Genomic DNA, 56,901 nt, shown 5'->3' with positions numbered 1-56,901 from the left:
CGGGATTTCCCGGGCCTTTTTGCTTTCCGGCCGTTTCATCAATAGGCACCTCGGGTGCAATATTCACGGCTATTGATTTTGACGCTCTACTTTGGCCACTCTTCGTATATGCCGGGGCGCCACTTTCGAAGGACCCCCGATAGGCGTCAGTGCTGTCCATCTTGCCCGTTTTTAGAGGCATAAGGGCTGCTTAGGAAGTTTGCTGTCTGGCGCGAATCTGCCGAAGCTTTGCTGCAACCACCATTGCGGGTTATCGCTTCGCAACGGTGGGTATCCCCTGACCCGGCGGGTGGTCCGACAGCGGAGGTGGCTCTGTGCTCGACCCCAAGGAGAAGGTCGCATTCGACGACCTGGTGACCCAGCTGCGCTCAACCGACCCCGCGTTCTGCCGGCGCATGCAACGGATGAGCACGCCCAAACCGCGCCTCTACACAACGGCGGCGGTAGCCCTGTGGATACTCGCCCCGCTGTGCGTCATCTTCGGCGGCTGGACGGGCGCACTCATCGCGGCCATCTGTTGCGCGTACGGGTTCCGCCTCTACAACAAGCGCAACGGCAATGCACCCCAGCCGGCGTGGTGGGTGGCTACCCCCCGCTTCAAGCCCAGCGGTCCCCGGTGAGCCGCTCGTAGACCTCGACGTACCGGTTGCGGGTGGCCTCGACAACCTCGTCCGGGATCTCCGGCCCCGGCGCCGTCCGGTCCCAGCCGGTCAACGACGACGACCAGTCCCGCAGGAACTGCTTGTCGAGATAACGCGGCGTGCCACCCGGCTTCCATTCATCGGCCGCCCAGAACCGCGACGAATCCGGCGTGAGCAGCTCATCACCCAGCTTCAACACGCCGTCCGCGCCCATTCCCAGCTCAATTTTCGTGTCAGCGATGATGATGCCCTTGGCCTCGGCCACTTCCTGCCCACGCCGATACACCTCAAGGGTGATCCGCTTCAGCTCGGCCGCCCGCTCCTTGTCGAGGGCTTCCTCCACATCCCCGTACGTCATGAACTCGTCGTGCCCCTCCCCCGGGGCCACCTTGGTCGTCGGCGTGAAAATCGGCTCCGGCAGCTGCGACGCCTCGATCAGCCCCGCCGGCAACTCAACCCCGGACACCGCGCCGTCCCGCTCATACTCCTTGAGCCCCGACCCAGCCAGATAACCCCGCGCGATGCACTCCACCATGACCATGTCGAGCCGCTCACACCGCACAGCCCGCCCAGCCCACTCCGCCGGCACGTCAGTGCTGGAGATGACATGGTTGGGCACCACGTCGGCCAGCTGCTCGAACCACCAGAGACTCAGCTGGGTGAGAATCTTCCCTTTGTCGGGGATCGCCGTGGGAAGCACAACGTCATAGATCGAGACCCGGTCCGACGCGACAAGCAGGATGTCCTGCCCATCCGCATAGACCTCACGAACTTTCCCCGAGTGCAACAGCTCCACGTGCTCCCCTTAGCTCACCAAGCCCGGAGGGTCCACGCTATCTGACCAGCAGGCCAGCGCTGCCATAGCCCGATAGCAAGCAAGCCGCGTCACTCGATCCGGCAAACTGAGCTTGTGGCAGATGACCTTTCCCCGGGCCTGTACGAGTCGGTTCTCACCGATTCCTTGCTATCCCAGATCGCGGCCGTGGACGCCGACCTGGTGCAGACGCAAGACCTACGACCCGCCGACGCGGCCGATCGCATCGCCCAACTTCTGGCCCGACAGGTCTTGCGCGCTCTGGAGTCGATCGGCGAGAAGGAACGCGTCGCTGTCGGTATCGAGGTCGCTCAACTGTTAACCGATGCCCTCGCCGAGCGGCTGCCTCGCGCCGGCGTTCGCGGCGACCGCGCCATCGAGCCCGGTCGCATCTTGTCCGCGCTCGGCGAAAAGCTGCCGGACGGCTCAGTACATGTCCCTGCCCGTCCACTTATCCCCCTGCTAGATACCACTGTCCTCACCAACGCTCCTGGCGAGCCGAGACTCCTTCACCAGGTGATGCAGGAGATTGAGTCGGCCGACGCGGTTGACGTCGTGATGGCCTTCGTCCGCAAGACCGGGATTAACCCGCTCCTCACTGCCCTGCGCCGGCACACGGAACGCGGTCGACGCCTTCGCGTCTTGACTACGACTTACACCGGATCGACCGAGGCGGCCGCCCTCGACCTGCTGGCCGACGCCGGCGCCGAAATTCGCGTTTCCTACGACACGACGTCCACCCGCCTACACGCCAAATCATGGATCTTCCACCGCAGGACCTCGTTCGACACGGCCTACGTGGGCTCCTCCAATCTGACGCACTCCGCACAGATATCCGGTAAGGAATGGAACGTTCGGCTCTCGGCCGCTCGCAACGACGATGTCATCAAGAAGATGGCGGGAATCTTCGAGACCTACTGGGAGGGCGGCGACTTCGTCTCGTACGAGCCGGAGCAGTTCGAGGAGTACCTCAGCCGGATCTCCCGATCCGACCGAGGCGATCAGGTCATCCTCAGTCCCATTGAGATCCGCCTCGAGCCATTTCAGGATCGGCTCCTCGAGCTGATCGAGGTGGCCCGGACCAACGGACATCACCGCAACCTTCTCGTGTCGGCCACTGGCACGGGCAAGACGGTGATGGCAGCCATGGATTACGCCCGTCTGCGCCGGCGGATGCCCCGGGCCCGGCTGCTCTTCGTCGCCCATCGCAGAGAGATCCTGAGCAAGAGTCTCGCCACCTTCCGGCATGCGCTCCGCGATCACGCCTTTGGTGAGTTGTGGGTCAGCCGCGAACGTCCTCGCGACTTCGACCACGTCTTTGCCTCAATCCAAAATCTCACCCAGGAACGGCTCGAACGGCTGGCCGAGGACCACTTCGACGTCGTGATCATCGACGAGTTCCACCATGCGGCCGCGAAGTCCTACGCAACCCTGCTCGACACACTCAAGCCGCAGGAGTTGCTCGGCCTGACCGCCACCCCGGAGCGCACGGACGGCCGACCCATCTTGCATTGGTTCGACGACCGGATCGCCGCCGAGTTGCGTCTGTGGGACGCGATCGAACAGCAGCGTCTTACGCCGTTCGCGTACTACGGGATTCACGACGGAGTCGACCTCCGCGAGGTGCCTTGGCGCCGCGGTCAGGGCTACGACGTAGACGCCCTCACGGAGAAGTATGTCGCGGATGGCACGTGGGCTCGGCTCGTCTTCCAGCAGCTGTCCGACCGGGTCGACAACGTTCGTGCAGTTCGGTGTCTTGGATTCTGCGTGAGCGTCGCGCACGCCCAGCACATGGCCGAGCAGTTCCGCTCGATCGGACTTAACGCGGTTGCCGTGCACGGCGGGACGTCCGACGCCGACCGAGACGCCGCTCTGGCCGCTCTAGAAGCCGGGCGCATCCAAGTGATTTTCTCGGTCGACCTTTTCAACGAGGGCGTCGATCTGCCCACAGTAGACACGCTGCTCATGCTGCGTCCCACCGATAGCGCCACCCTCTTCCTGCAACAACTCGGCCGCGGGCTGCGGCTGTCGGAGGGCAAGACGGTATGCACGGTTCTGGACTTCGTCGGCCTGCACCGGCGCGAGTTCCGATTCGACCGGCGTTATCGAGCCCTCCTTGGCGGGACCCGGCTCGATCTGGAGAAGGCCATCAAGGGCCAGTTTCCGTTCTTGCCGGCCGGCTGCCACATGGAACTCGATAAGGTGGCACAAGAGATCGTGCTCCGAAATGTGCAGGAGGCCGTTCCCTCACGCTGGGCGGCCAAAGTCGACGAGCTACGCACTATGAGCCGGGCCCGGGGCATCGTTTCGCTCGCTGAGTTCCTTGACGAGACCGGCCTCGAGCTAGCAGATGTATATGACAAGTCCGGACGGACGTGGTCGACGATGCTCGAGGCGGCGGGGCTCCCGGTTCTCCCGGATGGGCCGGAAGAAGGTGCACTTCGTCGCGCGATCGGCCGGCAACTGCACGTCAACGATCACCAGCGCCTGAGTGGCTACCTCAGCTTCCTCGTCGGTGACGCGCCCAATATCGAGCAGATGACCACAGTTGACCGTCGGCTCCTGCGCATGCTGGTAGCAAGCATCAGTAATACGGCTCTGGCTAAGGAAACGGGTTTGCAAAGCGCGGTCGACTTCTTCTGGGCACACCCTCAAGTGCGCCGCGAATTACAGGAGATGCTGGCCGTTCTCCGGGACGCACCCGATCATCTCCAGCACTCGGCCGTGGCGGATATTCCCCTTCAGGTGCACGGCCGCTACACCAGAATCGAGATTCTCGCCGCGGTCGGGGCCGGATCGGGTGCGAAGGTCCCCGACTGGCGCGAGGGCGTCTACGACGCGGCAAAGGTGGGCGCGGACCTCCTGATCTTCACCTTGGACAAGACCAGTGGTGACTTCTCGCCGACGACTCGTTACCGGGACTATGCCATCAGTCCTGATCTCATCCATTGGGAGAGCCAGTCAACGCTGCCGGCGACAAGCCCCACCGGGCTGCGCTATCAGCGGCATGTGGCGATGAACCGTCGCATTCTGCTATTCGCCAGGGCCCGGGCCGACGACCGCGCGTTCTGGTTCCTAGGGCCAGCGACCTATGTCAGCCATGAGGGCGAGCGACCGATGGCCGTGACGTGGCGGCTCGAGACACCGCTCTCCGGCGACCTCTTCGCAGCTTTCGCCGCCGCCGTTGCCTAGTCGCTCGTAATGTTGTCCGGCGCGTACTAGTCGGCCGCCTATTAGCAATCAACGTTCGATCGTTCACATGGCTGGCAGGCACTACGGGGAGGTCACTGGCTTCCCGCGCGGGTCCACATTCGCCAATCGTCGCGCTCTGTATGACGCCGGAGTCCACCGCGTGCTTATTGGCGGAATTTGCGGGGGAAAAGACGGCTCCGAATCTATCGTCGTATCGGGCGGCTACCCGGATGACGAAGACTTCGGCGATGAACTGATCTACACCGGGCATGGCGGCCGACGGCCTGATAGCGACGTGCACATCGCCGACCAAAAGCTCATCGAGGGCAATGCCGGCCTGGCCCGGAGCCACATCGATGGCAACCCGGTGCGGGTGATTCGCGGCGCTGGCGGTGATGTCAACCACTCGCCTTCGGCTGGCCTGCGCTATGACGGACTGTACCGAGTTGCCGACTTCTGGCATGCCAAGGGGCGGCACGGTTATCGGGTATGGCGTTTCCACTTAGTCCGAGACAGCCAGCCGGAGCTGCTCATCGACGATGAGGACTTTGGGGCTCCCGGGCATCGGGGACCGGTCGCACGTACGCCGGCTACGATTCAACGGCTCGTTCGCAGCACGGCCAAAGCGCAGTGGGTCAAGAAGCTGCACCAGAACGCCTGCCAAATTTGCGGGATCCGCATCGAGACTCCCGTCGGCTTCTACGCCGAAGCGGCACACATTCGAGGTCTGGGGAAGCCACACCACGGACCGGACCTAGTCGGGAACATCCTGTGCCTGTGCCCGAACCATCACGTCATGTTTGACAATGGCGCCATCTACATCGACCACAGCTGGACCGTTCGGTACAGCTCCAACGACGAGAAGATCGGCGACTTGCGGCGTATGCCGTCTCACTCCATCGACGTCACTTATCTGGACTATCACCGAAAGCACGTCGTCCCATAGCGCCCACAGAGGTGCCGCCCCTGGTGAAGGGGTCGGCATCTCAGGTGGGTTGCGGGACGGGGCGGCGGAAAGTTAGCAGGTGACCAGGACCAGCGTGGCAACATTCAGCCGCAGTCCTTCGTAGGTGTCTAGTTAGATGCGGTTCGCAACGACGGGGTCGAAGATGACCGCGCCGCCCGCGATGCGGAGGATCAACGCGGCGAAGCTGACGACGTTGGGAGTCAGGCCGTACGAACTTGAAAAGCGAGCCGCACGACCTAACCGCAATCGTCAGGGCCGTGGTGCGTAGGCCGCCAATCGCCCGTCCGCGACGGAGTAGAGGTGTCCACCGATGACTACCGAGGCTCCGTCGTGGCGTTTCACGACGGCTCCGGACGCGGCTGACAGCACGGCGTTTCCGGTGTAGAGGAGACCGCCGGCCCGTACGGGTTGCGAGGCGGGGACCGGCAGGGTGCGGGTCCAGATCGTTCGGCCGTCGCGCAGGTCGAGCGCCGAGACGGTGCGGTTCGCTGCCCGGTAGATGCGTCGACCGTCGGTGGCCAGCAGCTTGCTTTGTTGGCCGGTGGCCACCCATAGGAGCGCCCCGGTGGCCGCGTCGACCAGTCGCAGCGTGGCCGCGTCGGTGACGAGGAAGCGGGTGGGGGTGGCGCTTTCGGCGTACAGGGAGACGGGTTGGGTCCAGATGACGGCGCCGGTGGTGACGGAGATCGCCGATGTGGAGCGGCCTTTGGTGACCAGGATGCGGCCGGCTGAGGAAACGCTCGAGCTTTCGTATCCGGGCTTCTGCCACATTGCGCGCCCGTCCGCTGCGCGATAGCCGACGGTCACCGCCTCGTCCGAGGACGATTCGCCGGAGACGACGATCATGCCGCGGTCGACGACGAACGAGCCGACGGGCGGGTCGAGTTCGTGCCGCCATTTGACGCGTCCGGATGTGAGGTCCAGCGCGACCAGCCGTCCGTCGGGGTCGCTGGCCGAGTTGCAGCCGCCGCTGCCGAGCACCACCACGCCGTCCGATACCGCGATCGACGGCGTGTGGGAGTCGCCGGGGTCGGTCCAGTCGAAGCTCCAGGTGAGGCGCCCGGTCAGGGCCGAGTAAGACGAGATTCCCTTTTCGTCGGTGGCGAGGACTGATCCTCCGGCCACCACCGGAGCCGACGGGCCGCTGCAGGAGGGTTCTTCCTGCCGGCGCAGAGCGACCGACCATCGCCGGGTGAGCGTGCCGACGGTGCTGGCGTTGATCTTCGACTCGTTCGGGTTGTAGAAGCTGTCTTCGGCGTCGTATCCGGGGTGTTCCCAGCCCGGGTTGGCCGCGACGGCGGGTGCCGGGATCAGCAGAGCGACGAGCAAGGCTGCGGCGAACGGTCGCACGTGGCGTTGGCAAATGAGGTCATACACCCCATTACGGAAGCACATCAATCACGGCGAAGCGCCGTGAAAACGCCGAAAAGGGCAGCCCCGCCAGGCTGCCCTTTTCGGCGTTCGACGCTTCTAGCCGTTCATCAGCTTGAGCATCTGCTGGATCTCGCCCTGACGGGACTGTTGCACCCGTTCGGCGTACTTCTTGGTTTCTTCGTTCTTGCCGCCGGTCTTCTCGATTTTCGTCATCTCCATCGCCTGGTGCTGGTGGGCGAGGAAGAGGTTGAGGAACGCCGTGTCGAACGAGGATGCCTTGACCGTGGTCAGCGCCTTGATTTCGGCGGCTCCGGTGCCGGGCAGGCCGCCGTGGTCGGCGTGCAGGCTGGGGGCCTCGTCGGCCACGGTGCTTTTGCCCCAGTCGGAGAGCCACGACTGGATCATCGCGAGCTCGTCCTTCTCGGTGGCCTGGATGGCTTGTGCCATGACCTTCAGCTCGGGGTTCTTCGCCCGTTTGACCGCGGTCGTGGTCATCTCCAGTCCTTGCTTCTGGTGGAAGGCCATCATCTGCAGGAACATCACGTCGGTGTCGTTGAAGTCGTCACCGGCTTTGATTTCGGCGACGGCCTCGGTCGCGACGGTGGCTTTGCCGGTGGGGGCCGGGTCGGCGGCGTCGCGGGCGGTGCCGCAGGCCCCGAGCAGGAACGGCGCGAGCAGGGCGGCGGCGATCAGGCGGCGCTTCACAGCGGGAGCCACAGGGCGAGGGTGTAGACCGACGGCTCCCAGCTGTTCAGCGCGGTGTGCGACTGGCGGCACTGGAACTTCTTGCCGTTGAAGGTCACCACGTCACCGGTCTTGTAGGCCGTGCCCGCGGCCCAGGTGCCACCGGCGGCCGGCGGGGCTGTCGGCGCAGTCGTGGGCGCCTTCGTGGGCGGGTTGGTGGGCGGGTTCGTCGGGGCCTTGGTCGGCGGGGTGGTGGCCGGGGGCTGCGCCGGAGGCTGGGTCGGGGTGTTGCCGCCGCCGGTGGAGCCGCCGCCCACGTTCAGGTCGACGCAGTTGTAGAAGGCGTTGCCGGTGTCGGCGATGTTCCACACGGCCAGCACTTTCTGGCGGCCCGGGAACTTGCTCAGGTCGATCTTGTGGTTGACGACCGCGGCCGGCTGCGCGCCGCCGTCGTTGATCGAGGCGACCCGCGTCCCGCCGATGAAGTATTCCCACGTCGAGGTGCGGTGGCGGGCCGTGAGCACCCAGCTGAAGTCCACCGTGGAGCCGACCGCCTTGGCCGGCCAGTTGCGCGATTCGTCGGCCAGCGCGGAGAACCCGGCGACGCCGCCGTCACACGACTTCAAGCCTTTGGGGCCTTCGACGCTCTGCGGCTCGAACTGGATCTGCCCGCAGTTGGCGACGGCGCCGGACGCGCACAGCGCCTGACGGCTCGGCGGCGACGACACGTACCCGTGGGCCGACGCCGGTGAGACGACTCCCAGGGTTGTGCCCGCGGTGAATCCCAGGGCGACCAGGGGGTAGGCGATCTTCCTGCGCATGTCGGCTCACTCCGTACTGTCTCGTTGCGGCAGTTACGGCGGAGAAGCTACGGAGAGTTTCCATAACGGAGCCTTAAAGGCCCCGAAAACAATCATGAAACTGGGCGCCGGCTCCGGCGGGGCCGGGCCGGCGTCTGCAGATAGATCCCGACGCGGGCGCCGCCGAGCGGGCTGCGGGCGATCACCATCTCACCGCCTGCCTGTTCGGCCGCGCGGCGCACGATGTCGAGGCCCAGCCCGGTCGACCCGGCCCCGCTGACCCCGCGCTGCACGGCCTTGGCGGGGTCGGCGATGCCGGGGCCGGCGTCGTCGACGAGCAGGCCCGCGGCGGAGACGCTGACCCGGAACGCGACCCGTTCGGGGGTGTGCGAGAAGACGTTGCCCAGCATCGCGTCGACCACGCCGATCAGTTCGCTGCGCGGGATCGGCAGCAGCACCGGTTCGTCACCGCCGACGACCTGCCAGGGCCGTTCCTGATCTTCGGCCAGCACCGACCAGAAGGCGAGCCGGTCGGCCAGCACCTCGACCAGGTCGGTCTGTTCCTTGCCCCGGGCGGCCACCCCGAGGCGGGCGCCCTTGATGATCGCCTCAAGCTCCTCGTCGAGCAGGTCGCAGGCTTGACGCATGCGTTCGCCGATCGGGCCGGGCGGCATCGCCTCGGCGTCCAGCCGCAGCGCGGTCAGCGGTGTGCGCAGCCGGTGGGACAGGTCGGCCGCCAGTTCCCGCTCACGTTCGAGCAGGCTGCTCAGGTCGTCGGCCATCGTGTTGAACGCGTACGCCGCGTCCCGCAGTTCGCGCGGCCCGTCCGGCTCGACCCTGGTGGTGAGTTCGCCGGCGCCGAGGCGGCGGGCCGAGGCGGACAGTTCGCGGGTGGCCCGCACGAGCCGGCTGCCGAGCCGGTCGGCGAACACGATCGATCCCGCGACCAGGCCGATCGCGAGCCCGCCGAGCACGAACCAGGCCGCCCACACCCCACGGGTCAGTTCGCCGTCGGGCACGAAAACTTCGACGATCACCGTACGGCCGTCGGTGAGCACGGTCGGCTGCAGGTAGACGACGCCGCCGTCGACGGGGGCCAGGGCCGAGCGGCGGTCCTGGGCGGCGATCGTGATCTGGGCCTCGGAGGTGTGCGAGACCCCGATCGCGGCGAAGTCGGGCAGGTGCACGGCGAGCCGGCCTTCGCTGCCCGCGGTCGTGCTGGCCACCGCGTTGGTCAGCAGGGTGGGGTCGGCGTCGACGCCCAGCACGGTGACCAGTGATGTGGCTTGTTGACGGGCGTCGCTGACGGCCCGGTCGTGGGCGATCTGCCGGGTGGCCACGGCCAGCGGCACCAGGAACGCGAGCGCGACCATCGACGTGATCGCGAGGGCGAGCCGGTTGAGCGCCCACCTCATCGCGGATCGACCATCATGATCCCGACCCCCCGTACGGTGTGCAGGAAGCGCGGCTGGGCCGCGGTCTCGCCGAGCTTGCGGCGCAGCCACGAAATGTGCACGTCGATGGTCTGTTCCTCGCCGATGCGGGCCTGGTTCCACACCTCGTTCATCAGCTCGCGCCGGCTGATCACCTGGCCCACCCGTTCGGCCAGGTAGGCCAGCACGTCGAACTCGCGCCGGGTCAGCTGCAGCGGCTCGCCCCGCAGCTCGGCCCGGCGCTGACGCGGGCTGATCACCAGTTCGCCCACGGTGATCGCGCTGGGCGCCTCGGTGGTCGTGGCGCGGGAACGCCGCAGCACCGCCGAGATGCGGGCCAGGATGTGCCCACCCGAGAACGGCTTCGTCACGTAGTCGTCGGCGCCCGCGCTGAGCAGGCTGATGATGTCGGCCTCGGAGCGCCGGGCGGTGGCCACGATGACCGGCACGTCGGACACCGAGCGCATCATCCGCAGCGCGTCGGTGCCGTCGATGTCGGGCAGCCCGAGGTCGAGGATGACGAGGTCCGGACGCTCATCGGTGACGATCTTGAGAGCCTCGGCGGCCCGGCCCACCGGCCGTACGACATGACCGGCATCGGTCAGCGCGCGGGACAACGCCGCCGTGATGATGCGGTCGTCCTCGACCAGCAGGATCATTGCCATGGCGTACACCATAGGGGCAGATGAGACGATGTCTTCGTGCGATCTTCACGGTGGACGCCGATCGCGGGGTGGCTGGCCGCCACCGCGACAAGCATTGTGCTGGCCTCGGTAGCTCTGCTGCCGGTGCTGCGCACCAACGCGCCCGAGGACAGGGCGCTGGCGCAGCTGCCCGCCTCCGATGCGAGCGAATTCCCCGTGCCGCTGCCCAGCGCGACGACCCCGGCCCCGGCGAGCACCACGCCGACGCCCGGCCGCGGCACCGCCACCAGGCCCCGCCCGACGCAGACCCGTTCGACCACCACCACGCCGCCGCGGCCGACCACCACCGCGCCCAAACCGCCTGTCACCAACCCGGCCCCGCCCACCACGACCGAGGACGGCTGGACGGTCACCACCGCCGCCGACGGCAAACGGACGTACGTGCGGTCGTTCCGGGTCGAGGGCGGGCAGGCGGTCATCCGGATGACCTCGGACGCGGTGGTGCAGCTGGTGACCGCGACCCCGGCCGACGGGTGGCAGGTGCAGAAGGTGCAGGACACCCCGGACAACCTGGCCGTCTACTTCAACGAGACCGGCCACAGCTTCATCATTCACGCCACCTGGCACAACGACCGGCCCTTCGCCCAGGTGAGTGAGATCGGGTCTTGAGCCGCTGAGCTGCGGTTATCAGCGTCGGTGAGGGGTAAGTGAGCTGCAGACGAAGGGAGCTCACTGATGACGACGCACACCGAGCAGCAACCGGTCGGCCAGTTGGTCAACCAGTTGAGCGAACAGGTGTCGACGCTGGTCCGGGACGAGTTGACGCTGGCCCGGATGGAGATGGTCGAGAAGGGCAAGCGCGCGGGCACCGGCGCCGGGCTGCTCGGCGGGGCCGGCGTTATCGCCCTCTACGGCGTCGGCGCCCTGTTCGTGACGATCGGCGCCCTGTTGGCCCTGGTGCTGCCCGTTTGGGCGGCCGCGCTGATCGTGACAGTTGTGCTTTTCGCCGTGGCCGGGATCGCTGCGCTCATCGGCAAGAAGCAGGTGAAGCAGGCGGTGCCGCCGGAGCCGATCGAGGCGATGGAGAGCGGCAAGCGTGACGTGGAGGCCGTGAAGACGGCCTTCAAGGAGGGACGGCACTCATGAGTGACACCAGGTCGCGCGACGAAGTGCGTGAGGACATCGCCGAGACCCGGGCCGAGCTCGCCGAGACGGCGTCCGCCCTGGCGGCCAAGGCCGACGTCAAGGCCCAGGTGAAGAATGCGGTGGCCGAGAAGAAGCAGGCCGCCGCGGACAAGACCGCGCAGCTCAAGGAGGCCGCGGCCGAGAAGACGGCCCAGGTCAAAGAGGCCGCCGCGGAGAAGACGGCCCAGGTCAAAGAGGCCGCCGCGGAGAAGACGGCCCAGGTCAAAGAGGCCGCGGCGGAAAAGACCGCGCAGGTGAAGGTCGTCGCCGCCGAGAAGAAGCAAGCGGCGGCGGGCAGCCTCGCACACGTCAAGCAGTCGACGGCCGAGACGGCGTCCCGGGTCGCGGAGCACGCAGCGGTGACCAAGGACCACGCCGACGGCATCGTGCGGGAACGCCGCCCCGTGCCGCTGGTCGTGGCCGGCGCCGCCGCGCTGGCGGTCGCGGCGGCGGTCACGCTGCTCCGACGTCGCCGCCGCTGAAACAGTTCTAGGGAGCGGCGTTCGAGGGGAAGTGCTTCAGCAGCGCTTCCTCGAGAACGCCGTTCAGCATGCGCGCGTATGTCGCGCTCAGGTGGAACCGGTTGCGGTAGACGGTGACGTTGCCGATCACCGCGGGGCACGTGGTGGTGCACAGCCACGGCAGCACCGAGACGTAGCCCGAGCCGGTCGCCGCCGCCGCTTCCCGGTCGGCGGCGTTCCACGTACGGGCGGTGGCCACCGCGCGCGGGGTCGAGCACGCCGCGATGTCGCTCTGATGGGCGGCCAGACATTCCGGCGCGCTTGCGTCGAGCACCGGGGTGTTGCCCAGCACGATCACGTGCCCGGCCGAGCGCCGCAGCGTGCGCAGGGTCTGGGTGAGGCCGGTGGACCATTCGGCGGCCGTGATCAGCCGCCCTCGATCACGTTTCTGCGAGAAGCTCTCGTTCGTCACGATCACCAGCTCCGGCCGGTTGACCGCGACCTGCCCCGTCACGTAGTCCCGGAACCGGTCGCACTCGCCGAACGGGCGCTGCTCCTGCTGGTTCCAGACGGTCAGCTGCACCGCCGGACAGCCCGGTTTGCCGTAGAACTGCAGGCGCCAGTGCAGACGTTCGGCGATCTCGGCCATCGCGGGCAGCCACATCCCGGCGTGCGAGTCGCCGTAGAGCACAACATCGGTGGCCGCGGCCCGGTCGCCGAAGACGCACGCGTCGATCCGGTCGGCTTTGGGCCCCGCTTCGCACCGCTCGTTGTCGAAGCCGACGTCGTCGCCGCTGGTCGACAGCGAAGGCGTGAGGTCGGCGGGCAGCGTACGCAGGCTCGGCGCCTTGGCCACGGCGGCCAGCACCGTGGCCAGCCCGACCTTGGGCGCGGGCGGTTTCTCGGCGACGCGCGGGGGCGGTGGCACGGCGGCGGCACACCCGGCCAGCACCGAGAGCACCGCCACGAGCAGCGAGAGCCGGAACGTACGGGTGAGTTCAACGCTCCGCATGCGCCGGCGCTCCTAGTCGGGGTTGATATTCGGCGCTCGGGCCCGGATCGGCCGCGGGCGACGTGGAGGTCTTCCACCGCACGACCGCCAGCGGCGTGACGATCAGCCAGGCGGCCAAGGACAAGGTCAGCACCTGTGAGCGGCGCAGGTGAACGTTGCGCCGGATGGGGTTTTCCAGGCCGAAGTACGTCACGACGGCAAGCCCCAGCGACCCCAGGACGAGCAGCGCCCGGGTGCCCGCGGTGAGAGTTCCCTCGTACGCCTGCTCGGCGCCGATCAGCACGGGCCAGTGCCACAGGTAGAACGAGTACGACAACCGGCCCAGCCAGACCAGGGGCCATCGGCCGAGCACCGAGTCCCCCCGGCCGGCCAGCACCAGCACCGTCGCGATCACGGGCAGCCCCGCCGCGTACGAGGGAAACGGGGTTGTCTCGTCGAAGGTGAACGCGGCGATCACGATCAGGGAAAGCCCGACTCCGGCCATGGCGGTCGCGATCCGGTGCGGGATGCGGTCGAGCCGGTGCGCGATCAGGGCCAGCAGGCAGCCGGCCCCCAGCTCCCAGGCGCGGGTGGCCGGGGAGAAGTACGACCAGGTGCCGCCCAGCCACATCGAGTAGGCCAGCGAAGCGGCCACCGCGGCGGTCAGCCAGTAACCGATGGCCCAGCGAAAACCGAGCCAGATCAGCAGGACGATCGCGGCCGGCCAGACGAAGTAGAACTGCTCCTCGACGGCCAGCGACCAGAAGTGCTGCACCGGGGACGCCGCGTCCTGCGACGCGAGGTAGTCGACACCCGCCTCGCCGAACCGGAAGTTCGCCGCGAACAGGGCCGACCACGCGACGTCCTCGGCGATCTCGTCGCCGCGCAGGAAGCCGAGCCAGTGATAACTCGCGAGCAGCGTGGTGACCAGCACGAGCGCGGCCGCGGGGAGGATCCGGCGGGCCCGGCGGGCGTAGAAGTCGATCAGCGACAGGCCGCCGGTCTCGCGCACCTCGCGCATCATCAGCGAGGTGATCAGGAAGCCGGAGATGACGAAGAAGACGTCGACACCGATGTAGCCACCGCCGACACCGGGGACGCCGGCGTGGAACAGCACCACGAGGACGACCGCTACGGCGCGCAGGCCCTCGATGTCGGGCCGGAACCGCCCGGCTTGGCCTGCTGCTGCCGGCGCAGCGGTTCGCAACCCGACGGTGGATGTCTCAATCATCGAGGCCCACGCTAAACCGGCCTAAAGCCGACAAAACGCCGTTTGCCCCGGAAGCGCCCGACGTGGGGACGATGTCGCAATTCCCGGCGCTACGACACCGCTTGTGCTAGCTCCACTCGCTCGGACGGAACCACCAGGCAATTGCTTTCCGGCGCGGTCGAGAGCTCGATCACCGCGTCCAGCCGGTCGCGGGTCTTGATCAGCTCCTGGATCTGGGTGTTGATGCGGTCGCGTTCGGCGGCCAGGCGGGCCCGCGATTCCGGGGTGCTGACGTTGGCGTCGACACAGGGCAGCAGGTCGGCGATGGTCCGGCTGGTCAGCCCGGCTGAGTAGAGCAACTGGATGAGCCGCACCCGGTCGACCGCGGCCCCGGCATAGTGGCGTTGCCCGCTGCCGCTGCGTTCGGCCGTGAGCAGGCCCTGCTCCTCGTAGTAGCGCAGCGCGCGGACGCTCACGCCGGCTTGCTCGGCCAATTCACCGATACGCATGGTGACCCCCATCGCAAGAGTTGCCTCTGACGTCAACGTCAGGTTTTAGCGTAGCCGGTATGCACATTCACGGCGCTATTGCCCTGGTCACCGGGGCCAACCGCGGGCTCGGACGGCATTTCACCCAGCAGCTTCTGGAGCGCGGCGCGGCCAAGGTCTATGCGACCGCTCGCCGGCCGGAGCTGATCGACATTCCGGGCGTGCAGACGCTGCGCCTGGACATCACCGACCCGGCCTCGATCGTCGCCGCGGCGGAGGTCGCCACCGACGTCAACCTGCAGGTCAACAACGCGGGCCTGAAGACCGGCGCGGACCTTGTGACCGGCGACCTCGATCTGATCCGGCTCGAACTGGACACGCATTTCTGGGGCACACTGCGCATGATCCGCGCGTTCGCACCGCAGCTGGGCGGGGGCGCGATCCTGAACGTTTTGTCCGCGATGTCATGGTTCAACTACGCGGGGACCAATGCGTACGGGGTGGCCAAGGCGGCCGAGTGGAACCTGACCAACGGCGTACGCCTGGAACTGGATTCTCAGGGCACGCTCGTGACCGGCTTGCATCTCGGCGCCGCGGACACCGACATGTCGGCCGACTACGACGGGGACAAAGTGGACCCGGCGCTCATCGTCCGGGCCGCGCTGGACGGGATCGAGGAGAACCGGCTCGAAGTCGTGGCCGACGAGTGGAGCGCCCACGTGAAGGCGTCGCTGGCCGGGGACCCGAGCCGGTTCTATCAGCTCAGCGGTAGGCCCTGACGTCCGCGACCGACCACCAGTTGCCCGGCGCCCCCGCGCTGAGCTCAATTCGCACAAATCGCACTCGCGACAGCGCGGCCTGAACGAATTGCCCACTCTGCGCGGCGGGAACGCGAAGCCACCGAGACCCGTCCACCGAAGCAGTCACCGTGAACTCCCGCGGATAGTCGCCCACGTCAGCCCCGGTATCGAAGACGACCCGGCGAACCGGCTGCACCCGTCCGAAATCGATCTGCAGATGCTGCCCTGCCGCCTGCCCCACCCCGGTTGTCCAGCGGGTGGAGGCATCGTCGTCCACGGCCAGCCCCGCGTCGGCGGGCGGGTTCGCGGTGGCGGTCCACCCCGTGGGCGCGAGGGGCCGATCGGTGGAGTGTCCACGCCAGACGAACGTGGCCAACGCCCCGCCCGGCAGCGTGTACTCGAAGGTCCGCCCGCCGTACTGCACCGCGAACGCCTGCGGATCGTCGTTCTCGTTGTGCGCGACCAGCACCGTGCTGCCGTCGGGGTTGACGAAGGCGACGTCCATGATCCGCCCGTTCCACCCGGTCGTCCCGAACGAGGTGCTGGCCACCCGTACGGCTCCCGGCCGCACGAACCGGGCCACGTGCCCGAGCGTGTAGAACTCGGCGTTGCGGGTCACCGTGCCGTCCTGCTTCACGGTCAGCACGCCGGTGCAGGTGCCGCAACCCCCGTTGTGCGGGCCGTTGTTCTCGTCCAGCGCGAGGTTCCAGTTGATCACCGTCTTGGCCCAGTTCCGGGTGTTGCCGATGATCAGATTGCGGGCGTGCCATTTGAGCGTGTCCGAGAACGTGCCGGCCGGGTCGCTCGACTGGCTGCCCGAGCACTCCGTGAAGTAGACGTCCGTACGCGGGAACTCGTTGTGCAGCGCCGTCATCGCGCTCGGATCGCCGTAGTAGCAGTGGTACGCAGTGCCGTCGACCCACCGCGCGGCCCGACTCGACAGCAGCTCCTGCGGATAGTGGTTGATATCGGCCACCGAGTCGGGCGGGGTGTTCGCGGCGTCGTTCGGGTGCGTCGACCAGTTGTGGTCGTACCCCAAGATCTTGGTGCGCTCACCGGCGGCGCGCAGCATCGGGCCCAGCCGCTCGATCACCTCGGCCGCCTGCCACGAGGGCAGGTCCATGCCGGGATAGCCCGCGGGCGTGCGGTTCTGCGGCTCGTTCTGCAGGGTGAGCGCGTCGATCGGCACCCCTTCCTTCCGGTACGCCTGCACGAACTTCACCAGGTAGGCGGCGTACGCGCGGTAGATCGCCGGGGAGTCGATCAGCCGGCCCCCGATCAGCGACTGGTTGGTCTTCATCCAGGCCGGCGGGCTCCATGGGGTGCCCATGACGCGCAGTTCGGGGTTGAGCCGGCGGGCCTGGCGCAGCAGCGGCAGGATCTGGGCCCGGTCGTGCTCGACGCTGAAGTGCCGCAGCCCGTAGTCCGTCTGCCCCGCGGGCACGTCGTCGTACGTGTAAGCCGGCTCGTCGACGAAGTCGGAGGCGCCGATGGGCTGACGCAGGTAGCTCAGCTTGTCGTCGCGGAACAGCGACTCCATCGCCGCGGTGCGGGCGCTCGGCGCCAGCCGGTGGAGCACCGCCGCCGACGAGTCGGTGATCGAGGCGCCGAACCCGGCGATCGTCTGAAACCGACGGTGCGGGTCAACAACAATGGTCGGTTTGCCCGACCCCGAGCCGCTGAAGGCGACACTTCGACCGGCGGTCAGGAGCTGGGTGCCGTCGGGCGTAGTGATCCAGACGCGAGCGCTCGTGGACGACGCTGCCGCAGGGGCAGGCGCGAGGAGCAGCGCAACAACGAGGGCAGTTCCGAAGCGTGTCACGGGCCTCTCCCATGTAACAAGCTGAAACATTTCTGATACATACAGACAACGCTTCCACCTCGAAGATTGTCAATGTTTATGCTTCGGTGATGAAACACGGACCGACCGTCCGCGACATCGCGTCCCATGCCGGCGTTTCCATCGCGACGGTCTCGCGGGTGCTCAACGACCAGGAACACGTCTCGCCCGGCACCCGTGAGCTGGTGCAACAGGCCATCGACGAGCTGGGCGGGCGCGGGCCGCGGCGGCGGCCGCCCCGCACCGGCGCGGTGTTCCTGCGCTGCCCGTACGTGCTGACCGACTACTTCGGACTGATCGTGTCGTCGATTGCCGAGACGCTCGACCTGCACGGTCGTCAGCTCGTGCTGAACGCGGGCGAGGCCGCCCAGCAGGCTCCGGTGCTGCCGACGCTGGCCGGCCGGCCCGGCATCGGCGGCGCGATCGTGGTGCTGCCACCCGAACCGGGCGAGGAACTGATGGCGCTGCAGTCGAGCGGCTTCCCGTTCGTCATCGTCGACCCCCGTGAAACCGTGCCACGCGACATCGCCGCCGTGTCAGCGGCCCACTTCGCGGGTTCCCGCAGCCTCACGGCCCACCTGACCGAACTCGGGCACCGCCGGATCGGGCTGCTCGCCGGGCCGGACAACTGGCTGGCCAGCTCGGCTCGCCGCGCCGGCCACGTCTCGGCGCTGGCCGACGCGGGCATGCTGCTCGACCCGCGGCTGGCGATTCCCGGCGAGCCCACCGTCCGATTCGGCTTCGAGGCGGCCCGGCAGCTGCTCTCGGCCGAGGACCGGCCGACCGCGCTGGTCGCCTTCAACGACAAGGTGGCCTCGGGCGCCATGGCCGCGGCGGCCCAGCTCGGCCTGCGGGTGCCCGAGGACCTGTCGATCGGCGGTTTCGACGACATCGACCTGGCCCAGGCCACCCGCCCGGCGCTGACCACCGTGCGCCAGCCGCTGGCCGAGATGGGCCGGATCGCTGTGGGCCTGCTGATCCGCCTGCTCGACCATCACCGGCTGGACGCGCTGCACGTGGAACTGGCTACTGAGCTGATAGTCCGCGAGTCGACCGGTCCGGCGCGTCGCTGATCGTGCCCCACTGCGCCGGGGGCAGCTGCGGGGGCGCCGGGGCGCCGAGCGGGTCCATGGAGACGCGCGGCAACGTCACGATGGCCGGGTCGACCTCGACCGCCTGTACCACGGAACCGCTCTTGACCAGCACCATCGCGTATTCGGGGAGGTCCTGCAGGGCGCGCGGCTCCACCACGTACTCGTAGACGCGCTCCTCCGACGTCGCATTGCTCCAATTGGTGCCGTTGGCGGTCGACTCGGTCTGGCTCCAGTTGCGCGTCTTGCTCCAGTTGGTGCTGGTGTAGCGGCGCAGACCGTGCCGCGAGGCGCGTTCGCCCTTGGTGCCGCCCTTGGTCTCGGAGCCGCCCTCCATGTCGGCGACCGTGTGCGTCTCCTCGCCGCCGAGCGAGCGGGTCAGCCGGCTCAGCACGAACTTGTGCCCGCGGCCCACGAACTCGGCCGCCTGCGCCGCCTCCTGATGGTTGCCCAGCCGCATCAGCGCCACCTCGCCGCCGCCGATCGTCCGCAGCGTCTCGGCCCGCAGGTGCTGGAAGAACAGCACGAGCCGGATGCCGCGGCGCTCGCACAGCGTGCTCAGCCGTTCCAGCGCCCGGTGGTCGATCTCGTCGGCGCCGAGCAGCAGCAGCGACCCGATCGGCGCCGACTCGCGGCGCACCTGATGGCTCAGCCACTGCACCATCAGATCTTTGAGCAGCTCGTGCTGGGCCCGGCCGGTGCCGCCCTCGGCGATCAGGCAGGTCAGGTCGGCCGGGGCGGTGGTGGCGGGCGCGCTGCCCATCGCCTCCAGCGGCTGCAGGAAGGCCTCGATCCGCCGTACGCGTGCATCCTCCGCACGGAACGCGGCAAGGCGCTCGGCCTCGTCGGGCGCCAGTCCGACATGGCCGGGGCGCAGTGCCGCCAGCAGCCGCCGCATCGTCACGTTCGGCGCGAGCACGGAAGCGACCTGGTTCAGGTACAAAGCATCCTGCGACCGCTCGGCCCGGTTCCCCCCACCCGGCACATCGCCGTACATGGCTTCGACCAGCCCGTCGACCAGCTCGGCCGGTTCCAGCCCGGCCACGAGATCGAACTCGGCCAGCTGCGCCGGCAGCGCCACCTCCCGCACGGACCGCCCGGTCGTCTCGGCCAGCTGCATCAGCTCGCCCGCCAGCGCCTCGCCGGTGAAGTCGGCCAGCACCAGACGGCCCCGAGTGGCCAGCAACGATCCGCCGAAGACGGTCAAAACCGCTTCCCACCCGTACGTGGTCCCGCCCACGATGTCGATCCGCCGGGTGCCCGGCGACGGGGTGGCGGCCGACCATTCCGGCATCTCGTCCACAAGGTTCTGTTGCTGCTGGTCGTGCCACTGGCGCCGGCTGTCCCACGAGGAGTGTTCCACCGCGTGGGCCGCCTCGGCCTTCTCCTCGGCCTCGGCGATGGACCTGCGGGCCAGCGCGGGCCAGATGCCGGCCAGGATCGCGCCCGCCGTGCCGCCCAGGAACAGCAGCCCGGTCATGAACCACACGAGCGCCTGGGCGCCGGCGTTGTCGCGGGTCAGGATGCCGCCGCAGCAGCCGATCAGCACGGCCAGGCCGACACCGCCGCCGAGCGCGATCAGCACGCGCCGGACCCGTCCGCGCTCGGCCCGGCCGAGACGATCGTGCAGTTCGGGGTCGATGGGCGCCCGCTGCGGGGGCGACTCGTCGAACGGGCGCCGGAACTGGTTGCGGTCATTGAAGATCCACCCGAGACGCTCGCCCGCGGTGGCGAGCTTCGACAGCGGGTTCGAGGCGGGATCGGGGCTCGTCATCGCGGCGGACTCCGGGGGCGGGGGTCGGTGTTCCCCCGACCGTACCGCCCCCGGGCCCTCCCTCCGCGGACCGTGACGGTCAAACCACCACAGGCGCCGCCGTACGCCGCAGGGCCGCCGCCATCAGCCCGAAACCGGCGAGGAGAACCAGTGGACCGACCACCCCGATCGGACCCAGCCCGAGCACGAAGAACCCGGCGAACCCGGCCCCGACCAGAACCGGCACCCACCAGCGCACCAGCCCGTCGACCGCCGCCCCGACCGCGACCAGGATCAGCCCGAGGAACGTCAGCACCATCCCGGGCAGCACCCAGCCGAGCGAGAAGGTGGCATATCCGCCGGTCAGCTCCTGGGCCCGGTCGGCCACCGCGTCGCCCAGGGCCTGCCGCGCGGCCAGGTCCAGGTAGTCGCCGAACATCAGCGCGCTGAAGTTGATCAGGCCGAGCACCGCCAGTCCCGACACGACCCGGGTGAACCGTCCACCCCGCTCGGCCACCGTGAGCACCGCCGGCACGAACAGCACCCAGGCCAGATGCAGGAAGAACGCGCTGGCCTGAGTCCACCGCGGCGGCACCGTCGCCATCCCCGCCGCGAACGAGAGCGGCGCCGCGACGAGACAAACCATTCCCGCCGTACGCCGGAAAGCGCCGAACCGGTCCGGCTCCTCCGGCGGGGGCACATGGCTCAGCACGGAACGCGCGGCCAGGACACCCGCCACCACCAGCACGACCGGCCCGGTCAGGTTCAGCGGCACCGGGGAGATCGCGAACAGCAGGTAGAGCACGGCCCCGGCCAGGAACAGCCCCGCGGTCCACCAGCCGATCACCCGCGCCCGGAGCAGAGCCAGCGGCGTGACCAGCAGGGCGAGGGCCCAGCCGGCGATCCCCGGGATCTGCCACCCCGCTGCGGCCCAGCCCATGGCGCCGATCCGGTCGTCGTACGCGGCCAGTTGCGCGTCGGTGAGGCCGGGCTGCTGTTCCAGCGCGAGCAGCCCGAAGTCGGCCGCCATCAACGCCGAGAACGTCACCAGCCCGAGCACCGTCGCCACCCAGGCCACCACGGCCGGGGCGAAGCCTCGCCGGCGCACCAGCGCGAGCAACCCCAGCAGGCCGGGCACGTAGAGCACCCACGCCCAGTGCAGCAGCAGCGAGTGCCACTGCGTCGCGTCCGGATGCTGCCGATAGATCCCGTACCCCTGATCCTCACCCAGCGCCGGATCGATGCCTGTCGACACCGCCAGCGCGATCGGCGCCAGCACCAGGCCGGACGCCGTTGCCTTACGCCACATAGTCATGACAGGCCAAACTAGGAACGCCGGGCCGCGCGGTAACCCGTACGCGGAATGAATCCGTCTCCCCCGCGCGGCGGAGACGTCGTCATCCTCGAGGCGGGTTCGGCCCGCGCCCGCGAGCCCTAGATTCAGCTCATGCGGTTGCGACCCACGGACTTGGCGCTGACCGGCGGCTTCGTGTTGTTCGCGCTGGCCGAGGAATTTCTCATCGGCATGCCGGGCCGGTGGTGGCCGTTCGCGCTGGCCGTCTCGGCCGCCCTGGTGCTGGTACGCCGTTTCGTTCCGCTGCTCGCGATGGCGCCGCACGTCGTCGAGCCGCTGCCGTTGTTCTACCGCCCGGCCGTGATCGCGGGCGAGCAGACGGTCAACTTCCGGCTGTGGCAGCTGGTCGGCGCGATGATCATCATCTATACGGTCGGGCGCTGCGTGCCGCCGGCGCGCGAGAGCAGGCGCGGCCTGATCGGGGCCGGCCTGGTCGCCCTCACCTTCGTCGTCTACCTGATCAGCGACCCGGGCGACCCCATGGCCGCGGTGTTCTTCCCGGTCGCGCCGTACGTGTTGGGGGTCGCGCTCTCGGTCCAGGCCCGCCGCACGGCCGACGCCGCCTCGGCCCGGGCCGCCATCCGCGAGCAGCACGCCCGCGAGGCGGTCATGGAGGAACGGGTGCGCATCGCCCGCGAGCTGCACGACATGGTGGCGCACAGCGTGACCGTGATGGTGATCCAGGCCGGGGTGGTGCGCCGACGGCTCGACGCGGGCCTGCCGGTCGACCGCGAGTTGCTGCGCACGATCGAGTCCTCCGGGCGGGACGCGGTCGGTGAGCTGCGCCGTACGCTCGGGCTGCTGCGCGGGGAGGACGCCGACCGCGCGCAGCTTCCGGTCGGGCTGGACCGGCTCGACGACTTGATCGCGCAGGTCCGCGAGGCCGGGTTGCGGGTCACCGTGCACCGTGAGGGCGACCCGGTGCCGTTGCCGCCCGCGATCGACGTCTCGGCGTACCGGATCGTGCAGGAGGCTTTGACCAACGTGTTGCGCCACGCGGGCCCGGCCGAGGCCACCGTCACCGTCGGTTTCCACCCCGGCGGGCTGCGCCTGCAGGTGATCAACGACGGCGGGCCGGCCGCGGTGAACGACGGCGGCCAGGGGCTGATCGGCATGCGGGAACGGGCCGCCCTGTTCGGCGGCGAGTTGACGGCTCAGCCGCGCGCTGAGGGCGGTTTCGCCGTACGGGCCCGGTTGCCCCTGCCGATGACGGCGGCCGCGTGAGCATCTCCGTCGTGATCGCCGACGACCAGCGGATGGTCCGGGCCGGTCTGCGGATGGTGATCGAGACCGAGCCGGACATCGCAGTCGTGGGCGAAGCGGGCGACGGGATCGAGGCGGTCGCGCTGGCCCGCCGGGTCCGGCCCGACGTCGTGCTGATGGACATCGCGATGCCCCGGCAGGACGGGCTGGCCGCCACGAGCACGCTGCTGGGCTCGCCGCACCCGCCGCGGGTGATCATGCTGACGACCTTCGACACCGACGAGAACCTGTACCGGGCGCTGCGGGCCGGGGCCAGCGGCTTCCTGCTCAAAGTTTCGTCGCCGGAGCACCTGATCACCGCCATCCGGGTCGTCGCGGCCGGGGAGGCGCTGCTCGATCCGGCCGTCACCACCCGGGTCATCGCCGCCTTCGCCGGGCAGCCCGGCCCGCGGCCGCCCGCTGAGCTGGGCGAACTGACCCCACGCGAGGCCGAGGTGCTGCGGCTGGTGGCCCGGGGCCTGTCGAACGCGGAGATCGCGGCCGCGCTGACGGTCGGCGAGGCCACGGTCAAGTCCCACGTGGCCCGGGTGCTGATGAAGCTGGGACTGCGCGACCGGGTGCAGGCCGTGGTCTTCGCCTACGAAACGGGGCTCGTCCGAGCCGGTTCGGCCGGCCCGAACCGCGGCTAACGCTCAGCACATCGCTCCAGCGGCCGATCAAGACGAAGTGCAGGCTGAAGTCCCGATCGTGGCCGGCGCGCTCCACGCCACCTCGCTGGCGTTCGTCGAGGTCGACCGCTGCGGGCTCATCCGCGCGTGGAACCCGGCCGCCGAGCGCCTGTTCGGCTGGTCCCGCGACGAGGCCCTCGGCCGCCCGCTGGCCGACACTCTGGTCCCGGAGCAACTGCGCTCCGCGCACGCCGCCGCGTTCGCCCGGCGGCTGGTCAATGACGATTTCTGGCCCGGCATGCGGGTCAAGGTGCCGGCCCGCCACCGGGACGGTTCCGTTCGCCAGGTCGGGCTGACCATCAATCCGCTGCCCGACGGGTTCTGCGCCTTCCTCTCCGACGAGACCGACCACGACCAGGCGCAACAGGAGCTGCAGCGCAGCACCACGCTGGTCGACGCGATCCTCGAGCACACCTCGGCGATGATCTCGGCCAAGGATCTCGAGGGGCAGTACCTGTTCGTCAACGCCGAGTACGAGCGCGTGTTCCAGGTGACCGCGGCCGACCTGGTGGGCCACCGCGACGCCGAGGTGATGCCCGAGATCGTGGCCGCGGCCGGGCGGCGGCACGACGAACAGGCGATCGAGCACGGCGAGGCGGTCACCGCGCTGGAGGAACTGCCGTTCGGCGACGAGATCCGGCAGTACGTCGTGACCCGCTTCCCGCTGACCGACCCGGACGGCTCGCTCTACGGGGTCTGCTCGATCGGCATCGACGACACCGACCGCCGGCGCGCCGAGGCCGCCCTGAGCGAGACCGAACGCCGCTTCCGGTCGACCGTCAACAACGTGCCCGGCATGCTGTTCCAGTTCCGGATCGACCTCGACGGGGCCCGCTCGTTCGCGTTCGTCTCCGAGGGCTCCCGGGAGATCTGCGGCTACGAACCGCAGCAGCTCCTGGACGACGCCGACCTGATCGTCGATCTCGTCAGCGACGAGGACCGGAAGGCGTACGAGACCTCGGTCGCCGACTCCATGCTCACGCTCGAACCGTGGCGGTGGGAGGGCACCCTCAACCTCCGCAACGGCGAGCGGCGCTGGATCAGCGGCGTCGGCCGGCCGTTCCGGCTGGGCGACGGCAGCACGGTGTGGGACGGCATGCTGCTCGACCGCACCACTGAACGCCGCACCGAGCTGGCCCTGGAGGCCGGCCGCCGCGACCTCGACGACCTGACCCGCCGCCTGGCCGTCTACCGCTTCACCGCGATCGCGGGAGCGAGCGGCGCCCCGCTGCTGACCGCCTCCTTCGGTGACCCGCGGCCCGTCCTGGGCACCGGCGATCCCACCAGCGACCTGCTCGGGGCCTTTCGCAGGGTGCTCGGCCGGGCCGACCACGACCGGCTGGCCGCGGCCGTGCGGGCGGCTCTGGGCGGCGCGACTGGCGAGCTCGAGTGCACGCCGGAGGGCACCGCTGTCCGCCGGCTCTGGCTGCGCCTGCGCCCCAGCGAAGCCGGTGGACGGCGGGTGGTCGAGGGCGCTTGCTTCGACCTGGCCCGGGCATGAGCGACGGGCCCCTCGTACGGACCGCCGTACGGCTCCCGCGCAAGCTCGGCGAGATCGGTGTGCCGGTCGACGTGCTGCCCGACTCGACCAGGTTCGCCGAGATCGCCGAGCTGCTCCGCGCCGAGCCGCTGCTGCCCGGCGTCCTGATCGCGTCGCCCGAGGGGCATCAGGTGCTCAGCCGGGCCCGGGTCGGGCGGGCCGACGCCGCCCGCCACGGCCTGTCGTCAGCGCTCACCGTCGTCGGCGTGGATCGCCCCGGCACCCTCACGCTGCCCTCCGACACCGACATCGACCTGGCCGCCCAGGCCGCGCTGGCCCGCCCCGGCGACGCGCTCGACGAGCCCGTCGTGGTGCGCTGGCCCGACGGCCGCTGCGGCATCGCGCCGGCGCTCGGCCTGCTCACCGCGATGGCCGGCCGATACGCCCGGCTGGCCCGGGCCGACCAGCTGACCGGCCTGCCCAACCGCTCGGCGGCGCTGGCGGCGGGCCGGGAACGGCTGGAGGACGGCTTGCTGACGGCGGTGCTGCACCTCGGGCTGGACCGGTTCTCCGAGGCCAACGACATGCTCGGCACCCAGGGGGCCGACGTGCTGCTGCAGCGGGTGGGGGCCCGGTTGCGCGCCGCCTGCCGGGCCGAGGACCTGGTGGCCCGGCTGGAAGGCGACCAGTTCGTCGTGCTGCTGGCCGTGCCGGGACCGGCCGAAGGGCTGACCACCATCGCGCGCCGGCTCACCGACGCGCTGCGGGGGCCGTACACGGTGAACGGCATCCCGGTCAGCGTGGAGACCAGCGTCGGGGTGTCGCCGGCGGACCACCGCGACCTGGCCGTCGTGCTGCGCCACGCCACTGACGCGCTGCGCAGCGCCAAACGCGACCGTACGGGCGTGGTGCTCTGGACTGCCGAGAACATCACGACGCACCGCGCCGACCTGCGTCAGCTCACCGAACTGCGGACCGGGATCCGGGCCGGGCACCTGCGTCTGCACTATCAGCCGCTCTACAGCGCGGGCAGCCGCAAGATCCACGGCGCCGAGGCGCTGGTGCGCTGGCAGCACCCGCAGCGGGGGATGTTGCCGCCGGGCGTCTTCCTGCCCGACGCCGAACGCTCCGACGTCATCCTGGAACTCACCGACTGGGTGTTCGCCGAAGCCGTGCATCAGGCCGCGGTCTGGCATCGCGCGGGTCACGACGTGCCCGTGTCGGTGAACCTGTCGGCCGCCTACCTCGCCCAGGATCGCGCCGTGCCGACGATCCTGACCCTGCTGCGCCTGGAGCGGCTGCCCGCCCGGCTGCTCACCGTCGAGATCACCGAGACCGCCGTGCTGACCCGGCCCGACGAGGCCGCGGCCCGGCTGGCCGAGATCCGCGCGGCCGGCATCAGGGTGGCGATCGACGACTTCGGCACCGGCTACACCTCGCTCGGCCTGCTGCCCGAGCTGCCGATCGACGAGCTGAAGATCGACCGGTCGTTCGTGGTCCGCATGCACGATTCACCCGCCCGGGCGACCATCATCGACTCGGTGATCGCCATCGCACGCGCGCTCGATCTGACCGTCGTGGCCGAAGGTGTGGAGGACGAGCCGACCGCGGCCGCGCTCGCCGCCGCCGGGGCCGACCTCCTTCAGGGGTATCACCTCGCCCGGCCGCAGCCCGCTGACCAGCTCGCAGCCAAGTTCACGCGAAGTTCAGACGGCGTCGGCCACGTCGCCGGTTAGCCACACGGGGGCGTACAGGGTGTCGTCCTCCCGGCGCGGGCAGAGCCCGGTCGCCTCGAGGAGCAGGCGCACGTGCCCGCGGGCGTTGGTGACCTCGTAGCCGTGCCCGCCGCGCAGCGCGTGCGTGTAACCGGTGAGCAGCACCTCGACGCATTCGCTGCTCAACTCGTCGACCCGGGCCATGTCGAGCACCACTCGACCCTGCCTGGCGCGCGAGAACGCCTCTTTCAGCGCCCGCCGCAGATCGCGGTGCGCCGACCGGTCGAAATCGCCGCCGAGCAGAAGATACGTCGTCTTTCCGGCCCGGTCGGTGTCGCGCTCGATGGAAAAGTCCATGCGCCCGGTGTACCCGCGTCAGGTGGACGGCGGCCGAATCCGACACGGCGGTCCGGGAACATCCGCCGGTGTCGACGTCTTCGTTCAGATTTTGTTCACCTCAGGGCGAGGGCCGCGCCAATCTGCTCTCCTAGCGTGCGGGCAACCCTGAAATGAGGAGAAGCATGCCTGAGCTCTCTCGCCGCCTGCTACCGCTGCTCGGACACAGCGGCGGTTCCCGCGACGCGATGACTTGCCTTTACCGCTGTGGCAACGCGTGTGACCACCCCGTGCCCAACGAGTCGGACAACGCCTACCTCGGCGACGTCGTCAACGCTTCGATGAGCCGGCGCGGCGTCATGCGCGCCGGTGCGGCCGGTGCTCTCGTTCTCGGTCTGAGCGGCGCCTCGGCGGCCGCGGCGGTCCCGGCATCCGCCGCAGTGCCCAGCGCTCCCCTCGGCGGCGCACCGCAAACCGGCGGCGGCAAGGCGGGCAAGCTGTCCTTCAAGGCGATCCCGCCGAACACCCTGGACACCTTCGTCGTGCCCAACGGCTACGACTCGTCGGTCGTGATCCGCTGGGGCGACCCCGTCGTCCCCGGCGCCCCCGAGTTCGACCTGGGCCGGCAGACCGCCAAGCGGCAGTCGCAGCAGTTCGGCTACAACAACGACTTCGTCGGCGTGCTGCCGTTCGAGGACAACCGGGCGCTGCTCGTGGTCAACCACGAATACACCAACGAGAACCTGATGTTCCCGGGCTTCACCACCCTGGACGCGCTGACCGTGGAGCAGATCAAGGTCGCGATGGCCGCGCACGGCCTCTCCGTGGTCGAGATCGAGCGGGTCGGGCGCACCGGTGAGTGGCGCCCGGCCCAGGGCCGCCGACTGCGCTACAACAAGCGCATCACCGCACTCGAAACGGTGTTCAAGCTGACCGGCCCGGTCGTCGGCACCGCGGCCGTCAAGACCGCGGCCGACCCCAAGGGCCAGTGGGTCATCGGCACGCTCAACAACTGTGCCGGTGGCGTCACCCCGTGGGGCACGGTGCTCTCCGGCGAGGAGAACTTCAACCAGTACTTCGTCGGCGGCGACGCCGTGGCCGAGGCCGACAAGCCGAAGCTGGCTCGCTACGGCATCTCGACGACCGCGCGCTACCCGAGCGACTCGCGCAAGTGGGACCGCGCCCAGGAGCGTTTCGACCTGGCCAAGCACCCCAACGAGGCCAACCGCTTCGGCTGGATCGTCGAGGTCGATCCGTTCGACCCGGAGGCCCCGCCGCGCAAGCACACCGCGATGGGCCGCTTCAAGCACGAGGGCGCCAACGTCATCGTGGCCAAGAGCGGGCACGTCGTGGCGTACATGGGCGACGACGAGCGCTTCGACTACCTCTACAAGTTCGTGTCGGACAAAAAGATCATGAAGGGCAACTCGCCCGCCGCCCGCAAGCACAACCTGAGCATCCTCGAGTCGGGCACGCTCTACGTCGCCCAGGTCACCGGGGACAGCCCGGCGGCCGAGATCGACGGCACCGGCAAGCTGCCCGCGGACGGCGCCTTCGACGGCACCGGTAAGTGGATCAAGCTCGTTTCCGGCACCAGGTCGTTCGTGCCCGGCATGACCGCGGCCGACGTGCTGACCTGGACCCGCCAGGCCGGCGACGCCGTCAAGGCCACCAAGATGGACCGCCCCGAGGACGTCCAGCCCTCCCTGCTCACCGGCAAGATCTATGCGGCCATGACCAACAACACGAACCGGGCCGTCGGCACCAACCCGGGCGTGGACGAGGCCAACCCGCGCAGCGCGAACAAGCACGGTCACATCTTCGAGATCACCGAGGACAAGGGCGACCACACCGGCGAGTCCTTCACTTGGACGCTGCCGATCGTGTGCGGCGACCCGGCCGCCGCCGACACCTACTTCGGCGGGTACGACAAGACGGCCGTCTCGCCGATCTCCTGCCCCGACAACGTCGCCTTCGACAGCGCCGGGAACCTGTGGATCTCGACCGACGGCAACGCCCTGGGCACCAACGACGGCCTGTTCGCGACGCCGATCGAAGGCTCCGAGCGGGGCCACCTGCGGCAGTTCCTCACGGTGCCGCGGGGCGCCGAGACCTGCGGCCCGTTCATCACCTCCGACGACAAGTCGGTGTTCGTCGCGGTGCAGCACCCGGGCGAGATCACTGGCGCGAGCGTGGAGAAGCCCGCCTCGACCTGGCCCGACGGCGACTACGCCAAGCCGGCCGTCGTCGTCACGTGGCGTCTCGACGGCCGCCCCGTCGGCAGCTGATTCCCTTCCGGCGGCCGCACTCACCGGGTGCGGCCGCCGTCCGGCCTCCCTGGCGGAAGGTCCGGAACCTCACGGTTGGCACGACCAGCATTCACTTCGATCTATCAACATCGAGGGTGCGATCTGTGTTTACCTGAGGTTCACTTTCGTCGAGGAGGCAACGATGCCTGATCCGTTACCTTTGCTGGGGCACAGCGGCGGCGCACGCGACGCGATGACCTGCCTGTATCGCTGCGGCAACGCCTGCGACCACCCGATTCCGAACACCTCGGACAACCCCTACTTCGGCGACGTCGTCACCGCAGCGATGAGCCGGCGCGGGGTGATGCGCGCGGGCGCCCTGGTTCTCGGGCTGGGAGGAGCGGCCGCGGCGGTCCCGGCCGGCGCCACGTCCGCCTCCGCCGCAGCCGCCTCCTCCGCCGCAGCCGCCTCCGCTGCTGCCGCCTCCGAGCGGTTCGGCCGGGCCGGCGAGATCACCTTCAAGCCGATCCCGCCCAACACCCTCGACACGCTGATCGTGCCCAACGGCTACGACTCCGCGGTGGTGATCCGCTGGGGCGACCCGATCATTCCCGGTGCGCCCGCGTTCGATCCCGACCATCAGACCGCGCAGCGGCAGGTGCGGCAGTTCGGCTTCAACAACGACTTCCTCGGTGTGGTGCCGCTCAGCCGCGACCGCGCGTTGCTGGTGGCCAACCACGAATACACCAACGAGGAGCTGATGTTCCCGGGCTTCACCACGCTCGAAGCCATGACCGTGGGCCAGATCGAGGTCGCGATGGCGGCCCACGGCATGTCGGTGGTGGAACTGGAACGCGTCGACGGCACCGGTCAGTGGCGACCCGCGGGCGGGCGGCGCAAATACAACCGGCGCTTCACGATGCTGGCCACCCCGTTCCGCCTCGACGGGCCCGTGGCCGGGACACCCTTGGTGCGTACGGCGGCCGACCCGCGCGGCGTCAGCGTGATCGGGACGCTGAACAACTGCGCCGGCGGGGTCACCCCGTGGGGCACGGTGCTCTCCGGCGAGGAGAACTTCAACCAGTACTTCGTCGGCGGCGACGCCGTTCCCGCAGCCGACAAGGCCCGCCTCAGCCGCTACGGGATCACGACAACGACCCGTTACCCGAGCCCGTCGCGGCGCTGGGAACGGGCGCAGGAGCGTTTCGACCTGGCCCAGCACCCCCACGAGGCCAACCGCTTCGGCTGGATCGTCGAGGTCGACCCGCTCTCGCCCGACGAGCCCCCGCGCAAGCACACGGCGATGGGCCGCTTCAAACACGAGGGCGCCAACGTGATCGTGGCCAAGGACGGCCGGGTCGCCGCCTACATGGGTGACGACGAACGCTTCGAGTACCTCTACAAGTTCGTCTCGGACAAGAAATACCGGCCCGGCGACCGGCGGCACAACCTGACCCTGCTCGAATCGGGCACCCTCTACGTCGCCCGGCTCACCGGCGACAGCCCGGCGGCCGAGATCGACGGCACCGGCAAACTGCCCGCGGACGGCGCCTTCGACGGCACCGGCCAGTGGATCAAGCTGGTCTCCGGGGACCGGTCGTTCGTGCCCGGCATGACGGCGGTCGAGGTGCTGACCTTCGCCCGCCTGGCCGGCGACGCGGTTCAGGCGACCAAGATGGACCGGCCCGAAGACGTGCAGCCGTCCCTGCGTACGGGAAAGATCTATGCCGCCCTGACCAACAACAGCAACCGTGGGGTGGGCACGAACGCCGGGCCCGACGAGGCCAACCCGCGGCGCGCGAACCGGCACGGGCAGATCCTGGAGATCGTCGAGGACCGCGGCGATCACACGGGCGACAGCTTCACCTGGTCACTGCCGATCGTGTGCGGCGACCCGGCCGACCCCGCCACGTATTTCGCGGGCTACGACAAGGCCGCCGTGTCACCGATCTCGTGCCCCGACAACGTCGCCTTCGACAGCGCCGGCAACCTGTGGATCGCCACCGACGGCAACGCTCTGGACAGCAACGACGGCCTGTTCGCGACGCCGATCGAAGGCCCGGAACGCGGGCACCTGCGGCAGTTCCTCACGGTGCCGCCGGGCGCCGAGACGTGCGGCCCGTTCATCACGGCGGACGACCGCTCGGTCTTCGTGGCCGTCCAGCACCCGGGCGAGATCACCGGGGCCACTATCGACAAACCGGCCTCGACCTGGCCCGACGGCGACTACGCCAAGCCCGCCGTCGTGGTGACGTGGCGGCTGGACGGCGGCCCGATCGGCAGCTGACTACTCGCCGTTGAGCATGGCGGCGGTGAGGACGTGTCCGGCCACGCCCCAGCCGCCGTCGGGCACCTCCTCGACCAGCACAACAGTCGTGGCCCGGGCGCGCTCGCCGTAGATCTCGGCGTACAGGTCTGTGGTGGTTTCGACTATTTTCTGCTTCTGCGAGGGCGTGATGGTTCCGGCCGGCACCTTGAAGTTCGCGAATGGCATGGCGTCCCCTTCGTGGGATGAATGAACAACACCCACTCTGCGCCGGGCCGGGCGCGTCAGGCAGAGGATGACAACCCCTGCCTGACCCGGCCCGGCGGCGGCAGACTGGGCTGGTGAACCTCAAGGAGCTGGGCGTCTACCTACGATCGCGGCGCGACCGGATCCGGCCCGCCGACGTGGGTCTGCCCGCCGGCCCCCGCCGCCGGGTGCCCGGGCTCCGCCGCGACGAGGTGGCCCAGCTGGCAGGAGCCTCGGTCGAGTACTACATCGAGCTCGAGCGCGGGGCCGGCTCCCAGCCGTCCGAACAGATGCTGGCCGCGCTGGCCCGGGCCCTGCGGCTCACCGGAGACGAACGCGACCACCTGTTCCACCTGGCCGGCCGGGCCCCACTGCGCAACGGCCCGGCCGCACACACCCACCCCGGCCTGGCCGACCTGCTCGGCCGCCTCACCGACACACCGGCCCTGGTCATCACCGACCTGCACGTGACTCTTGTGCAGAACCCGCTCGCGGTCGCCCTGCTCGGCCCGCACGATGTGCACCAGGGGCCGGACGCCAGCTTCGTGCACCGCTGGTTCACCGACCCCGAAGCGCGGCTGCTCTACCCTCCGGCGGACCACCCGGCACAGTCCCGGGCCTTCGTCGCCGACCTGCGAGCGGCCGCCGCCCGCCGTGATCCGCGAGATTCCGACGTACGCACCCTGGTGTCCACGCTGCTCGCGAAGTCGCCCGAGTTCGCGCAATTGTGGGCCGACCACGACGTGGCGTTCCGGCGCGACGACCGCAAACGCCTCATCCACCCGGCGCTGGGCCTGCTCGAGGTCAACTGCCTGACGCTGTTCAGCGAGGACGGCCGGCAACGCCTCCTCTGGTTCACGCCCGCCCTCGGCACCGACAGCGCCGAGCGGCTCGCCCTCCTGGCCGTGATCGGTACTCAGAGTTTCCCGTGAAACGTCACGCGACCGCGGCCAACGCGGCGTGCCGGCCGTCGCGCCAGAGCAGGCCGGCCTCGCGAAACCCGGCCGCCCGCACAGCGGCACCATGCCAAGCCACCGACCCGGCGAAGTCGGCCGGCGGCCGATCACGGAAGACGTCGGCCCGAAGCTCCATGAGCCGCGCGAACTCCGGCGCCTCACCCACCTCACCCCACCACTGAACCCAGGCCAACTCAGCGGCCGCCTCCCCCGGCGCGGGGTTGAGGGCGCTCATCAACGAGGGCAGGCCGTCGTCGGGCATGAGGTCGGCCACCACCAGCAGGCCGCCGGGGGCCATCACTTGATGACAACGCCGGTAGAGGGCGCGGATGCGCTCGGGGCGCAGATAGTGGACGGTCATCACTGCCGTAATCAGGTCATAGCCGTCGCTCGCCGCCGAGCCGTGGGTCGCCTCCGAGCGACCGCCCGCCGCCAGGCCATTGCCCGACGCCCAGCTGCCGGTCGCGTCCAAACCGTTGCTGCCCGCCGCCGCCGACCCGGCATCTGCTGACCAACCGTTGCTTGCCGCCGGAAGGAGCGCCGGGAGTGGCTCGCCCAGGTCGGCGGTCAGCACCGACACGGCCGGTGGGACGCCGTCGCGGGCCAGGGCCAGCAGCACCGGGTCGATGTCGACCATCGTGACCGCGGCCTCCGGCCAGCGCGCCGACATGCGCTCGGCCACCACCCCCGGGCCGCCGCCGAGGTCGAGCACCCGGAACGGCGGGCGACCCAGCGCGGCGTCGGCGGCTACCGCGATCGCGGCCTCCAGAGCGGACAAACCGGGGACGAACCCGGTCATCACCTCATCCCAGGCAGCCCGCCACCGGGCGGAGTCGAGCGTCGTCGTCGGCATACGGCCCATTTCGGCAGACTACAGAGAAACGACATCCATTTCCAACAACCAGGCCGTGCCGTCGCAACACCTGCCCGCAGGCCCGCGCGGCCCTCACCAGCGGGCGGCCGTGACAGCAGGCGCGGTGGTGGCGCGGCGGCGCGGGAGTCGTGGCGCGGCGGCACGGGGGTGATGGCGCGGCGGCGCCGGAGTGGTGGCGCGGCGGCGCCGGAGTGGTGGCGCGGCGATGCCGCGGGGCGCGGGAGTGACGCGACGCCGGTGGCCGCGGGGCGGCGCGGCGGCGGTGCCCGCGGGGTGACGCGGCGGCTGACACACAGCGCGGCAGGTGACGCCGCGGCGGCGCAGGAGTGGTGGCGCGGCGGCGCGAGAGTGGTGGCGCGGCGGCGCCGGAGTGGTGGCGCGGCGATGCCGCGGGCCGCGGCGGCGGTACCCGCGGGATGGCGTGGCAGCTGAGACACGGCGCGGGAGCGGTGACTCGGCGGTCTTAGGGCGGCCGCGCGGGGAGTGACGCGGCGCCGGTGCCCGCGGGCCGCGGCCGCGGTACCCGCGGGGTGGCGCGGCGGCGGTGACGCGGCGCGGGAGCGGTGACGCGGCGGTATTGGCGCGGCGGCGCAGGAGATGACGCCGCGTTGCCCGCGAGGTGGTGCGGCGATGCCCGCGAGGTGACCCGGGGGCGCGGTGACCCGGGGCGGCGACGCGGCGGCTGTGCCGGACGGAGACGGTGCGGCGGCGGTGACGCGGCGCGGTGGTTTGGCGTCGCGTTGACGTGGCGGTACTGCGGTGCCGGGGTAGCGGCGGCTCGGCCCGGGCGAAGCGGCGGTACGGCGGTACGGGGTGGCGGTGGCGGTGGCGGTGGCGGTGGCGATGGCGATGGCGATGGCGATGAAACGGCGGTATTGCGATGCGGGGGTAGCGATGACCCGGGGGTGGTGCGAGCACGGCAGCGGTCGCCTGGCGGAGGCGAAGCGGTAGCGCAGCGAACGGTTCAGTCGAGGGCTCTGAGCACCGAAAGCAGCCGATCCACCTCGGCCGGCGTGTTGTAGACGTGCAGGCTCACCCGTACGGAGGAGGTCTTTTCGCCCTGGCTGCCCTGGCAGTGGTCGTCGGCCCGGACGAGCAAGCCGTCGGAGGCGAGGATGAAGCCGAGGTCGTTGGAGCCGATCTCGCGGTGCCGGAACGTCACGATTCCGTGCCGCTGCTGGACCGTCGAGCCTGCGGTCAGACTGTTCTGGCATCCCAGCACCTCGTAACTGTTCAGGGTGGACAGCCCGGCGGTGAGCCGTCCGCCCAGCGCGATCAGGTAGGCCGAGATCCGGGAGAGCCCCACGGAGGAGAGCCAGTCCATCGCCGCGGCCAGGCTGACGATCCCGGCCGTGTTGGGGGAGCCACTCCACCCGGCCGGCTGGAATGCCGGGCCGCGCTTGTTCGCGGCCCACACCGCGCCGATGCCGGGCAGGGCCATCGCTTTGTGGCCGGAGAAGACGATGAAGTCGACGTCCAGCGCTTCCGCCGAGATCGGCATGTGCCCGAAGCTCTGCGCCGCGTCCAGACAGATGGCGATGTCGGGTCCGGCCGCCGCGCGCAGGCGGTGGATGTTCATGTCGTTGCCGTAGACGTGATGCACGTGGGTGGCCGCGATGAAGCGCGTACGCGGTCCGATCGGCAGCCGGGCCACGTCGTAGTCGTGGGCGGCGTCGTAGGGCATCGGCCGTACGGTGATCCGGACTCCTTGCCGTTCCAGCAGCGCGACGGCGTCCAGCCAGGGCACCAGGTTCGCGCTGTGGTCCGCGAACGGCACGATGATCTCGTCCCCGTCCGACAAGTAGGAAACGAGCCAGTCCAGGGCCACCGTACGCAACCCCGCCGTGGTCCCGTCGACGAAGTGAACGCCCGAGGTGTCCCGAGCGGGGAGGCCGGAGGCGGCGGTGAAGGGTGACAGGGCGGCGCCCCGCGCGCCCAGGAAGCGCCGTACCTGGTCGCGGGCTTCCTCGATGCGGGCCGTGGTCCGGTTGGCCCACGGATACGTGCCCCGCGCCGCGTTGGCGTTCTCGCTGGTCAAATAGGCCATCACCGCGTCCAGCACCGCTTGGGGCTTCTGGGAGGTGGCCGCGCTGTCCAGATAAGCCACCCCGGGGTTCCCCGTGAGCAGCGGGAATTGCGACCGTACGCCGAGCTGCCAGCCGGTCTCCAAGGTCAGCGTCATCAGTCACGCACCAGCCGCGCGCCGGCGTCGCGCCACGCGATGATGCCGCCCGCGAGTGACCGCACTTCCGGATGACCCATGCGTAGCAGCAGCGCGGCGTAGCGGGCCGATTTCTCGCCGACCGGGCAGACCAGCAGCACCGGCTGGCGCCGCCCGAACGGCAGTCCACCGTGGAGCAGTTCGGCGAACAGCTCGTCCACGATGTTGATCGAGCCGTCGATGTGCAGTGCCCGGTACGCGTGCGGGTTGCGCAAGTCGATGATCAGGCCGGGCCAGCGCGACGCCTCCTCGACACCGACCGTGGGCGCCGCTGCGATTTCCTCGACGGTCAGGACCCGTACGTCGTTGGTCCTCGGCGGCCGCCCGAAAAGCGCGGGCCGCCGGTCGCGCAGGTAGCTCAGGTAGCTTTCGACCCGGTCGCAGACGATGAACACGGCCGTCTTACGCGTGGTCAGCGTGGCGTCGAGTGCGCGCAGGTGGCGTACGGCTCCTTGATAGGCGCCGCCCCCGGTGGGCCCGGCCGGGGTGCCGCAGCGGCGCACCAGCGTGAGCAGCCCGTCGATGGCGTCGTCGGAGGTGATCGTTTCGAGGGTGTCGTAGACGCCGGGGTCGAACAACCCCACCTCGTGCACCTCGTCGATCGTGCGGATGCCCGGAATGAAGTCGCTCTTCGCGGCGACCAGGCCGATCACCCGGACGTCGGGGTCGTGCTGACGCAGCGCGCGGGCCACCCCGGTGGACGAGCCGGCCGTGCCCACGCAGGCCACGAAGTAGTCGGGTGCGCGGCCGTCCAGGTCCTTGACGATCTCGGGCCCGGTGCCGTGCAGGTGGGCCTCGATGTTGCGCTCGTTGAAGTACTGATCGGTGTGCACGTATCCGCTGCCGTTGTCGCTGAGCGTGCGGTGCATGCGTGAGAGGGGGTCTTCGGTGTCGGTCGGGTCGAGGCATTCGGCCTGCCCGGGCAGCTCGTCGATCTCGGCCCCGAGCAGCAGCAACAGGTCTTTGATCTCGGGGACTTTCATGCGGTTGGTGACGCTCTTGAAGGGCAGGCCGTACATCCCGGCGATCAGGGCCAGCGCCTTGGCCGTGTTGCCGCTGGAGAGTTCGACCACGGTGTCGCCGCGCTCGGTGGCGCCGGTCACCAGCGGGCGGATCATCTGCAGGGCCGCGCGGTCCTTGACCGAGCCGAACGGGTTGAGCAGTTCCATCTTGGCGTACAGGTCGATGTTGACCAGGCCGTGCACCGCCGGGTCGATGCGCACCAGCGGCGTGTTGCCGATCGCCTCGGTCAGGTCGTCGTATCTCATGCTGCCTCCGTGCGCTCGTGGACGGGCCAGTACTGCTCGTCGAGGCACCAGCCCCACCGGCCGCCGGTGGAGTAGAGGGCGACTTTGCGGCCGACCGGCTGGTGCAGGGCGCGGGTGGCGCTGAAGTCCATGAAGTAGCCGGCCGTGTTGACGAAGGCGAGCAGGTCGCCGGGCCGGGGCCGGGCGGGCAGGGTCACCTTGCGCCGGGTGATCAGGTCGGATTCCAGGCAGAGGTTGCCGAGCAGGTACACCTCGGTGGGTGCGGGCGGCCGGTCGCCGGCCCCCACGAGCACGGGGTCCATCAGCACTCCGTGTTCTTCCAGGCTGACGTCGCGGGCGTTCATTTCGAGCCGTACGAGGGTGTCGCCGTCGCCGGGACGCACTTCGAGCACCCGGGCCAGCACGAGCCCGCACTGGTCGAGCAGGGCCCGGCCGGGCTCGATGTCGAGGTCGATCATGCTGTCGAGCAGCAGCTCACCCAGCGGCCGGCGCTGCGCGGGGGCGGGGGTGGCCAGCAGCTGGTCGAGGTAGCCGGGCCCGGAGACCGGCCGGTGCGCGGGGTAGAGCCCGAGCGCCCCGCGCAGGGTGCCGCCCTCGTTGCGCAGCCCGTAGCCGTGCCCGTTCCAGGTCATCGGGGGTCGCCGGCCGAGCACCGCCTGGGCCAGTTCCGAGGTGTACCGCTCCCATTGGCCGGCCCGGGCGAGGTAGTTGACGCCGAACCCGCCGCCGATGTCGACCGACCAGACCGGCACGCCCCGGTCGCGGCATTCGTCGAGCGCGGCCAGGCAGCCTTCCAGCGCGAGCGCCTTCTCGGGCAGTCCGACGGTGTCGAGGTGGTAGGCGACGCCGACGAGTTCCAGCTGGTCGGCGTGCTTGTCGAGCCGGCCGAGGGCCTCGGTCAGCTGGTCGGCCGGCACCCCGAACCGGCTGCGGCGGCTGATCAGCTGCACTCCGGGGGAGGCGAACCCGGCCAGCCGCACCATCACCCGTACGCGGGGCTGGCGGTGGGCCTCGACCAGGGCGGCCAGCTCACTCAGCTCGTCCAGCGAGTCGGCGTTGACGAGCACGCCGGTGCGCGCGGCCAGCCAGAGGAATTCCCGGTTCTTGGGCCCGGTGGCGATGATCCGGTCGGGGGTGAAGCCGGCCCCGAGGGCGTGCTGCAGCTCGGCCAGCGACGCGACGTCGACGCCGGCCTCGGTGCCGGCCAGCCGCCGCAGCAGCGCCGCGGAACGGTTCGCCTTGTGGGCGAAATAGATGTGTCCGCGTAGCCGATGGGTGCGATAGACCGCTCGGAAAGACTCCACATTGGCGGCCAGGGCATCCGGCAGCACGATGTTGAGCGGTGAGCCGAGTCCGTCTGCCAACTGGTGCAGGAGCGCGTCCTCGGCGAGAACCGATTGGATGACCGGTTCGATTCTGGGGGTCAGCTCAAGTGGACTTGAATCGGTCACGTACGACTCCCCGGATGGCCGTTTGTGCAGGTCAGTGCGGGCTTTGTCGCCGATCGCGGCGTTGCGACGTTTTCTCAACGTAACCGATGCCGGGACCCCTCGCCAAGGGGTGTCAATACATTCGGTGATCCCTTCGATACAGATTTAAATGTCAATACTTGTGTCCTTGATTCGGCATCCGTCTAACTGTCGTCGCTTGTGCATGTGTGCATTCATTCACGCTTTCCGACCACGCTCGGCGACGTGCCGCGGGCCGGAGTTGCCGATAGATGGCCGCCATCGGTTCACATAGACGTAGCCCGATTGTCGTGCCCGCCACACACGCTGGCCGCATGCGCATACCCGTCGCCATCCTGCTCGCGGCCGGCGTTCTGGCCGTTCCCAGTCCCGCCGCCGCCGGTGGGGCCAAGACCTTCGACCTGCAAGCACACCGCGGGGGCCTCGGCCTGCGCGTCGAGAACACGCTCGCCTCGTTCGGCAATGCCCTGCAGCTCGGCGTCAGCACCCTCGAGCTCGATGTGCAGATCACCGAGGACGGCCGGGCCGTGGTCACGCACGACCGCCGGGTCACGGGCACCAAGTGCCGGGACACCGCACCCGTCACGGCCGGCGACCCCGAGTTCCCGTACGTGGGCAAGTACGTGAATACGCTCACTCTCGCGCAGGTCCGGACGCTGGACTGCGGTTCGCAGACGCTGGCCGACAAGCCGGGCCAGCTGGCCGTGCCGGGCGCCCGCATGCCGCTTCTCAGCGAGGTTTTCGCGCTGGTCAAGCGGTATCGGGCGGACCGCGTGAAACTCAACGTGGAGACCAAGGTGGAGGCGGGGGCGCCCACCGAGACCGCCCCGCGTGAGCAGTTCGTGCGGGTGACCGCGGCCGAGATCCGCCGGGCCGGGCTGCTGCGCCAGGTCACGATCCAGAGCTTCGACTGGGGCGCGCTGATGCGGATGCGCCAGGTCGAGCCGCGACTGCCGCTGGTCGCTCTGACCAACTTCGACTTCCTGCAGACCGGTCAGCCGGGTGCGTCGCCGTGGCTGGGCGGGATCGACATCGACGACTTCGGCGGCGACCCGATCCGGGCGATCAAGTCTTTCGGCGCCTCGGCGTTCTCACCCGTGCACGGCTTCCCGCAGAACGGCACGGTCACCGACCCCGGCTACCGGCCCTACGTCACTCGCGAGATGGTCAGGCGGGCCCACGCGTACGGGATCAAGGTCGTGCCCTGGACGGTGGACGACGTGCCGACCATGACCAAGCTGCTCGATGACGGCGTCGACGGCCTGATCACCGACTACCCCGACCGGCTGCGCACACTGCTCGCGGCCCGGGGTTACCGGCTGCCCCAGGCGTACGCGTCGCCGTTCGACGTGCAGGCGCACCGCGGCGGCCGGGCCACGCGCCCCGAGAACACGCTCCCCGCCTTCGCGAACGCACTGGCCAACCCGGCGATCTCCACCCTGGAGACGGACACCGGGGTGACGGCCGACGGTCGCCTGGTCATGCTGCACGACCGCACGATCAACGGTTCGCACTGCGTCGACACCGCGCCCGTCACCTCTGGTGACCCCCTTTTCCCGTACGTGGGGAAGGTTGTCCACAAGCTGACCCTGGCACAGATCAGGACGCTGGACTGCGGGTCGAAGGTCGTGCCGGGCCAGGTAGCCGTGCCGGGCGCGCGGATCCCGACCATCGAGGAGTTCTTCGCACTGGTCAAGGGCAGCGGCCGTACGGACGTCCGGATGAACATCGAGACCAAGATCAGTCCGCTGGCCGCCGACACCGCGCCCTACCAGGTCTTCACGACCAAGCTGGTGCGCGCGATCAAGGCGGCCGGGCTCGAGCGGCGGGTGACGATCCAGTCGTTCGACTGGCGCACGATCCGTCTGGCCCGGCAGCTCGACCGCCGGATCGAGACGGTCGCGCTGATCTGGCAGTACGGCCCGGCCGAGTGCGCCTCGCTCGCCGACGAGTGCTCGCTGCGCGCGGTCTACGACGACCCGAAGGTCAAGAGTCCGTGGACCGGCGGCCTCGACTGGTGGCACTACCGCGACCTGGGCGCACTTGTCCGGGCCGCCGGCGCGTCGACGGTCTCGGCCAACTGGCAGGTGCACGACCCGGCGCAGGGCACGATCGCCGACGACGACTGGTATCTGCGGCAGAACCCGGCCTACTTCCACGGCCCGGTCGTGGCCACGCTGCAGGACCGTTACGACCTCAAGGTCGTGCCCTACACCGTCAACGACGCCCCGACCATGCAACGCGTCATCAACCTGGGCGTCGACGGCCTGATCAGCGATGACCCCGAGCTGCTGATCAAGGTAGCCGTCCAGAACGGCCTGCGCTGACTTCAGGGCTCCTCCAAGATCGACAGTTCGCGTACCCTGTGCCGACTGTTCCTTCTTAGGGGAGCCCTCTGAAAATGCGCAAACTTCGCGTCGCCCTCGTGGCGGCCGGTGTCGCCTGCTCGGCCGCCGTCGTCGTCGCGATCGGCACGGGGTCGGCCTCGGCCGCCGACACCGAGCTGGCCGACGGCCGCCTGCTGACTGTCGAAGGCGTTCCCGGCGACCTCCTGGTCGACCCGCTCCACAAGCATGTGCTGGTCAGCGACCCGTTCGGGGGCAAGCTGATCGTCACCGACTATCGCGGCGCGGTGGTCAGCACCCGGACCGGCCTGCCGGGCGTCTCCGGGCTCACGCTCTCGGCCGACGCGAAGACGCTCTACGCGGCGGTCGCCGACGCGCACGCGATCGTCTCCTTCGACGCGGCCACGGTCACCGAGCAGGTGCGCTACTCGGTCGACCCGAAGATCTTCCCGAGAACCGTCGCCACGATGGGCCGGCAGATCTGGTTCGGCTACGACGGCGACGCGGCCGGTTCGTGGGCCGGCAACTTCGGGGTGCTGGAACCGGCCGACCGGGTGCTGCGCGTGCACGATCCCCAGTCCGACGGCACCTCGTTCACCGGGTCCCCCGCGCTGCTCACCTCGCCCACCGTGCCCGGCCGGCTGATCGTGGCCGAGGCCTCCACCCAGATGAACGCCAACGGCAACCTGGCCACCTACACCATCGCCGCCGACGGCACCGAGCAGCATCAGGGCACCGCCCGGTTCACCGACGACTTCCTGCGGGGCGCGGTGGTCACCGCCGACGGCGCCGGGCTGATCGGGTGGAAGAACTGCCGCCTGTGGAAATCCGCGGTGGCGACGCCGCACCTGCGCACTCCCGCCTACGCGGAGACCTGCGAGACCGCGAACAGCGTCGACGCCGGCCCGGACGGGCGGGTTGCGATCGGGTGGAACAACTTCGACATCGGGACCGACGTCTCCATCTATCCGCGCGGCTCCGAGACCGCGGCCCAGAAGTTCGTGCTGCCGTCCACCCAGGCCGACCGCGGCCCGGACAACGTCGACCTCGTCGCGTGGCAGCCGGACGGCCCACGGCTCTTCGTGCTCAGTCACAACAGCGAACACGAGTACCGGCTGTGGGTGGCCAACGACCCCGACCCCCGGCCGACGGCCACGACCCCGGCCCCGACCACCCCGGCCCCTCAGCCCAAGCCGACCTCCACGACCCGGGTCCCGGTTTCGCTCACGGTCGGCGGCCAGGGCACGGTCAGCAAGTACGGCTCAACGGTGAACCTCACGGCCAGAATCGGCGACCCCGGTCTGGTGGTCGAGATCTGGGCCGACCCGTGGGGTGGCGACCTGCCGATGCGCCTGGTCACCCGGGCCAAGTCGAACAGTGCGGGAATCGTCTCGGTGCCGGTCAAGATGACCCGCAACACCACCGTGTCGGCCAAGTTCACCGGTGACGCGGCCCGGCTGCCCAAGGAGGTCAAGGCGACGCTCTACACAGAGGTATCGGCCAAGATCGCCGTGACGCGGCACTACAAGACCACCAAGCCGGCCGCGATCACCTACGCCTACTTCCGCAAGTCGGTCTCGCCGTACTTCGCCACGACGATGACCGCCTACCCGGGTCGCAAGGCGCAGTTCGTGGTCGAGATGTGGGTCACCGACCGGTGGCGCCCGGCCCGCGGGTTCTCCCCGAAGACGACGCCCCTGGACAAGGCGGGCAAGTCGTACACCACCCTGGGCGGGAGCCACCCGACCGGCCAGATCTACCGCGCACGGGCCTTCTACTCGGACGGCGTCAACGGGAACGACAACGTCAACTACATGACGTCCAGCGCACCGATCTACTTCCTCTTCACCAACTGAGGCCCGCGTACGCCGAACGCCCCCGCCTCCAGTGTGGAGGCGGGGGCGTTCGCGTGTGCCGCTACTTGGTGATCTTCGCTGTGTAGGACTGCTTCACCGAGTCGTTGCCGGCTCGGTCGGTCGCCCAGTAGGTGACCTTCAGCGTGCCCTTCTCGACGCCCCGGAGGCCGATGCTCCACACGCCCAGGACGGGCAGCGGTGCGTCGGTCAGGACCTTGGCCTTGGCCGCGGCGTCGGTCTGCGAGGACGCCTTGACCCACTGGGCGCCGTCGAAGTAGTGCCACTGACCCGAGCGCTCCTGGATCAGCGTGGCCGAGACCGTGGCCACGCCCAGGCCGGTGTCACTGGCCAGGCCGTTCAGCGAGCGCCAGGCCGAGGCCGAGGACGGGATCAGCGGCGGCACGAAGCGCACGCCGGGGGCGTACGTGTCGGCCGTGACCTTGACCGAGCCGGCCTTGACGGCCGTGCCCGCACCGGCCGCGTTGTGCGGCGTGACCGTGACCGTGAAGGTGCCGGCCTTGGTGTAGGTGTGCGAGATCAGGGCGCCGTTGGCCGACATGTCGGACGTGGCGCCGTCACCCCAGGCGATGACCAGCTTCGAGGCGCCGCTGACCTTGCTCACCGCGAGCACGGTGGTCTGCCCGGCCCAGATCGACTGCGGGGCCAGCAGATACACGCCCTTGGGCTGCGCCGTGACCTTGACGACCGCGGCGCCCTCGATGGTGGCCGCCGCCTGGTTGCCCGCCTCGTCGGTCAGCTGCACCGAGACGGTGTAGTCGCCGGCCTTGGCGTACGTGTGGGTCAGGCTCTCCGACGTGGTGCCGTCACCCCAGGACACGACCTTCTTGATCTTGTCGGCGGCGCTGACGTCGTCGCCCAGCGCGACCGGGGTCAGCGTCATCGGCTGGCCCGGCCAGAGCGCGGTGGCGCCCAGCTCGAACGTGCCGGTCGGCGGCGTGGTGTCGGCCGGGGTGGCCGTGCCGGGCGTGCTGCGCGCCACGGGGTCGGCGGTGACCGGCGAATTCGCGGCGAAGTAGTTGACCAGCATGGTGAGGTCGTTGTCGCCGGTGGTGACGCGGTTCGTGCCCTGTCCGAGCGTGGTGAAGTTGTCGCCACCCGCGGCCAGGAACGAGTTCGACGTGACCCGGTAGGTGCCCGTCGGATTGAGCACGACGCCGTTCAGCTTGAGGCTGGAAGCAATGATCTTCGAGCCCCGCGGCTGGTTCACGTCGTACGAGTAGGTGAGGCCCTTGGACGAGCCGAGGTGCAGCACCGGGCGGGACGCGCCCGCCGGCTGCCACTGCTCCTCGAGCACCTGCTTGATCTGCGCACCGGTCAGCGTCTGGGTGACCACGTCGTTGGAGAAGGGCTGCACCGAGAACGCGTTGGCGTAGGTGACCGTGCCGTCGGTGCCGTAGAGCAGGTCGGCCCGCAGCCCGCCCGGGTTCATGAAGGCGATCTGGGCCCCACCCCGGCCGGCCGCGCTGGTCTGGCTGAGCTGGACGTCGGCGATGAAGTTGCCCAGCACGGATTCGGCGCCCCGGTCCTCGGCGCCCGCGGCGCTGTAGGCCCGCTTGATGTCCGCCGTGATCTTGCCCAGCGGCCGCTTGCCCAGCTCGTCCGCGGTGACCTTGGCCTTGGCCACGATGTCGGCCACCGCGGCGTCGGCCGGGTAGCCGGTCACGTTGAGCAGCTCGGCCGTCGAGTTGGTGACCGTCTTGGTGGCCGGGTCGACGGTGAGCACGGCCTTGCCGACCCGCAGTCCGTAGTCCTCGGCCTGGATCACCGGACGGGTCCGGTCGGTGCCGGGGACGGGAACCTCGAACGCGTACGGCTGGTGGGTGTGCCCGCTGAAGATCGCGTCGATCTCGGCGCTCACCCGGGTGAAGTCGCCGAAGACCGGGTCGGCCTGCAGCGCCGCCGCCGAGCCGATGTTCTCGGTCGCCGCACCCTCGTGGGCCAGGAGCACGAGCACGTCGGCCTCGCCGTTGGCCTCGTTGCCGTCGGAGAGCTGCGCGGCCAGGGTGTTGGCCTCGGCCACCGGGTCGCGGAACTCGACGCCGGCGATGCCGTCCGGGCTGACCAGCGCCGCGGTCTGCTCGGTGACGACGCCGATGTAGCCGACCTTGACCCCGCCCAGCGTCTGCACGCTGTAGCCGGGCAGCACCCGCTCGCCGTTCTTGTAGACGTTGGCCGCCAGATACGGGAAGTCCGCCCGGTCCTCGACGCGACCCTGCAGGTCGGCCAGGCCCTTGTCGAACTCGTGGTTGCCGACCGCCGAGACGGCCAGCTTGCCCGCGTTTAGCACGTCGATCGTCGGGTTGTCATCGTCGATCGCGGAGATGAACGTGGACGCGCCGATGTTGTCACCGGCCGAGATCCACGCGGTGTTCGGGTTGGCCTTGCGTAGCTCGTTGACCATGCCGACGAGCTGGGCCGCGCCCCCGTTGCCGGCGGTGGGCGGCTCGAGGCGGCCGTGGAAGTCGTTGATGCTGAGCAGCTGCAGGTCCACCGGGCCGGCGTTGCCGGTCCTGAGGCCCACGACGACCGGGTCGTGGTCGCTGGCCCGGTACGGGTCGGCGCTGTAGAACGGCGCATAGCCGTCGTACTCGTAGGCGAACGACTCGACCGAGTTGATGTTCCAGACGTCCACGCCGGTCACCTTCGACGCCAGCGAGGCGCTCGCGAGGGCATGGTCGAGCGAGCCCGACTCACCACCGAAGACGTACGACTTCTCGTCCGCGCCCGCGATGTTCCGGTATCCCGCGTCGGCCAGCACCTGGATCGGGTCCTCCTGGCTGTACGCGTTGAAGTCGCCCAGCAGGAGCACGTCGTCGGTGCCGAGCGACTTCACGAACGTGGCCAGCGCGGCGGCCTGCCGCTTGCGGTCCCCGTTGTACGCGCCCTGCCCGTCCCCGGTGTCCACGTTGTCACCGCTCGGCGGGGTCGACGCGCTCTTGGACTTCAGGTGGTTGGCGACCACGGTGAAGGTGGCCGTACCGGCGGTGAAGGTCTGCGCGATCGGCTCCCGGGCGTTCGCCCACACCGACTCGTCGTTCACCGAGCGCGCGGCGCCCTTCGGGGTGACCGCGGCCGGCTTGAAGATGATCGCCGTGGTGATGAAGTCCTGCTGCTCGGGGCCGGGCAGGTCGGCCGGCGAGCGCACGTAGTCCCACGTGCCCGCGCCGTCCTTCGCGTTCAGCGCGCCCACCAGCGTCTTCAGCGCCACCTGGGGGTCGTCGGGCTCGAAGCGGACCGAGTTCTCGATCTCCATGAGCGCGACGACGTCGGCGTCCAGCGCGCTGATCGCCGAGACGATCTTTGCCTGCTGCTTGGCCAGCGCGGCCGCGTCGGTGGCGCCGCGGGCCTCGCCACCGAAGTGGACGAAGTAGTTGAGCACGTTGAAGCTGGCCACCCGGAGGTCACCACCGACGTCGGCCGGAGCCGGCGTACGGGGATTGGTGTCCTTGAACGTGGTCTGCAGGGCGGCCGGGTCGACCGGCTGCAGGCGCCACTCGCTGAAGCCGAAGCTCAGCACGCTCGGGCCGAACTTCTCGACGGTGTCGCCGACCCGGATGGGGTTGTCCTTGGTCAGGTACGCGGGCGCGAGCCCGGCCTCGGCCAGGTTGGTGGTGCGGCCGTCGTCGACCAGGATCCGGCGGGCCTTGTTGTCGGCCTTGATCGCCAGGGCCTCGGCCGAACCGGGGCGGGCCAGGTCGGTCGGGATCGGGGCGACCTCGTTGCCGGCGGCCAGGATGATCTCGCCGTACCGGTTGGTGTTGTAGACGTCCGCGACCGTGTACGCCCCCACGGGCGCGACCAGCATCGACTCGACCGACTCGCGGGCCGCGTCGGCCAGCGGCAGGCTCAGCGCCACCGGGGCGGGCAGCGCGACGCCGCTCGCGCAGACGGCGGTGTCACCCTGGGCCGTGGTGGTGATCTCGGTGAGCCCGTTGAACTCGGTGACCGTGCCGGTGACCCGTACCCGGTCGCCGATCTTCACCGTCGGCGCGTTGGCCACGCTGGTGCCGAAGTAGACGAAGACGGCGTCCGAGGCGGTGCCGGCCGTGACCGGGCGGTCCCCACCGGTGCCCGCGGTCTGCACGTAGACGCCGTTGTAGCCACCCGTACGGTGGTCGGCGGTCACGACACCCTCGACGGTGACCTTGGTGTTGGCCACGGGGGTGGCCGCGCCGGTGCCCTGCACCTGGGCGATCGTGTGGGTCACGGCCGTGTCGCAGGAAGCCGGCTCACCGGGCTCCTCAGGCGTGTTCTTGTTCAGAACGCCGAAGGAACTGGCCGCCGGGGCCTGCCATGTGCCGTCGAGCTTCTGCAGCGAGTGCCCGACGGGCGTCGAGGCGATCTCCGAGACACCGATGTCCGTGCTGGTCAGACCGTTGGCCGGGCCGCCGGTGCCGGTCATCACGCCCTCGTAGCTGAGGAACTCGGCGACCGAGCCGTCCGGCTTGACCAGAGCCACGCCGTCGGGCGCGCCGTTCTGGATGCCGTCCGCCGGGTAGTTCTGGACGACCACACCGGCCGCCGGCACGGCGCCGCTGAGCGTGGCCGTGTTGTAGGCCGCGCCGCCGTTGCCGTTGTAGAGGACGATCTGCCAGCCGGTCAGGTCGGTGCCGGCCGGGGCCTGCACCTCGACGGCCTCACCGGTGTCGGTGCCGGCGTTGTCGTAGTGGATCTCACTGATGAACGGGTCGCCCGGCGCGGCGGCCACGGCCGGTCCGGCCAGGCTCACGCCGATCGCGGTCGCGAGCGCGGCGGCGCCGATCGCTCGGAGCGCCGCCGCGGACGGGCCGCGGCGCAAATATCGATGCATGGAAGATTGTCCTCCGGAAGCAGGTGATCCGCCGGAGGCTAGGGAAGCCGCATGACGATCGATTCTCGTTCGGGTAACGGTTAAGCATTGCAGCAGGTGAATGCCCGGTATACAGACCCTTATCGATCGTTTTGGCGGTACTCGTTGTCCGCCTTTGTTACAGGCTTATGGAAACGCCCCGCCTCCCGGAACGGAAGACGGGGCGGAAATGCGAATAGTTCTCAGTGCATGAGGATGGGCGCCTCGACCGCGGGCTCGCCCGGCGCTCCGGGCGGGGTCGCCCGGCGCTTGCGCGGCAGGAACGCGATCGGGATGAACGTCGCCAGCACCAGCGCAAAGCCGACCCAGAACGTGGTCGAGAACGAGTCGGCCGCGAACTGCAGGCCCCGCTCGATGATTTCCGGCGGCGCCGGAATGTTCGCACCGTGGTTGTTGGCGATCGCGATGTCCGCCTCGGTGAACGTCTCACCGGTCTGCGGGTTGACCGCCCCCGGCACCTCGGGCGAACCGTTGAGCCGGCTGGTCAGGATCACCGACATGATCGCGGTGCCGATCGAGCCACCGATCTGCTGCAGGATGTTGACCAGCGTGGAGCCGCGGGCCACCTCGAGCGGCTGCAGCGTCCGCAGCGCCGAAGTCATGATCGGCATCATCGTGCCGCCCATGCCCAGACCCATCACGAACAGCGAGCCGCACAGGAACAGATACGACGTGTCCGTGCCGACCTGGGTGAACCCGAAGAAGCCGACCGCGATCAGCGTCATCGCGAAGGGCACCGTGCGCCCGACCGGGATCTTGTCGGCCAGCATGCCCGCGATCGGCATGGTCAGCACGGCGCCGATGCCCTGCGGGGCCATCAGCAGACCGGCGTCGAGGGTCGACTCGCCCCGCACCTGCAGGAAGTAGCTCGGGAAGAGCAGACCGGCGCCCATGAACGCGATCACGAAGACGAACAGCGAGATGCTCGCGACGCTCAGGTTGCGGTTCTTCAGCAGCCGCAGGTCGAGCAGCGGGTGCTTCGGCTTGAACGAGTAGATGACGAACGCGACGACCAGCACCGTGCCGATCAGCATCGTCGTCCACACCTTGGTCGCCGTGATCGTGCCCTCCTCGGGCAGCGACGAGACGCCGTAGAGGAACAGGGCGAGACCCGGCGACAGCATCAGCATGCCGACGAAGTCGAACGCCTCCGACTTGTGCGGCTCGTCCTTGGGCAGCGCGAGCTGCGCGTAGATCAGGCCGATGACGCCGATCGGCAGGTTGATCAGGAACACCCAGTGCCAGCTCGCGGCCTCGATCAGCCAGCCGCCCAGGATCGGGCCGCCGATCGGGCCGAGCAGCATCGGCACGCCCAGCACGGCCATCAGCCGGCCGATCCGCTCCGGGCCCGCGGCCCGGGTCATGATCGTCATGCCGATCGGCATGAGCATGCCGCCGCCGAGGCCCTGCAGGACCCGGTAGGCGACCAGCTGCTCGATCGAGCCGGCGGTGGCGCAGAGCACCGAGCCCGCGGTGAAGAGCAGCAGAGCCAACATGTAGAGACGCTTGGTGCCGAACCGGTCGGCAGCCCATCCGCTCAGCGGGATCACCGTGGCCAGCGCCAAGGTGTATCCCGTCATGGTCCAGGCGACCTGTGCGTAGGTCGCGCCGAACTCGCTCTGGAAGGTCGGAAGGGCGACGCTGACGACGGTGATGTCGAGGATCGACATGATCGCGCCGAGCACCACCACCCCGGCGATCTTGAGCACCGCGGCGTCGAGCTTGCCCGGAGGCGCGGCGGCTTGATCGGTCACGAGAGAACTCCCCCAGCTCTTTTGCCCGTTTCCGGGCAGCGCGCAGCCGATGCCGCGCACAGAAACGTCCATGCTGCCACTGATGCGTTACCGGCAGCATCCCGCTTTCAGCATGCCCTCAGGTAGCGAGTCACCCTGACGGTTTCAGTCGGCGGAGGGATCTTCCTGCAGAAGTTCACGCAGCAGGCGCTCGTCGTCCGCGCTGAGGTTGGCGACAAAACGGCGTAAGACCGTCGCTCGGTCGGGTTCGACCGCCATCAACCGGCTCATCCGGTCTGCGACCAGGCCGGCCGGGGCGCTCAGGGCGCCGTATCGAAAGGCCCGTCCGTCCCGATGACGGGCCACTGCGCCCTTCTCGAACAAACGCGTGAGAGTGGTCACAACGGTGCTGTATGCGAGCGATCCGTCCGGTTCGAGAAGATCGCGGACCTCGCCGGGGGTCAGGGGCCGCACCGCGGTGTCGAGGACCGTCATGATCTCGGTCTCCAACTGGCCGGGCCTGCGCCGGCCACCCCCCGCCGGTGTGGTCATCCCCCGAACCCTATCGATGAATCCTGTGCGTTCGATGAGCCATCGCTGTCACGTGAACAGCGAGCGACCCCAGAAGTCGTCGGCCGCGAGCAACCCGGGCGGGCAGGCGAACAGTCCGCTCGACACGTGCCTGATGTATTCGTTCAGCTCGTCCTGCCGGGCCAGCCGCATCTGCACCGGCACGAACTGGCGGCGCGGATCCCGCTGGTAGGCGATGAAGAACAGCCCCGCGTCGAGCCGGCCCAGCCCGTCCGAGCCGTCGACGAAGTTGTAGCCGCGACGCAGCAGCCGGGCGCCGCCGTTCTGCGTCGGATGGGCCAGCCGCACGTGAGCGTTGGTGGCGATCACCGGCTCGCCGTCATCCCCCCGTACGGCGAAATCAGGCTCGTCGAACTCGCTCCGGCCGGTCAGCGGGGCACCCTCGCCCTTGTTCCGGCCGAAGATTGTCTCCTGCTCGAGCAACGACGTACGGTCCCACGGCTCGACCAGCATCCGGATCTTGCGGGTGACCAGGTACGACCCGCCGGTCATCCAGTCCGGTCCGTCACCGGCGCGCACCCACAGGTGATCGTCCAGCAGCGACGTCTCCTCGGCCTTGAGGTTGGCCGTGCCGTCCTTGAAGCCGAACAGGTTGCGCGGCGTCGCCTGCGTGGTCGAGGTGGACGACGTACGCCCGAACCCGAGCTGGGACCAGCGGACGCTCACCACGCCCATGCCGATCCGGGCCAGGTTGCGGATGGCGTGCACGGCCACCTGCGGATCGTTGGCGCAGGCCTGCACGCAGAGGTCGCCGCCGGACAGGGCCGGATCGAGGGTGTCGCCCGGGAACTTCGGCAGGTCGGCCAGCGCGGCGGGCTTCTTGTCGCGCAGGCCGAACCGGGAGTCGAACAGGCTGGGGCCGAAGCCGATGGTGAGGGTGAGATCGGCCGGGGGCAGCCCGAGCGCCTCGCCGGTGTCCTCGGGCGGCGCCTCGGGCAGGCCGCCGACCGCCCCCAGGGCGCCGGCCTCCTTGCCCTGGGTCATCCGGGCCGCCGCGGCCGTCCACGACTGCAGCATGTCGACCAGTGCGGCCTTGTCCTTGGTGATCACGTCGAACGCGACGAAGTGCAGCCGGTCCTGCGCGGGCGTGATGATGCCCGCCTGCCGCTCACCGTAGAACGCGATCCTGTCCGCGCTTTCCTGCGCCGCCTCGCCGTTCGCCGTCGAGCGCCACGCGACCGCACCGGCCGTCGCGGCACCGACCACGCCGGCGCCGGCCAAACCGATCACCTTGCGCCGCTGCATCTCATGCCTCCGCCTGTCGCTCGCCTACCTGTCGGCTGTTCCTTCGCCCACTTACCGGCTGTTTCCTCGCCTACTTGCCGGCGACCAGCGCGGCGACCTTGCTGATCGGCTCGGAGAGTGCGTTGATCTCGTCGCTCAGCGTCTTCAGGTCGGCCTGGCTGAGCGTGTTGTGCAGCTTCCAGCCGTCGCCGTCGCGGTGCTTCTCCAGCGCCGCCTCGACCGCCGCGAACCGCTCGTCGAGCGTCTTGACCAGGGCCGCGTCCTTCTCCTCGAGGGCCGGGCGCAGGGCCGCGATCGCCGCCTGCGAGCCCTCCACGTTGGCCGCGAAGTCCCACAGGTCGGTGTGCGAGAACGTGTCCTCCTCACCGGTGATCTTGCCGGTGGCCACCTCGTCGAGCAGGCCCTTGGAGCCGTTGGCCAGCTGCACCGGCGAGAGCGTCACGGTGTTGGCCTTGTCGACGATCGTCTTGACGTCGGCCAGCAACTGGTCGGCGGTCGGGCCCGACTTGCTGACGTCCTTGGCCACCCACAGATCCTTCTCGATCTTGTGGAAGCCGGTCCACTCCTGCCCCGCCTCGAGGTCGGCCTCACGCGCGTCGATCTTGGGGTCGAGGTCGCCGAAGCTCTCCGCCACCGGCTCGATCCGCTCCCAGTAGGTGCGGGCGATCGGGAAGAGCGTCTTGGCCTTCTCGACATCACCGGCCTTGACCGCCGTGACGAACGCGGTGGTCTGCTCGATCAGGGCGCCGGTCTGGCTCTTGACGTAGCGCTGGTAGTCCTTGGTGGCCTGGGCCAGCTTGGCGTCCTCGGTCAGCGCCGGGGCGGAACCGGACACCTGGAACGCGTTCCGGATGCCCTTGCCGATCATGCCGGGCTTGCAGGCGGTCTCGTACGTGCCCGAGGCCAGCTCGACGATGAGCTCACGGGACAAGCCGGGCGCGATGTTCTCGACCTCGCCCATGACCCGGTCGCCGGGGGCGTAGACGTAGAACTCGGTGACCTTGTTGCCCTTGTTGGCGATCGCGAAGGTGACGGTGCCCGCGTCGGACTCGGACGCGGCCACCTTGCACTCGGTGTCCGAGGCGTCGACGGTGATCTTGTCGCCGGCGCCGGAGGCCGCATCGTCGTTCCCACCGCCGCAGGCGGCGAGCGGGACAGTCGCCGCGGCGGCCGCGACGAGGGCGAGCAGTCGAGGGGTGCGCATGGTTCTCCTATTTGCTCAGTGCAGGCGCTTGCGTACGGGCGGGCTGGGTCGGCCGTTGCGGCCAGAGGAAGATCACGAGCACGGGGATCCCGTACGCGAGCCAGGCGACGGTTTCCAGAACCGTCGGCGCCGGGGTGAAATTGACCATGCCGCGCAGCAGCTCGGCGTACCACGCGCCCGGCGGCCAGCCGGCGCTGACGTCGAACGCGGTGGTGTTGAGACCCGGCAGGACGCCGGCCTCCTGCAAGTCGTGCACCCCGTACTTGAGAATTCCGGCCGCGACGAGCACGAGCAGCGCGCCGGTCCAGGTGAAGAACTTGGTCAAATTGATCCGGACGGCACTGAGGTAGAGCAGCCACCCCAGCACGACCGCGGTCAGCAAACCGAGCGTGATCCCGATGAGCGGCCGCGCACTGTCCGCGGTTCCCTGCGCGGCGGCGTAGAAGAGGATCGAGGTCTCGAGCCCCTCCCGCACCACGGCGAGAAACGCCACGCCGACGATGGCCGGCGGCCCGACATTGATCGCGTCCTCCATGCGGCCGCGCAGCTCGGAGCCCATCTGCCGGGCCATCCGCCGCATCCAGAAAATCATCCAGGTGACGAACGTGACGGCGACGATCGACGCGACAGCCTCGAACAGCTCCTGGTGGGTGTATTCGAGCCGGGCCACCCCGAACTGGAGCAAGGCGGCAAACCCGACGCTGAGCGCCGCGGCCACCGCCACACCGGCCCACACCCACTTGAGCAGCGGCTTACGATCCGATTTGACCAGGAACGCCACGAGGATGGAGACCACCAACGTGATCTCCAGACCTTCCCTGAGCCCGATCAGGTAGATGGCCGTCATCGAACTCCCCAGGTAAGCCAAACCTAACTACGCTGAGCCTTACCTTCTTTTATTCACTTGTAGAAGTCAACTTGCCCGAGGTCACACTTCGGGCCGCCCCGCGCTGCGCCCGAATCGATCGGCATGTGAGCGCGATCCGCTGGCCGACGGCGCCGATCACCTAGGCCCCCTTGCCGAACCGTGAGCAGTCACGAGGCCACTTTCCATCAAACGTATTTGATGTATTGTGCCGCCATGGAACCGGAGGTGTTCGGGGCCGCGGGGCACCCGCTCCGCTGGCGGCTGCTGACCGCGCTGGCCGAGACGGATCTGCGGGTCCAGGAGCTGACGGCGCGGGTCGAGCAGCCGCAAAACCTCGTCTCGTACCACCTGGGCCGGCTGCGCAAGGCGTCCCTTGTGGAGGCCCGGCGCAGCATCGCCGACCGGCGCGACACCTACTACCGGCTCGACCTCGCGCGGTGCGGGCGCCTGCTGGCCGACGCCGGTGGGTCACTGCATCCGGGTTTGCGGTGGGTGCCGCCCCCGCCGCCCCTGTCACAGGGCGTCCGGGTGCTCTTTCTCTGCACGGGCAACAGCTCGCGCTCGCAGATGGCCGAGGCGCTGGCCCGGCGGGCCGGGATCGAGGCGTACAGCGCGGGCAGCCGCCCCAAGCCGATCCACCCGCGGGCCGTCGCGGTGATGGCCGCGCGCGGGCTCGACCTGCGCGGAGCCCGATCCAAGCATCTCGACGAGTTCGCCCGGCAAAGCTTCGACCGGGTCATCACGGTGTGCGACAAGGTGCGCGAGATCTGCCCCGACTATCCGGGCGCGCGGCACTGGAGCATCCCCGATCCGGCGCAAGAACCGTCACTCTTCGACGCGGTCGCCGACGAGCTCGACGAGCGGATCGGCTTCCTGCTGCACACGGTGCGCTCATGACCGTCGGGCTGGGCACCGTCCTGCGCGAATGGGGGCGAATCGGCTGCGTCGGGTTCGGCGGGCCCCCCGCGCACATCGCGCTGCTGCGAAAACTTTGCGTCGACGACCGCAAGTGGATGGACGCGCAGGAGTTCGAAGACGCGATCGCCGCCTGCAATCTGCTGCCGGGCCCCGCCTCCACGCAGTTGGCCATCTTCACTGCCTGGCGCGTACGGGGAAGGGCCGGCGCAGTCGTGGGCGGGCTCGCCTTCATCCTGCCCGGCCTGCTCGCGATCCTGATCCTGGCCATGCTGTTCCTGGGCAACCCGCCGCTCTGGGTCGAAGCCGCCGGCGCCGGCGCGGGGGCAGCGGTGGCCGCCGTGGCCGTCCAGGCCGGGTGGAGTTTGCTCGGGCCGGGCTGGCACCGCGCGCCGAGCCGTCGCCGCTGGCTCGTCTATCTGCTGCTGGGCGCGGCCGGCGCGGCCACCATCGGCCCCTGGCTGGTGCTGCTGCTGATCGCCTGCGGGGTGGCCGAAGCCGTCTTCCAGCGGATGCCCGTGACCCGGCCGCCGCTGAGCGCGCTCCCGCTGATCGCCTCCGCGGGTTTGGCGGGCAGCGTCGCCTGGGTGGCCCTCAAGGTGGGCGCCCTCTCGTACGGGGGTGGTTTCGTCATCATCCCGCTCATGCAGGCCGACGCCGTCGACCACTACCACTGGATGACCGACCCGGAGTTCCTCAACGCCGTGGCCCTGGGCCAGATCACGCCGGGCCCGGTGGTGCACACGGTCGCGGTCGTCGGCTACGCGGCGGCCGGTCTGGCCGGTGGACTGCTGGCGGCCACGGTGGCGTTCGGGCCGTCCTTCGCGTTCATCCTGCTGGGCGCCCACCGGTTCGATCAGTTGCGGGCCAACCAACGCGTCCGCGCCTTCCTCGACGGCGCGGGGCCGGGTGCGATCGGGGCCATCTTGGGGTCAGCCGTTCCCCTGACGCTGGCTTTGACCGAGGCCTGGCAGCTGGCTGTGCTGGCAGGGGCCCTGGTGCTGATGCTGGCCCTGCGCCGCGGCCCGGTCCTGACCCTGCTGAGCGCAGCCGCGGCCGGGGTGGTCGTGGTGTTGCTCGGGGGTCCGCTGCCGTAGTGGTCCTGATCCCGACAGCCATTCGCCGTGACACCGTTTAGACGTTTCGGCCGCTCTGTCCTTCTGAGATACCAGGCCCTAGCAGCGCGGACGGGACTCGAACCCGCAACGTGTCCCGGGTGAAAGCCGGGCGACTCTACCTTTCGTCCACCGCGCCATAAGCAACATGCAAGTAGGCCGTACGGGATTCGAACCCGTGGTCTCCTGATCGAGAGTCAGGCGAGTTGACCGCTACTCCAACAGCCCAGGAAAACGAAAAACCGCCTTTCCCGTACGGGGAGAAGGCGGCGCAACCGTGCGACAAGTGGTTACGCGCGTCTGCTCTCGGCAGTTTGTTCGGTCATGGGACCAAAGTAGGTGGATCGCGCAGGCCCCGCAACGCATTAACCCGTCGACCGTCCGGTTCGCGGCCGGCTGTCACGCAACCGGGCGCCCGGACCCGTACGGTGATCGAAAGGTAGTCGGATTCTCCTGATTTCATGCCACTCGGGCGCCAGACAGGCCAGCTCGCGATCTTGTCGGGCACCGTGGAGGTGGACTCGCAAGCCCGACGAATCAGGAGAAAGCTATGCGAACGCCTTCTTTCCGCACCCTTGTGCTCGGCGCGGTGGCCGCGGGCCTGACACTCGGCATGCAGGCCTGCGCCAACGGCACCGGCGACGCGGCGGCCGCCCCGGGCGAACCGGTCGCCGCCACCAAGTCCGCGGCCGCCTCGCCGCACGTGCCCGGCGCGCCCTGCACCAACGTGGACGTGTCGGTCGAGATCACGCTGCAGCCCGCCCGGGAGGACGGTGCGCAGCGCGGGCTGGTCGCCGTCACCAACAAGTCCGACTCGGACTGCGGCGTGAACGGCCGGGCCGCCATCTCGCTGCGCAACGCCGCCGGTGAGGTCGTCGACGTGCCGGTCAAAAACGTCAACCAGCCCGGCGCGGCCGTCCCGACCATGCTCAAGGCCGGCAGCAGCGCCTTCCAGGGCATCAAGTGGGTGCCGTGCGACAAGGGCGACGCCGGCTGCGGCACCGGCAACACACTCTCGTTCAACCTGCAGGCCTCGACCGACGGCCCCGCGGCCAAGCTGATCGACTTCCCGGCGCCCGAGCAGAGCGCCATCACCATGACGTCGCTGCAGGTCGGCACGCTGCAGCCGGCCACGCAGGGCGTCGTCGCCTGGTGACCTAGCGGCCGGGGGTGAGCACCACGCGGTAGTGGGCGTCACCGGCGAGCATGCGGTCGTAGGCGGCTTGCACGTCGGTCAACGGCATTTCCTCCGTACGGGCCCGGATGCCCGTCAGGGCCGCGAACCGCAGCGTCTCCTCGACGTCGCGGGCCGTGCCGGAGGGGTGGCCGTGCACCGTGCGGCTGGTCGAGATGATCTGGAACGGGCTCACCTCGATCGGCGCCGGGTCCGCCCCGACCACCACGAGCTGCCCGTTCGGGGCGAGCC

At 69.6% G+C, this 56,901-nt stretch carries 45 protein-coding genes and 2 tRNA genes (1 of these 47 cut by a window edge); 20 read left to right on the top strand and 27 right to left on the bottom strand.

Going from position 1 to position 56,901, the window contains the following annotated elements:
- Positions 1-314: 314 nt before the first annotated feature.
- Positions 315-620 (top strand): DUF3040 domain-containing protein, encoded by a 306-nt coding sequence (locus BKA14_RS32260; RefSeq protein WP_184954561.1) that lies wholly within the window; start codon positions 315-317, stop codon positions 618-620.
- On the opposite strand, the gene BKA14_RS32255 is transcribed toward BKA14_RS32260, so the two are convergent.
- The gene (locus BKA14_RS32255; protein ID WP_184954560.1) at positions 598-1,437 is read right to left on the bottom strand and encodes a phosphoribosylaminoimidazolesuccinocarboxamide synthase; all 840 of its coding nucleotides are present in this window, start codon (positions 1,435-1,437) and stop codon (positions 598-600) included. The two genes, BKA14_RS32260 and BKA14_RS32255, sit on opposite strands and share 23 nt — an antisense overlap.
- Positions 1,438-1,551: 114 nt before the next feature.
- Here BKA14_RS32255 and BKA14_RS32250 point away from each other — a divergent pair, with 114 nt between their 5' ends.
- Both BKA14_RS32250 and BKA14_RS32245 read left to right on the top strand, forming a co-directional pair.
- Positions 1,552-4,647 (top strand): DUF3427 domain-containing protein, encoded by a 3,096-nt coding sequence (locus tag BKA14_RS32250; RefSeq protein ID WP_184954559.1) that lies wholly within the window; start codon positions 1,552-1,554, stop codon positions 4,645-4,647.
- 67 nt (positions 4,648-4,714) lie between these two features.
- Entirely contained in the window at positions 4,715-5,593 is an 879-nt protein-coding gene (locus BKA14_RS32245; protein WP_184954558.1) for a YDG/SRA domain-containing protein, read from the top strand.
- A 270-nt stretch (positions 5,594-5,863) separates the two neighbouring features.
- Here the strand turns inward: BKA14_RS32245 and BKA14_RS32240 are convergent, their stop codons facing one another.
- From BKA14_RS32240 to BKA14_RS32220, 5 genes are all read right to left on the bottom strand, one after another.
- Positions 5,864-6,964, bottom strand: coding sequence for an outer membrane protein assembly factor BamB family protein (locus BKA14_RS32240; RefSeq protein ID WP_184954557.1), 1,101 nt, complete (start codon positions 6,962-6,964; stop codon positions 5,864-5,866).
- Positions 6,965-7,084: 120 nt separating this feature from the next.
- Positions 7,085-7,705, bottom strand: a complete 621-nt coding sequence (locus BKA14_RS32235; protein WP_239093187.1) for a DUF305 domain-containing protein — start codon at positions 7,703-7,705, stop codon at positions 7,085-7,087.
- Positions 7,690-8,493, bottom strand: a complete 804-nt coding sequence (locus BKA14_RS32230) for a lytic polysaccharide monooxygenase (RefSeq protein ID WP_184954556.1) — start codon at positions 8,491-8,493, stop codon at positions 7,690-7,692. The genes BKA14_RS32235 and BKA14_RS32230 overlap by 16 nt, the downstream gene beginning before the upstream one ends.
- A 92-nt stretch (positions 8,494-8,585) precedes the next feature.
- Positions 8,586-9,887, bottom strand: coding sequence for a HAMP domain-containing protein (locus BKA14_RS32225; protein WP_184954555.1), 1,302 nt, complete (start codon positions 9,885-9,887; stop codon positions 8,586-8,588).
- Positions 9,884-10,570, bottom strand: a complete 687-nt coding sequence (locus BKA14_RS32220) for a response regulator transcription factor (RefSeq protein ID WP_184954554.1) — start codon at positions 10,568-10,570, stop codon at positions 9,884-9,886. Before BKA14_RS32220 ends, BKA14_RS32225 begins: the two co-directional genes overlap by 4 nt.
- 36 nt (positions 10,571-10,606) lie before the next feature.
- Here BKA14_RS32220 and BKA14_RS32215 point away from each other — a divergent pair, with 36 nt between their 5' ends.
- The 3 genes from BKA14_RS32215 (at position 10,607) to BKA14_RS32205 (ending at position 12,216) form a co-directional block, all read left to right on the top strand.
- The gene (locus tag BKA14_RS32215) at positions 10,607-11,218 is read left to right on the top strand and encodes a DNA mismatch repair protein MutL (RefSeq protein WP_184954553.1); all 612 of its coding nucleotides are present in this window, start codon (positions 10,607-10,609) and stop codon (positions 11,216-11,218) included.
- A 66-nt stretch (positions 11,219-11,284) separates the two neighbouring features.
- A complete protein-coding gene (locus tag BKA14_RS32210) occupies positions 11,285-11,695 on the top strand; it encodes a phage holin family protein (protein ID WP_184954552.1) in 411 nt (136 codons plus the stop codon).
- Positions 11,692-12,216, top strand: coding sequence for a DUF3618 domain-containing protein (locus BKA14_RS32205; RefSeq protein ID WP_184954551.1), 525 nt, complete (start codon positions 11,692-11,694; stop codon positions 12,214-12,216). Before BKA14_RS32210 ends, BKA14_RS32205 begins: the two co-directional genes overlap by 4 nt.
- A 7-nt stretch (positions 12,217-12,223) precedes the next feature.
- Here BKA14_RS32205 and BKA14_RS32200 read toward each other — a convergent pair whose 3' ends face one another.
- From BKA14_RS32200 to BKA14_RS32190, 3 genes are all read right to left on the bottom strand, one after another.
- A complete protein-coding gene (locus BKA14_RS32200; protein WP_184954550.1) occupies positions 12,224-13,207 on the bottom strand; it encodes an SGNH hydrolase domain-containing protein in 984 nt (327 codons plus the stop codon).
- On the bottom strand, positions 13,194-14,417 hold the full coding sequence (locus BKA14_RS32195) for an acyltransferase family protein (protein WP_184954549.1): 1,224 nt from the start codon (positions 14,415-14,417) through the stop codon (positions 13,194-13,196). The genes BKA14_RS32200 and BKA14_RS32195 overlap by 14 nt, the downstream gene beginning before the upstream one ends.
- An 89-nt stretch (positions 14,418-14,506) precedes the next feature.
- Complete coding sequence (locus tag BKA14_RS32190; protein ID WP_184954547.1) at positions 14,507-14,905, bottom strand: MerR family transcriptional regulator; 399 nt, start codon at positions 14,903-14,905, stop codon at positions 14,507-14,509.
- A gap of 59 nt (positions 14,906-14,964) precedes the next feature.
- On the opposite strand from BKA14_RS32190, the gene BKA14_RS32185 reads away from it, so the two are divergent.
- On the top strand, positions 14,965-15,663 hold the full coding sequence (locus tag BKA14_RS32185; RefSeq protein ID WP_184954546.1) for an SDR family oxidoreductase: 699 nt from the start codon (positions 14,965-14,967) through the stop codon (positions 15,661-15,663).
- Here the strand turns inward: BKA14_RS32185 and BKA14_RS32180 are convergent.
- Positions 15,647-17,506 carry a glycoside hydrolase family 30 beta sandwich domain-containing protein gene (locus BKA14_RS32180; RefSeq protein WP_203722515.1) on the bottom strand — a complete coding sequence of 620 codons (1,860 nt, stop codon included), beginning with the start codon at positions 17,504-17,506 and terminating at the stop codon, positions 15,647-15,649. The genes BKA14_RS32185 and BKA14_RS32180 overlap by 17 nt on opposite strands.
- An 89-nt stretch (positions 17,507-17,595) precedes the next feature.
- On the opposite strand from BKA14_RS32180, the gene BKA14_RS32175 reads away from it, so the two are divergent.
- The gene (locus BKA14_RS32175) at positions 17,596-18,597 is read left to right on the top strand and encodes a LacI family DNA-binding transcriptional regulator (protein WP_184954543.1); all 1,002 of its coding nucleotides are present in this window, start codon (positions 17,596-17,598) and stop codon (positions 18,595-18,597) included.
- On the opposite strand, the gene BKA14_RS32170 is transcribed toward BKA14_RS32175, so the two are convergent.
- Both BKA14_RS32170 and BKA14_RS32165 read right to left on the bottom strand, forming a co-directional pair.
- The gene (locus BKA14_RS32170; protein WP_184954541.1) at positions 18,551-20,389 is read right to left on the bottom strand and encodes a hypothetical protein; all 1,839 of its coding nucleotides are present in this window, start codon (positions 20,387-20,389) and stop codon (positions 18,551-18,553) included. The two genes, BKA14_RS32175 and BKA14_RS32170, sit on opposite strands and share 47 nt — an antisense overlap.
- Before the next feature lie 79 nt (positions 20,390-20,468).
- On the bottom strand, positions 20,469-21,683 hold the full coding sequence (locus BKA14_RS32165; protein ID WP_184954539.1) for a hypothetical protein: 1,215 nt from the start codon (positions 21,681-21,683) through the stop codon (positions 20,469-20,471).
- A 132-nt stretch (positions 21,684-21,815) separates the two neighbouring features.
- On the opposite strand from BKA14_RS32165, the gene BKA14_RS32160 reads away from it, so the two are divergent.
- The 4 genes from BKA14_RS32160 to BKA14_RS32145 are packed head-to-tail and all read left to right on the top strand — an operon-like array spanning position 21,816 to position 26,869.
- On the top strand, positions 21,816-22,946 hold the full coding sequence (locus BKA14_RS32160) for a sensor histidine kinase (protein WP_184954537.1): 1,131 nt from the start codon (positions 21,816-21,818) through the stop codon (positions 22,944-22,946).
- Positions 22,943-23,614 (top strand): response regulator, encoded by a 672-nt coding sequence (locus tag BKA14_RS32155; protein WP_184954535.1) that lies wholly within the window; start codon positions 22,943-22,945, stop codon positions 23,612-23,614. The genes BKA14_RS32160 and BKA14_RS32155 overlap by 4 nt, the downstream gene beginning before the upstream one ends.
- A 37-nt stretch (positions 23,615-23,651) precedes the next feature.
- Entirely contained in the window at positions 23,652-25,154 is a 1,503-nt protein-coding gene (locus BKA14_RS32150) for a PAS domain S-box protein (RefSeq protein ID WP_184954534.1), read from the top strand.
- Positions 25,151-26,869 carry a putative bifunctional diguanylate cyclase/phosphodiesterase gene (locus BKA14_RS32145; protein ID WP_184954533.1) on the top strand — a complete coding sequence of 573 codons (1,719 nt, stop codon included), beginning with the start codon at positions 25,151-25,153 and terminating at the stop codon, positions 26,867-26,869. Before BKA14_RS32150 ends, BKA14_RS32145 begins: the two co-directional genes overlap by 4 nt.
- Here BKA14_RS32145 and BKA14_RS32140 read toward each other — a convergent pair.
- Positions 26,840-27,205, bottom strand: coding sequence for an STAS domain-containing protein (locus tag BKA14_RS32140; protein ID WP_184954531.1), 366 nt, complete (start codon positions 27,203-27,205; stop codon positions 26,840-26,842). The two genes, BKA14_RS32145 and BKA14_RS32140, sit on opposite strands and share 30 nt — an antisense overlap.
- 164 nt (positions 27,206-27,369) lie before the next feature.
- On the opposite strand from BKA14_RS32140, the gene BKA14_RS32135 reads away from it, so the two are divergent.
- Both BKA14_RS32135 and BKA14_RS32130 read left to right on the top strand, forming a co-directional pair.
- Positions 27,370-29,472 (top strand): PhoX family protein, encoded by a 2,103-nt coding sequence (locus BKA14_RS32135; protein WP_184954529.1) that lies wholly within the window; start codon positions 27,370-27,372, stop codon positions 29,470-29,472.
- Positions 29,473-29,635: 163 nt separating this feature from the next.
- Positions 29,636-31,720, top strand: a complete 2,085-nt coding sequence (locus tag BKA14_RS32130) for a PhoX family protein (RefSeq protein ID WP_184954528.1) — start codon at positions 29,636-29,638, stop codon at positions 31,718-31,720.
- Here BKA14_RS32130 and BKA14_RS32125 read toward each other — a convergent pair whose 3' ends face one another.
- Entirely contained in the window at positions 31,721-31,927 is a 207-nt protein-coding gene (locus BKA14_RS32125; RefSeq protein WP_184954526.1) for a 4-oxalocrotonate tautomerase family protein, read from the bottom strand.
- A 113-nt stretch (positions 31,928-32,040) separates the two neighbouring features.
- Here BKA14_RS32125 and BKA14_RS32120 point away from each other — a divergent pair, with 113 nt between their 5' ends.
- Entirely contained in the window at positions 32,041-32,877 is an 837-nt protein-coding gene (locus tag BKA14_RS32120) for an MmyB family transcriptional regulator (protein WP_184954524.1), read from the top strand.
- Between the two features lie 4 nt (positions 32,878-32,881).
- On the opposite strand, the gene BKA14_RS32115 is transcribed toward BKA14_RS32120, so the two are convergent.
- The 4 genes from BKA14_RS32115 to BKA14_RS32100 form a co-directional block, all read right to left on the bottom strand.
- Entirely contained in the window at positions 32,882-33,763 is an 882-nt protein-coding gene (locus BKA14_RS32115) for a class I SAM-dependent methyltransferase (protein WP_239093184.1), read from the bottom strand.
- 976 nt (positions 33,764-34,739) lie between these two features.
- On the bottom strand, positions 34,740-35,957 hold the full coding sequence (locus BKA14_RS32110; protein ID WP_184954523.1) for an aminotransferase class V-fold PLP-dependent enzyme: 1,218 nt from the start codon (positions 35,955-35,957) through the stop codon (positions 34,740-34,742).
- Positions 35,957-37,264 (bottom strand): pyridoxal-phosphate dependent enzyme, encoded by a 1,308-nt coding sequence (locus tag BKA14_RS32105; protein ID WP_184954521.1) that lies wholly within the window; start codon positions 37,262-37,264, stop codon positions 35,957-35,959. Before BKA14_RS32105 ends, BKA14_RS32110 begins: the two co-directional genes overlap by 1 nt.
- Positions 37,261-38,715: a Y4yA family PLP-dependent enzyme gene (locus tag BKA14_RS32100; RefSeq protein ID WP_184954520.1), complete on the bottom strand. Its 1,455-nt coding sequence runs from the start codon at positions 38,713-38,715 to the stop codon at positions 37,261-37,263. The genes BKA14_RS32105 and BKA14_RS32100 overlap by 4 nt, the downstream gene beginning before the upstream one ends.
- 332 nt (positions 38,716-39,047) lie before the next feature.
- Between BKA14_RS32100 and BKA14_RS32095 the strand changes: the two genes are divergently transcribed.
- Both BKA14_RS32095 and BKA14_RS32090 read left to right on the top strand, forming a co-directional pair.
- Positions 39,048-41,060: a glycerophosphodiester phosphodiesterase family protein gene (locus tag BKA14_RS32095; protein ID WP_203722513.1), complete on the top strand. Its 2,013-nt coding sequence runs from the start codon at positions 39,048-39,050 to the stop codon at positions 41,058-41,060.
- A 74-nt stretch (positions 41,061-41,134) separates the two neighbouring features.
- Entirely contained in the window at positions 41,135-42,934 is a 1,800-nt protein-coding gene (locus BKA14_RS32090; RefSeq protein ID WP_184954518.1) for a YncE family protein, read from the top strand.
- A 61-nt stretch (positions 42,935-42,995) separates the two neighbouring features.
- Here BKA14_RS32090 and BKA14_RS32085 read toward each other — a convergent pair whose 3' ends face one another.
- The 6 genes from BKA14_RS32085 to efeU form a co-directional block, all read right to left on the bottom strand.
- A complete protein-coding gene (locus BKA14_RS32085) occupies positions 42,996-47,765 on the bottom strand; it encodes an ExeM/NucH family extracellular endonuclease (protein ID WP_184954517.1) in 4,770 nt (1,589 codons plus the stop codon).
- Between the two features lie 221 nt (positions 47,766-47,986).
- Complete coding sequence (locus BKA14_RS32080) at positions 47,987-49,558, bottom strand: DHA2 family efflux MFS transporter permease subunit (protein WP_239093182.1); 1,572 nt, start codon at positions 49,556-49,558, stop codon at positions 47,987-47,989.
- 144 nt (positions 49,559-49,702) lie between these two features.
- A complete protein-coding gene (locus BKA14_RS32075) occupies positions 49,703-50,089 on the bottom strand; it encodes a BlaI/MecI/CopY family transcriptional regulator (RefSeq protein ID WP_184954513.1) in 387 nt (128 codons plus the stop codon).
- Between the two features lie 48 nt (positions 50,090-50,137).
- The gene (efeB, locus tag BKA14_RS32070; protein WP_184954511.1) at positions 50,138-51,373 is read right to left on the bottom strand and encodes an iron uptake transporter deferrochelatase/peroxidase subunit; all 1,236 of its coding nucleotides are present in this window, start codon (positions 51,371-51,373) and stop codon (positions 50,138-50,140) included.
- Positions 51,374-51,443: 70 nt separating this feature from the next.
- Positions 51,444-52,577: an iron uptake system protein EfeO gene (gene efeO, locus BKA14_RS32065; protein WP_184954509.1), complete on the bottom strand. Its 1,134-nt coding sequence runs from the start codon at positions 52,575-52,577 to the stop codon at positions 51,444-51,446.
- Between the two features lie 7 nt (positions 52,578-52,584).
- Positions 52,585-53,424, bottom strand: coding sequence for an iron uptake transporter permease EfeU (gene efeU / locus BKA14_RS32060; RefSeq protein ID WP_184954507.1), 840 nt, complete (start codon positions 53,422-53,424; stop codon positions 52,585-52,587).
- 234 nt (positions 53,425-53,658) lie between these two features.
- On the opposite strand from efeU, the gene BKA14_RS32055 reads away from it, so the two are divergent.
- Positions 53,659-54,342 (top strand): arsenate reductase/protein-tyrosine-phosphatase family protein, encoded by a 684-nt coding sequence (locus tag BKA14_RS32055; protein WP_239093180.1) that lies wholly within the window; start codon positions 53,659-53,661, stop codon positions 54,340-54,342.
- Positions 54,339-55,457: a chromate efflux transporter gene (gene chrA, locus BKA14_RS32050; RefSeq protein ID WP_184954505.1), complete on the top strand. Its 1,119-nt coding sequence runs from the start codon at positions 54,339-54,341 to the stop codon at positions 55,455-55,457. Before BKA14_RS32055 ends, chrA begins: the two co-directional genes overlap by 4 nt.
- Before the next feature lie 82 nt (positions 55,458-55,539).
- Here the strand turns inward: chrA and BKA14_RS32045 are convergent.
- A tRNA-Glu gene (locus BKA14_RS32045) sits at positions 55,540-55,614 on the bottom strand.
- A 16-nt stretch (positions 55,615-55,630) separates the two neighbouring features.
- Positions 55,631-55,703 (bottom strand) — tRNA-Glu (locus tag BKA14_RS32040).
- 322 nt (positions 55,704-56,025) lie between these two features.
- On the opposite strand from BKA14_RS32040, the gene BKA14_RS32035 reads away from it, so the two are divergent.
- A complete protein-coding gene (locus BKA14_RS32035; RefSeq protein ID WP_184954503.1) occupies positions 56,026-56,631 on the top strand; it encodes a DUF4232 domain-containing protein in 606 nt (201 codons plus the stop codon).
- 1 nt (position 56,632) lies between these two features.
- On the opposite strand, the gene BKA14_RS32030 is transcribed toward BKA14_RS32035, so the two are convergent.
- Positions 56,633-56,901, bottom strand: partial view of an alcohol dehydrogenase catalytic domain-containing protein gene (locus tag BKA14_RS32030; protein WP_184954502.1) — the 3' end only. It continues 748 nt past the right edge of the window; 269 of the gene's 1,017 nt are visible here — the last part of the coding sequence; its start codon lies beyond the right edge, outside the window; it ends in the stop codon at positions 56,633-56,635.

Origin of the sequence: Paractinoplanes abujensis, assembly GCF_014204895.1 — a bacterium.
In the GTDB taxonomy this organism is placed as follows: domain Bacteria; phylum Actinomycetota; class Actinomycetes; order Mycobacteriales; family Micromonosporaceae; genus Actinoplanes; species Actinoplanes abujensis.
The sequence above is the reverse complement of the archived record's forward strand: the minus strand, read 5'-3'. Positions and strand labels throughout refer to the sequence as shown.

What these genes read in the sequence shown, in the direction of transcription:
- BKA14_RS32055 (WP_239093180.1), top strand. Translation starts at nt 53,659, where the DNA reads ATGGAACCGGAGGTGTTCGGGGCCGCGGGGCACCCGCTCCGCTGGCGG.
- BKA14_RS32145 (WP_184954533.1), top strand. Translation starts at nt 25,151, where the DNA reads ATGAGCGACGGGCCCCTCGTACGGACCGCCGTACGGCTCCCGCGCAAG.
- BKA14_RS32195 (WP_184954549.1), bottom strand. Translation starts at nt 14,417, where the DNA reads ATGATTGAGACATCCACCGTCGGGTTGCGAACCGCTGCGCCGGCAGCA.
- BKA14_RS32135 (WP_184954529.1), top strand. Translation starts at nt 27,370, where the DNA reads ATGCCTGAGCTCTCTCGCCGCCTGCTACCGCTGCTCGGACACAGCGGC.
- BKA14_RS32225 (WP_184954555.1), bottom strand. Translation starts at nt 9,887, where the DNA reads ATGAGGTGGGCGCTCAACCGGCTCGCCCTCGCGATCACGTCGATGGTC.
- BKA14_RS32165 (WP_184954539.1), bottom strand. Translation starts at nt 21,683, where the DNA reads ATGACTATGTGGCGTAAGGCAACGGCGTCCGGCCTGGTGCTGGCGCCG.
- BKA14_RS32205 (WP_184954551.1), top strand. Translation starts at nt 11,692, where the DNA reads ATGAGTGACACCAGGTCGCGCGACGAAGTGCGTGAGGACATCGCCGAG.
- BKA14_RS32140 (WP_184954531.1), bottom strand. Translation starts at nt 27,205, where the DNA reads ATGGACTTTTCCATCGAGCGCGACACCGACCGGGCCGGAAAGACGACG.
- BKA14_RS32095 (WP_203722513.1), top strand. Translation starts at nt 39,048, where the DNA reads ATGCGCATACCCGTCGCCATCCTGCTCGCGGCCGGCGTTCTGGCCGTT.
- BKA14_RS32170 (WP_184954541.1), bottom strand. Translation starts at nt 20,389, where the DNA reads ATGACGAGCCCCGATCCCGCCTCGAACCCGCTGTCGAAGCTCGCCACC.
- efeB (WP_184954511.1), bottom strand. Translation starts at nt 51,373, where the DNA reads ATGCAGCGGCGCAAGGTGATCGGTTTGGCCGGCGCCGGCGTGGTCGGT.
- BKA14_RS32185 (WP_184954546.1), top strand. Translation starts at nt 14,965, where the DNA reads ATGCACATTCACGGCGCTATTGCCCTGGTCACCGGGGCCAACCGCGGG.
- BKA14_RS32090 (WP_184954518.1), top strand. Translation starts at nt 41,135, where the DNA reads ATGCGCAAACTTCGCGTCGCCCTCGTGGCGGCCGGTGTCGCCTGCTCG.
- BKA14_RS32190 (WP_184954547.1), bottom strand. Translation starts at nt 14,905, where the DNA reads ATGCGTATCGGTGAATTGGCCGAGCAAGCCGGCGTGAGCGTCCGCGCG.
- BKA14_RS32210 (WP_184954552.1), top strand. Translation starts at nt 11,285, where the DNA reads ATGACGACGCACACCGAGCAGCAACCGGTCGGCCAGTTGGTCAACCAG.
- BKA14_RS32115 (WP_239093184.1), bottom strand. Translation starts at nt 33,763, where the DNA reads ATGGGCCGTATGCCGACGACGACGCTCGACTCCGCCCGGTGGCGGGCT.
- efeU (WP_184954507.1), bottom strand. Translation starts at nt 53,424, where the DNA reads ATGACGGCCATCTACCTGATCGGGCTCAGGGAAGGTCTGGAGATCACG.
- BKA14_RS32160 (WP_184954537.1), top strand. Translation starts at nt 21,816, where the DNA reads ATGCGGTTGCGACCCACGGACTTGGCGCTGACCGGCGGCTTCGTGTTG.
- BKA14_RS32075 (WP_184954513.1), bottom strand. Translation starts at nt 50,089, where the DNA reads ATGACCACACCGGCGGGGGGTGGCCGGCGCAGGCCCGGCCAGTTGGAG.
- BKA14_RS32175 (WP_184954543.1), top strand. Translation starts at nt 17,596, where the DNA reads ATGAAACACGGACCGACCGTCCGCGACATCGCGTCCCATGCCGGCGTT.
- BKA14_RS32230 (WP_184954556.1), bottom strand. Translation starts at nt 8,493, where the DNA reads ATGCGCAGGAAGATCGCCTACCCCCTGGTCGCCCTGGGATTCACCGCG.
- efeO (WP_184954509.1), bottom strand. Translation starts at nt 52,577, where the DNA reads ATGCGCACCCCTCGACTGCTCGCCCTCGTCGCGGCCGCCGCGGCGACT.
- BKA14_RS32125 (WP_184954526.1), bottom strand. Translation starts at nt 31,927, where the DNA reads ATGCCATTCGCGAACTTCAAGGTGCCGGCCGGAACCATCACGCCCTCG.
- BKA14_RS32220 (WP_184954554.1), bottom strand. Translation starts at nt 10,570, where the DNA reads ATGGCAATGATCCTGCTGGTCGAGGACGACCGCATCATCACGGCGGCG.
- BKA14_RS32085 (WP_184954517.1), bottom strand. Translation starts at nt 47,765, where the DNA reads ATGCATCGATATTTGCGCCGCGGCCCGTCCGCGGCGGCGCTCCGAGCG.
- BKA14_RS32200 (WP_184954550.1), bottom strand. Translation starts at nt 13,207, where the DNA reads ATGCGGAGCGTTGAACTCACCCGTACGTTCCGGCTCTCGCTGCTCGTG.
- BKA14_RS32035 (WP_184954503.1), top strand. Translation starts at nt 56,026, where the DNA reads ATGCGAACGCCTTCTTTCCGCACCCTTGTGCTCGGCGCGGTGGCCGCG.
- BKA14_RS32130 (WP_184954528.1), top strand. Translation starts at nt 29,636, where the DNA reads ATGCCTGATCCGTTACCTTTGCTGGGGCACAGCGGCGGCGCACGCGAC.
- BKA14_RS32105 (WP_184954521.1), bottom strand. Translation starts at nt 37,264, where the DNA reads ATGAGATACGACGACCTGACCGAGGCGATCGGCAACACGCCGCTGGTG.
- BKA14_RS32245 (WP_184954558.1), top strand. Translation starts at nt 4,715, where the DNA reads ATGGCTGGCAGGCACTACGGGGAGGTCACTGGCTTCCCGCGCGGGTCC.
- BKA14_RS32110 (WP_184954523.1), bottom strand. Translation starts at nt 35,957, where the DNA reads ATGACGCTGACCTTGGAGACCGGCTGGCAGCTCGGCGTACGGTCGCAA.
- chrA (WP_184954505.1), top strand. Translation starts at nt 54,339, where the DNA reads ATGACCGTCGGGCTGGGCACCGTCCTGCGCGAATGGGGGCGAATCGGC.